We start from the raw sequence: 57,671 nt of genomic DNA, 5'->3' as shown, positions 1-57,671 counted from the left end.
ATCGCGGCCAGCGCAGCTTTTCGCTGACGCTCGACCAGTTCCTAGCCAAGCGGGGCGCCACCACCATCGTTGCCAAGGGCCGGCAGCTCAAGCAGTCGCAGGCCGCCTTGTTCGCCTCGATCCAGCAGCGCTACGGCGTCCCGCCGGGGCCGCTGATCGCGATTTGGGGCATGGAGACCGGCTTCGGCAGTCAGCGCGGCAACCAGAACATGCTGTCGTCGATCGCGACCTTGGCCTATGACTGCCGCCGTCCCGAATTCTTCACCGATCAGCTCTATGCCGCCTTGAAGCTGATCGACCGCGGCACGCTGTCGGGGGCGACCCGCGGCTCCATGCATGGCGAGGTCGGCCAGACCCAGTTCATGCCCAAGAACATCCTGGCCTATGGTACCGGCAATCTCGAAGTGGCCGCCAACGCGCTGAATTCGACAGCGAATTTCCTCAAGGCCCATGGTTGGCGCGCAGGAGCCGGTTACCAGCCGGGCGAGCCGAATTTCGTCGCAATCGAGGCTTGGAATGCGGCCGGCGTCTATCAGAAGGCAATCGCGCTGATGGGCCGGCAGATCGACGAAGGAGGAGGGGCAGCCGCCTCGCGCTAGAGCATGATCCAGAAAAGTATGCAGCGGTTTTCTGAAAAGATGATGCTTAAACAACAATCTAAAGCGCGAGGACGATTCATCCTGATCTCCTCGCGCTTGAGGCTGCTCAGCAAGGCGTGATGCGTCGGCAAGAGAAAGTTGTTGCCATCAGGAACTGACGGCACGAGGTTTGCTTTGATCAAGTTCGGGGCTGGGCATGAGGAGACTCACCATGGCAACCCAGATCGTGATGGATCAGACGGGCGACACGCGCCACGAGTTTGATCCTGACAATGCCGAAGCGCTGGCGCGGGCCGAACGGCGCTTTCGGGAGCTGACCGGAGCGGGCTTCACCGCCGCGCTGCGGACCGGGCCGGGCGAGGTTACCCGTATCCGGTCATTCGATCCGACCGCTCAGGAAACGCTGTTCTATCCCCGCCTGGTCGGCGGTTGATCTGAGCTGGTCATGATCGCGGCGGTTTGGCTCCGCGCCCCGGCGCGTGCGCGCTTGCATGCGCTGCGCGAACTCTATCGGCGCTTCTTCGGCGAGAACACGCCGGACGCCCGCGGCCGCCGGCTGCTCGCCGAATGGCTCTCGCCGACACAACGCGTGCAATTCGAGGAGCACCGGTATTTCGACGTCATCGGCTGCGATACCGGCAAGACCTATCGCATCCACTACGGCACCGCGGCCAATGTCCACGAGATCAACGAGGCGGGTATCGCGACGATGGGATGGTGCTTCGTCCCGTCGGGTTTCCTCGTGCCGGGCGATGTGATGCTGGCACAGAAGATTGCGCTCGAGACCGACGAAAGGGGCGCGCTTGCGCTCGCCAACCGGTTTCCGCCGGCAACGCATTCGGAGCACTTTTACCGGCGGCCCTTCTAGCGCCGGAAACGGGCGGAGCCGTCAGTGGTGCGTGGTGCGGTAAGCATCCAGCGCATGGGCCGCGAAGACGCCGATGCTGCAAAGGGCGAGGAGGCCGGAGATCAGCTCGATCATAGCTCGTCCTCCCGTGTTGGCTGGGCAACGAGGCTTTGGCAGCAGGAGTACTCATAGAGCAGGTCGAGGAAGAATTGCATGGTAGCCGTCCCTGTATTTATTTTGACAACTACTTAAGCGGCGATCTGTTTCAGGCGTGTTTCGTCGTATTGGGAAAGGGGTTTCGCGGGGAACCACCGGCTGGTTTGTGCGCTGCGGTCTCCGCTATTTCTCAAGCCTTTTAGCCGCCTCTTCGGGGGCGGCGTATCAGATTGCGAGGCAAAATTATGGCGCAGGTCGAATGGTTCGACGATCTCACGATCGGAATGCGGTTCAGATCTCCCGAGGTCGAGGTCACCGAGGCCGACATCAAGCGCTTCGCCGCCGAGTTCGATCCGCAGCCGATGCATCTCACCACGAGGCCGCCAAGGACACCCTGTTCAAGGGGCTCGCTGCCTCAGGATGGCACACCGCCGCAATTGCCATGAACCTCGCGATCCAGACCCGTCCGTTCGGTCCGCACCCGCTCATCGGCGCGGGCGTCGATGGCCTGCGCTGGACCATTCCGGTGCGGCCCAATGACCGCCTGCATCTGGTCGGGGAGGTCATGAGCCTGACGCCGTCCAAGTCGAGGCCGCAGGGCATCGCGCTGGTGAAGTGGACGATGTTCAACCAGAACGGCGAGGAGGTCTACACCTTCACGCCGATCGCGATCGTGCCGCGGCGGAGCTAAGCAGCCGGCAACACCATTGACCTCATGCCGCGCCACAGTCCCTTGCGAGTGGCCGGCGGAGGTGGTCATCTCGGCCCGGGGAAGACGCTGGAGGCCGACATGAATCGATTCCTTTTCGCAGCCGGCTTGCTCGCCGGCGCCTTGAGCGCCGGGCCGGCACTCGCGCAACAATCCAAGGTCGGCGACTGGTCCATCGAGAAGCGTACGCAGGACACCCATTGCAACGCGAGCCGCGGCTACAAGGACAAGGATGACGAGAATCGCGACTACGTCATCGTGATCACCTATTCCGACAAGGCCATCGTGATCGTCATGATCTATGACGGTTGGGAATGGGACAAGATCGGCGAGGTCCTCCGGGCCGATGTCGGCACCGACGATGCCGACATCATGAAGAAGGCGAAATGGGAGGTCATGGACAAGACCACCGTGCGCGGCGTCTTCGAATATGATCAGTCGATCATGGACCGGCTGTCGAAGGCCAAACGTCTCACGCTCGATTTCGAAGACGATGACGACGACAGCATCGAGATGCAGATCCCGCGGGCCGGCGAGGCGCTGGCGGCGTTGAAGTTCTGCGAGGAGAACAGAAAATAGTCCTGAAGCCTGCAGAGAGTCCGGCGAGCCTGGCTCGCGCGCAAAGGCGCCATTTGACCGGCCCGCCGGCTTCGCACTCGGGGTGATCGCCTTTCACCGCGTCAACGAGACGGTCTTTCGCAAGACCGTGCTCGTTCCGTTGCTGGTGTCGGGTCTGTCGCTAGTCTAGTGCCCCACACCTTGAACCGGCGCCGCGCTGACGTCGCTGCCGTGATGCGTCAGCGGCTTCATGCCGGTGACGGTCCGCAACAGCACATAGAACACCGGCGTCAGGAACAGGCCGAACACGGTGACGCCGATCATGCCGGAGAACACGGCAACGCCCATGGCCCGCCGCATCTCCGAGCCTGCACCGGTCGAGAGCACCAGCGGCAGCACGCCCATGATGAAGGCCATCGACGTCATCAGGATTGGGCGCAGCCGCAGCCGGCTCGCCTCGATCGCGGCCCGGATCGGCGTGCGCCCCGCGAATTCGAGCTCGCGCGCGAATTCGACGATCAGGATCGCGTTCTTGGCGGAGAGGCCGACGAGCACGATCAAGCCGATCTGGGTGAAGACGTTGTTGTCACCCTTGGAGATCCAGACGCCGAACATCGCCGCCAAGAGGCCCATCGGCACGATCATGATGATCGAGAGCGGCAGGGTCAGGCTCTCATAGAGTGCGGCCAGCACCAGGAACACCAGCAGGATCGCCAGCGGGAATACCCAGATGCCGGAATTGCCGGCGATGAACTCCTGATAGGTGAGGTCGGTCCATTCGAAGGCAAAGCCGGGCGGCAACACCTCCGCAGCGATGCGCGTCGCCGCCTCCTGCGCCTGACCCGATGAAAAACCGGGCGCAGCCGCCGCGTTGATGTCGGAGGACAGGAAGCCGTTGTAGCGGATCGCACGCTCCGGCCCCGCGCTCTGGCGGATCGTCATCAGCGCCGACAGCGGCACCATGTCGCCCGACGACGAGCGCACCTTCAGTTGCCGGATGTCGTCGGCCCGTGCGCGGAACGGCGCGTCGGCCTGGACGCGGACGGAATAGGTGCGGCCAAACTTGTTGAAGTCGTTGACGTAGTAGGAGCCGAGGTAAATCTGGAGCGTGTTGAACACTTCCGTCACGGGCACCCCTAACTGGAGCGCCTTGGTGCGGTCGATGTCGGCGAAGAGCTGGGGCACATTGACCTGGAAGCTCGAGAACACGCCGGCGATCTCCGGCGCCTTCTGCATCGCCGCCATGAACGCGTTCGTCGCTTCGTTCAGCGCCTCATAGCCGAGGCCGGCACGGTCCTCGATCTGGAGCTTGAAGCCGCCGATCGTGCCGAGGCCGTTGACCGGCGGCGGCGGGAACATGGCGATGAAGGCTTCCTGGATCCCGGCATATTTCTTGTTCAGCTCGGCCGCGAGCGCGGGCCCGCTCAGCGAGGGATCCTTGCGTTCGTCGAACGGCTTGAGCGTCGAGAATACGATGCCGGCATTGGACGAGTTGGTGAAGCCGGAAATCGACAGGCCCGGGAACGCCACGGAGCTCTCGACACCGGGCTGGGTCAGCGCGATGTCGCTCATCTTGCGGATCACCTCCTCGCTACGGTCGAGCGTGGCACCATCGGGCAGGCGGGCGAAACCGACCAGATATTGCTTGTCCTGGCCCGGCACGAAGCCGCTCGGGACTTGCTGGAACAGGAGGGTGGTGAGGCCGACCAGCACCACGTAGAGACCCATCACCGCGGCCTTGCCCGAGATCACCTTGGTAACGCTGCTGCTGTAGTTCTCCGAGGAGCGCGTAAACGCCTTGTTGAAGCCGCGGAAGAACCAGCCGAGGCTCTTTTCCATGATGATCGTCAGCCGATCCTTCGGCTCATTGTGGCCCTTGAGCAGCAGCGCCGACAATGCCGGGGACAGCGTCAGCGAGTTGACGGCGGAGATCACGGTCGAGATCGCGATCGTCAGCGCGAACTGCTTGTAGAACTGCCCGGTGAGGCCGGAGATGAAGGCGAGCGGCACGAACACCGCGATCAGCACCATGGCGATCGCGATGATCGGGCCCGACACCTCGCGCATGGCCTGATAGGTGGCATCGCGCGGCGACAGCCCGGCCTCGATGTTGCGCTCGACGTTCTCGACCACGACGATGGCATCGTCGACGACGATGCCGATCGCGAGCACGAGGCCGAACAGGCTGAGCGCGTTGATGGAGAAGCCGAACACGTGCATCACCGCGAAGGTGCCGACGATCGACACCGGCACGGCCAGGAGCGGAATGATCGAGGCGCGCCAGGTCTGCAGGAACAGGATCACGACCAGCACCACCAGCGCGATCGCTTCCAGCAATGTGTGGATCACCGCCTCGATCGAGGAGCGCACGAACTGGGTGGGATCGTAGACGATCTGATAGGACACGCCCTCGGGCATGTTCTTCTTGATCTCGGCCATGGTGGCGCGGACGTTGTCGGAAATCTGCAGCGCGTTCGAGCCCGGCGCCTGGAAGATCGGGATCGCCACCGCCTGCTTGTTGTCGAGCAGCGAGCGCAGGCCGTATTCGGACGCGCCGAGCTCGATCCGCGCGACGTCGCGTAGGCGCACGACTTCGCCGCGCGCGCCGGTCTTGACCACGATGTCGCCGAACTGTTCTTCGTTGGCGAGCCGGCCTTCCGCATTGACCGACAATTGCAGGTCGATACCCCTGACGTTCGGGGAGGAGCCGACGACGCCGGCAGCGGCCTCGACGTTCTGCGCCTGGATCGCCCTGACGATGTCGCTCGCGGTCAGGCCGTGCTCCGCCGCCTTTTGCGGATCGACCCAGACCCGCATCGAATAGTCGCCGGCGCCGTAGAGCTGCACGTCGCCGACGCCGTCGATCCGCGCGAGGCGATCCTTGACATTGAGCACCGCGTAGTTGCGCAAATACGTCATGTCGTAGCGGCCGTTCGGCGACAACAGATGCACGACCATGGTGAGGTCGGGCGACGACTTCTTGGTGATGATGCCGAGCTGGCGCACCACCGCGGGGAGGCGCGGCTCAGCCTGCTGCACGCGGTTCTGCACCAGCTGTGTCGCCTTGTCGGGATCGGTGCCGAGGCGGAACGTCACCGTCAGCGTCATCGCGCCGTCGGTTGTGGCCTGGCTCGACATGTACAGCATGCCTTCGACGCCGTTGATCTGCTCCTCGATGGGAGTAGCCACCGTCTCCGCGATTACCTTGGGGTTGGCGCCAGGATAGGTCGCGCGGACCACGACGGACGGCGGCACGACGTCGGGATATTCCGAGATCGGCATCGCGAACAGCGAGATCAAGCCGGCAAGGAAGATCAGGACCGACAGCACGCCGGCGAAAATCGGACGGTCGATGAAGAATTTTGAGAGATTCATGGCTTTGCCCCTGGGCAATATCGTTTTCGTCTCCACACAGCTCCGCCGTCATTCCGGGGTGGGGGCGAAGCCCGCGAACCCGGAATCTCGAGGTGAAGTGATCGGAGTTCAGTAGTTTCGAGTTCCGGGCTCGCGCTACGCGCGCCCCGGAATGACGGAGGATGTTAGCGTTGCACCACGTCCTGGTTGCTGTGGTTGGAAGCCTGCTGCGGCCCGCGCGCTCCCATCTGCGCCACCTCCGTCTTGAGAAGGGCGCCGGGACGCACGCGCTGCAAGCCGTTGACCACGATGCGGTCGCCGGAGTTCAGGCCCGAGGTGACGATGCGAAGCCCGTCGACGGCGCCGCCGAGCGTGACCGGCCGATAGACGGCGCGGCTGTCGTCACCGACCGCCATCACGAATTTCTTGTCCTGGTCGGTGCCGATTGCGCGCTCGTCGATCATCACCAGCGTCTGCTGCTTCGGCTGGCCCATGCGCACGCGTGCGAACTGTCCGGGGATGAGACGCCCGTCGTCGTTGCGGAACACGGCGCGGACACGGATGGTGCCGCTCTGGCCGTTGACCTGGTTGTCGATCAGCTGGATGTGGCCTTTCGCCGAGAGGCCGCCGGAGGTCGCCATCTCCACGGGGATCTGGTCGAGCTTGCCGCGTTGGCCGGAGCCATCTGCAATGGAATTCAGCGCGTGCAGCACGACCTCCTCGTCCGCATCGAACGAGGCGTAGATCGGATTGACCGAGACCAGCGACGTCAGCACCGGGGAGGCGGTGCCGGCGGCGACGAGATTGCCGACGGTGACCTCGATCTTGCCAACGCGGCCATCAACCGGCGCGCGCACCTCGGTGTAATCGAGATTGAGCTTTGCGGTCTGCAGCGTTGCCTCGGCCGCCTTCACGTTGGCGATCGCTTCACGGTTGGCATTCTCGCGCTGGTCGAAGTCGCGCCGCGTCACCACGGCGTTGCCGACCAGCTGCGCGCCGCGCTCGAGCTCGCTCTGGGTGAAGACGACGCGCGCCTTGGCGGCTTCGAGCTGGGCGTTGGCCTTGTCGACCTCTGCCGCATAGGGCGCCGGATCAATCTTGAACAGCATGTCGCCGGCCTTCACCAGCGCGCCTTCGGTGAAATTGGTCGACAGGATCGCTCCCGCCACGCGCGGGCGCAGCTCGACGCGGTTGATGGCCTCGAGCCGGCCGGAGAAATCGTCCCACAGCACGGTCTGCCGCGGCTCGATCATCGCGACGGTGACGGACACGGCTTGTTCGGCCGCGGCGGCCGGCGCGGTTGCTTGGGCCGGGTGAAAGTAGCGGCCGGTCGCGATCGAACCGGCGACGGCGAGGGCGCCTACGACGGCAACGCCGCCGAGAAGGCGGCGAAAACGACCGGCGCGGGAGGTATTTTGGGAGGGATGCATTTGCGCGCTCCAGATATGTAGTGTTCACTACAGATGTGGAGCTGGATGCCGCAGTGCAAGATACTTATGTACCATTCACTAAGAAAATTGTAGCGGCATACCGCAAGAATTGGAAGCCGGCAGAAATATAAAGGTAGAACAAATAGATAGGAATTGACGTTAAGGCTCAGGCAGAGCGTCAATTCCGAGGAGACAGTCACATGGGCATGGGACGCCCCCGCGAATTCGACGCCGAGGCGGCGTTGGACCAGGCGATGGAAGTGTTTTGGCGCCATGGCTATGAGGGCGCCACCATCGCCCAGCTCACCGAGGCCATGGGCATCAATCCGCCCAGCCTCTATGCCTGCTTCGGCAACAAGGAGGGCCTGCTGAAGGCCGCGCTCGACCGCTACACCAAATTGCGCGGCGTCTGGATGGACGAGGTGGTCGCCGCCCCCACCGCCCGCGACGTCGCTGAGCGGATGTTGATGGGCATCGCCGACAAGCAGACCGATCCCGCCAATCCACCTGGTTGCCTGCTCGTGCAGGGCGGCATCGCCTGCGGCACCGGCTCCGAGAACGTCCCGTTTGAGCTCGCCGCCCGCCGCGCCCAGAACGAAGACCAGCTCCGCGACCGCTTTATTCGCGCGAAAGCCGAAGGCGATCTGAAGCCGACATCAGATCCCGCCGCGCTCGCGCGCTATGTCTCGGCGGTATCAGTCGGCATGGGCGTGATGGCGTCTTCGGGCTCCGATCGCGAAGCCTTGCGGCAGGTCGCGAGCGTGGCGGTGCAGGCCGTCGAGGCGCAGTCGGGCTGAATTGAAAAACGATATCAGCCTTGTGGAGCGATCACTTTGCGCCGCCGATGAGCTTCATGATGCTTTCGACGAATCGATCGTCGTCCGGCATCTCGGCGCCGCCGATCTCGATTGCGTCCTGTAGCTCGACGCGGCTGTGAAGCCAGAATTGCACCAGTGCGCCGGCGGCACAAAACACGAGGCCGGTGGGCAAATCGCTGCGCAAGAGGTCGGCCTGCTGCGCTCTCATGAATAGCGGGACCGCCTTCTCGTTCAGGCGGCGCGAGCGCGACTTGCGCTCGTCGTTCAGACCATCGAGTTGGCGCCACAGATTGATCCGGAATGCCTCCGGATGCTCGCGCCAATACCGCAGATAGGTTCCAAGCACGGTTGGAATCGACTGTGCGTCGAGCGGCTCCGGCGAAATCGCGCCGGCCACGTAGGCGAGAAACTCGTCGGACGCCTGTTCGCCGACGATATTCCAGAGCTCTTCCTTGCTCTGAAAATGGTGGTGCAGCAGCCCCTGCGACACCTGCGCGCGCTCCGCGATATCGCGCATCCGCGTGCCGTGAAATCCCGACTTCGCAAACTCCGTCCGTGCCGCGGCCAGGATCGCGTCACGGCCGGCGACAGGGGAGTTGGGGGACCGGCGTGGGCTCATCGACCTACCCTCTAACTATTCTAAATTGCTTACGAATTTTATCTTGACTGGTCAAGCAGCCAGTGTTGACTGGTCAACCAGTCAGTATTTGGAATTGGATGGGGACTGGGAAGCATGGAGTTCGGGGTGGGGAGTGGTGGTCGGCTCGGATGCGCTTCGCGAACCGCAATTGTCGTGGCTGCATTTGGTCTGTCGGTGGACTGTGTCTTGGCGCAGCAAGCTGTTGAGCTTCCGGCGGTCCACATTGCCGTGCCGGCCAAGAAGAAGAGAAGCAGTTCCCGGGTTGCGCCGCGACCGCCGGCCCCGGTCGCTGCAACGGTGACAGCCCGCAAACGGCCAGAAGTCGAAACCGAAGTGCCGGTCAGCATGACAACGATAGCCGGCCCGAAACTAGAGGATATGTCGAAGACCCGCTCCAACGCCGAACTTGCGCGGAGCGTGCCTAATTTCAATTTCGTCGATCTTGGCGGACAGGCCTCCAATCTCGCCAACATCCGCGGCGTCGGGTCGTTCTCACCGGTGTCGCCGGACGACACCTCCGTCGTCTTCTACATCGACGATACCCCGCAGTCGGTCTACGGCATCGCGCCAAATCTTCTCGACACCGAGCGCGTGGAGGTGTTGCGAGGACCGCAAGGCACGTTGTTCGGTCGCAATTCGCAAGGCGGTGCCGTCAACATCGTCTCGCGTCTGCCGACTTTCGATCGCGCGTTTTCGCTCACGGGCGAAGTCGGCACCAGGGGATACGCGCTTGGCGAGCTGATCGCGAATGCGCCTCTCATTTCCGACGTGCTCGCCGGCCGGGTTGCCATGCGTTACGCGAACTTCAACGGCGACGTTCCCAACGTCCTGCTCGGCGGTAACGATGCCGCGACGCAGATCGGGGCGTTTCGCGGCAGCTTGCTGTACAAGCCGACGGACCGCACGACCGTCACGTTCAGCGGATCCTACAACAAGGATGACGATACGATGCCGCGCTGGCTGTTGCGCGGCGCGCCGGACTTCCCCGTCAGCGCGGTCAATCCGCGCAATGAAGTGGACCGGGAGAGCCAGAACTACAATATGAAGGTCAGGCACGATTTCGGGCCGGTGATTTTCGACTCCGTATCGAATTTTCAGCGGACGAATTCGTTCCAGCTCACCGACCTGACCGACTCGCTGGTCTTCGCCAAGCTCACCGGCTTGCCCGCTGCCTTCTTCTCCACGCCCGGTGCGGACCTGGCCAAGGTCAGGATTGGCGAGAGCACCTGGCTCCAGGAGCTGCGGCTGTCGGCCCCGCAGGGCAGTGCCGTCAGCTGGACGACAGGTCTGAACCTCTATCGAACCGAGGTCGATCTGAACAGCGAAACCCGGTCGGTCACGCCCGCTTATGCGAGCGCGACCGGGATAAGGGACAATAGCTTTGTCACCAACAGCTATGCCGGGTTCGGCGAAGTGACCGTGCCGCTGGTGGGCGCGTTGAAGGGCACCGTCGGGCTTCGCGCGACGCACGAAGACAAGGCGGCGGCTTACCGCTATCTCGGCGTCGGCACGCCCGGCACGGTCCCGAGCTACGCCCAAGACCTCAGGCTGAGCGATGATTTTCTCACGGGACGAACCGGTCTGAGTTATGACTGGGCGCCGGAGATCATGACCTACGCGACCGTTGCTCGTGGCTACGTCACCGGTGGCTTTCCGGCGAACTCGGTCAACAATCCCCTGGGGAAGCCGGAAGTCCCGTTCCCGGCCTCGACGAGCTGGACATACGAGACCGGCTTCAAATCCGAGCTCCTCGATCACCGCTTGAAATTCACCGGGGCTGCCTTCTTCAACGACGTGAAGAACGGACACCTGGTGGTTTTCGATGTGCCTTCGGCGTCGTTCACGATCGCCGCGCTCGACTACCAATCCTGGGGCGGAGAGCTCGAAGCCACCTTGCGGGTTGCTCCCAACCTCGATCTGTCCGGCGGCATCGGGCTGACCCATGCCGAGCTCGTCAACGTTCCCGCAGGGAGCACCACCGGTGCAAAGAACGGCGGGCGCGTCCCGAACGTTGCGCCGGTCACGGCCAATGTCGGCTTTCAATACCAGGTGTCGGCCGCGGCGATCCGCTTGAACGGAGATTTCTACGTCCGCGGAAACTATCAATTCGTCGGAGCGCGCGCCGCCGATGTGGCCAACAGTTTCGACCTTGCGTCCTACGGCGTCGTCAACGGGCGGATGGGTTGGAAGGTGAGCAACTTCGAAGCCTATCTCTTCGCCAACAATCTGCTCGATGAGCGCTATGAGACGTTCGGCCAGAGTTTTGGGCCAACGGTACAGTCGGTCCGCGTCGGGCAGGGGCGGATTGTCGGCTTGGGCGCGACGTCGCGGTTCTAGTTCTGCTGCTTGCTTCCGGAGGATTAAGATGAAGCTTGAAGAATTCACGCTGCATGACGTGTCGCGCTTTCCGCTGGTCGTCTTGTTCGGGCGCGAGCTGCCGCGCGGTTACGGCCCGACCTGGGTGAGGGAGTTCGACGCCTTGTTGAGCCAGGGATCAGCTTTCGCCCTGCTGTTTCCAAACTCGGCCGAACAGGAGGATCACGAGGACCAGAAACTGCGGGCCCTGTTTCTGAAGGCGAACAAGGCGCGATTGGCCGAGAGATGCGTTGGAATATTCAGCGTGGAGCCGGACATGGAGACTCGGCTCGCCAAGCGTGCGCAGGGCAAGGGGCTCGCTGCAGCGTTGGGAATACGTTTTCGTATCGCAGCGACCCTCGAGGAGGCGGAACGTCTTGCTTCTCTCGCGCTCGCCGGCCTCGCCGTGCCCGATGATGTCGAAGGCAATTGACGCGGCGCCGTCATATCTGCGCATTGGGAAGCGACGCCTGCGCATCCCAAGGCGGCGCGGAATTCGTATTGCTCTTGGTGTCGTTCTTCTTGTGCGCGGAATACTTCCGCCGGCGGGTTTCGTGTTGTTGCCGGCGGCCCTCTCGCTGCTTTCGATCGACGTTCCCCGTATTCGCCGCTGGCGCCGGATCATGATCGTCCGGATTGGGCGAAAGACAGCGCCGGCGGCGGCACGAACCCGCCGAACTCGCGCTCGATCAGCCCTGCTAGCGCAATCGTCGTGCGATCTTCGAGATAGGGACCGATGATCTGCACGCCGACCGGAAGGCCAGAAGCCGTGCGCTCGATCGGAACGGCGGTCGCCGGCAGACCGCAGGTCGAAGCGGGATCGGCCCAGATGAAGCACGCATCGGCGTAGGGGTAGAGCTTTCCATCGATGTCCAGTTGCCGTGCGTCGAACGGCTCGGACTGGTCCTGTGGAAAGGCCGGCACGGCGGCGGCGGGGTAGATCACCGCATCGAACTCGCGGAACAGTTCGTACCATTTCTGTTGCAGCTGCAGACGCGCCGCGTCAGCCGCGAGCCATTCGCGATGAAGCATGCCCCAGCCGCGTGCGCGTTCGGCCTGCAAGCTGCGGTCATCGGGTGGGAGTGCGGCGGCAAGGCCCTGCGCGTCTGCAAGGGCGGCCGGGGTCAGGCGCGGACTTCGCGCGCCGTTCAACAGCCTCATGTAGAGCCGGGCGGATTCGGCGAGATCAGGCAGCGATGCGCTCGAACGCGCGACCCGCGCCCCCGCTTTGCCCAGCCGGTCCGCCAATCGCCTGATGGCTGAGCGCACGGCGTCTCCAGTCGGCATCAGCGGATGCGTGTCGATCACGAGAATCCTGAAATTTCTGAGCTGGTCGTGGCGCGGGGCGGGCAGGGCAAGGCGGTAGCCGACACCGTCGCGCGTCTCGTCGGGGCCGGCAATCACATCGAGCGACAGAGCGAGGTCCGGGGCGGTTCGCGTCATCGGTCCAACGACAGCCAGATCGCCCTGGCCTGGGACGGGCGGTGCAGGCGGCAGGCTGTAGCCGCGCAGCGGGACCAGGCCGAGGCTCGGCTTGTGTCCGAATACGCCGCAGAAGTGTGCGGGCACCCGGATCGAGCCGCCGATATCCGAGCCGATCGAGAGCGGACCGAAACCCGCGGCCAGCGCCGCTCCTGATCCGCCGGAGGAGCCGCCGGGCGACCGGCCGAGGTCCCACGGGTTGTTCGTCGCTCCGTAGATTTCGTTGTAACTCTGGAAATCCCGCAGACCGATCGGGATGTTGGTCTTGCCGATGATGACGGCGCCGGCAGCCTTCAACCGCGCGACGACAAGGGCATCTTCCGCCGGCCGAAAATCCTTGAACTGCGGAAAGCCCCACGTGGTCGGCAGGCCGGCGACGTTGAACGGCTCCTTCAAGGTGACGGGGATGCCGAGCAGCGGCAGTCGATCGCCGCGGCCAAGCGCGGCATCGGCGGCGCGTGCGGCGTCCCTTGCGCGATCGAAATCGCGAACGATGATGGCGTTGATCGGTACGTCCAGAGCCTCGATGCGCGCAATCGTATGCGCGAGCAACTCCGACGCAGATATTTTGCGCGCGTGCAGGGCGTCCAGCAGCGCGCCGATCGAGCCGTAGTTCAGGTCAGCGGCGTCTACGGTCATCACGAGCTCCCTTGCATCTCATCGTCCCGGCGAACCGATCGAGGCGCCGAACATGCAATGGCGGGAGCGGGATGAGGAGGCGGCGCAACGGGAACCAGATCTGCCCGCCGGTCGGGGCGGGGCTGGCGCATGAGGAACGTGGCGACGAGCTTTCGCGCGGCCCATCCTTCGAGACGCCCGCCTATGGCGGGCCCTCAGGATGAAGTCGCGTTGTGCGGAGAGACGTCAGACCCTCATGGTGAGGAGCCCGCCGAAGCGGGCGTCTCGAACCATGCAGGCCGAGCTCATTCGGCTCAGGAGGCTTCCTTCAGCACCGGCGAAGCCGATTCCTCCGCCTTGAGCTCTTCGAGACTGCGATGCCGCGGCTCGATGCCGAGGGCCCATACTGTGATGATCTGGACCACGAGCAGGCCGATCATCAGCGCCATCACGCCTGCCACGCCGCGCGACTCGAACAGCGACACGACGAGGAACGGCGTGACGATCGTGGCGCCGCGCCCCAGCGTGTTGACGATGCCGGAAGCGCGCAAGCGCACTTCGGTCGGAAACAGTTCTGGGATGTAGATGCCGAACAGAAGGGCGACCAGGACATAAATCGGCACCGTCAGCGCAAAGCCCACAGCCGGCAGCAGGATCGGATCCGAGATCATGGGGTAGAGGATGCCCAAAGCCACCGTGATCAGGGAGGCGCCGATGATGGTCGGCTTGCGGCCCCAGCGGTCAGCGGTCAACGCGCCGATGGCCGAACCGATCGGCGCGCCGAGCGCCATCAGCAGCGAATAGCCGAACGAGGTCGCGATCGAGAGGCCCTGTTTGACGAAGAACACGGGCAGCCAGGTCACGAAGCCGTAGAGCAGGGTGTTGATCGTGATCAGGCAGATTGAGCCGACGATCATCCGCGACAGCAGAGGCGCGGTGAACAGCGTGCTAAGATCGGCCGCGACCGGGGCCGGTGTCGTGGCCGCGGGAGCAGGCAGGGGTTGGCCCTGCGCCGCCTCCTTCTCGATGGCCTGCATCAGCGCTTCCGCTTCGGTGGTGCGTCCCACCGCTTCGAGCCAGCGCGGGGATTCCGGCAACGACTTGCGCATGTACCACACCACGAGCGCGCCGACGCCGCCGAGCACGAACATCGAGCGCCAGCCGAATTGCGGCACCAGCACGGATGCGACCAACAGCGCCACGGGCAGGCCGGTGACGACGCATACGGTCGTGAAGCCGAGCCATTTGCCGCGGGTGCGCGCTGGCACGAACTCCGTCATCGTCGAATAGCCTACGACGTTCTCCGCACCGAGCCCGACGCCCATCACGAAGCGGCAGGCGATCAGGAAGGCCATGTTCGGCGAGAACGCCGCGGCTAGGGAAGCAACGCCGAAAAGGAGCAAATTGAATTGATAGGTGAAGCGGCGTCCGTAACGGTCGCCGAGGAAACCGGTGCCGAACGATCCGAGCATCATGCCGACGAAGGTCGCGGAGATGAAAACTGCGTTCTGGGCGAGCGTCGAAAAGCCGGTCTTCAGCGTGACGCTGAGCACGGTCCCAGCGATATAGATGTCGAAACCATCGAAAAACATGCCGATGCCGATCAGCAGCATGATGCGGCGATGGAATGGCCCGATCGGCAGCCGATCAAGACGGCTGCCTGCGTTCACCGATGTCGACATTGACGCTCTCCCTTGACTGTTATTCTGGTTGGTGCGGCCCGCCTTCTGTGAGCGACCTGCCGCTTGCAGCTTTTCGTTGGAGCATGATGGAATCAGGCTCGGTCGGCTGTCGGGGTTCACCTCTTTTTGCGAGAGAGGTGAACCCTCGACTTTCATCGATTCATCGCAATTTCATCGCGCTTTAGTTCAGTCGCTTCTGGCCGGCCGTGTCGCGATACCAGTCGAACGGCTGCTCGTGCGTCGCGACCATCACGCTCTTGGTGTTGAAGTGATCGTCGAAGCTTTCGGTGCCGCATTCGCGACCGATGCCGGAATCGTCGACGCCACCCCAGGGCGAGGCCGGGTCGAGCCGGTGATGATCGTTGATCCAGACGATGCCGGCCTTGACCGAGGCGGCGACACGGTGGGCGCGGGCGACGTCGCGGGTGCGGATGGCTGCGGCCAGGCCGAACGGCGAGTCGTTGGCGAGCCGCAGCGCATCGGCCTCGTCCTTGAACGGCGTCACCGAGGTGAAGGGACCGAACACTTCCTCCTGGAAGATGCGCATGTCGGATGTGACGTCGGCGAAGACCGTCGGCTCAACGAAATAGCCGTTATCATGGCCCGACACCTTGGCGGCAGCGCCGCCGGTGACGAGGCGCGCGCCGTCTTCGTGACCGTAACGCGCATAGGTGAGAACGCGGTCGCGCTGCCGGCCGGAGATCACGGGTCCTAGTTGGGTGTTCGGATCGAAGGGATCGCCGATGCGGATCGTGCGGGTCTTCGCCTTCAGTTTCTCGACGAATTCGTCGTAGATCGAGGCCTGAACGATATGGCGCGAGGCGCAGACGCAGGTCTGTCCGGCGCCGATGAAGGCGCCGAAGGCGGCGTAATTGACGGCGCGGTCGACGTCGAAATCGTCGAACACCATCACCGGCGTCTTGCCGCCGAGCTCCATGGTCTGATGCGCAAACACCTTTGCGGCTGCGCTGCCGGCGATGCGACCTGCCTCGGTGCCGCCGGTCAGGACAAGCTTGTTGATGTCGCCGTGCTCGGCCAGCATCTTGCCGGCGCTCGGCCCGAGGCCCAGCACGATGTTGAAGACGCCGGGCGGCAGGCCCGCTTCGGTGAAGATCTGTGCCAGCTTCAGGGTCGTGAGCGGCGTGTATTCGGACGGCTTGACCACGGTGACGCACCCGGTCGCCAGCACCACGGCGAGTGACTTGCACAGGATCATCAGCGGGTGATTGAACGGCGTGCAATTGGCGACGATGCCGATCGGGGTACGAAGCGTGTAGTTGAGATATGCGCCTTCGACGGGGATCACGGAATCGCGGCGCGACAACGCGAGGCCGGCGAAGTAGCGGAAAAAATCGGGCAGGCGGGAGAGCTGCGCGCGGGTCTCGTTGACCGGGCGGCCGTTGTTGAGGGTCTCCAGCCGGTACAGGCTGTCGAGATTGGCCTCGAATGCGTCGGCGAGCTTGTTCACCAGCCGGGCTCGCGCGCGCGTGTCCATGCCGCCCCAGGCCTTGCCTTCGAACGCGGCCCGCGCGCTTTTCATCGCGCGGTCGATGTCTTCAGCGGTGGAGTTGGGGATGCGGGCGATCACGTCGCCGGTGGCGGGGTTGCGGACGTCCAGCATCGCGCCGGCTCCGGCTTCGACTTCACGCCCATCGACAAAATTGCCGTGGATTTCAACGTCGATCGACGCGGGCTTTGACGGGATGTTCATGACGACCTCTCTTCCACGATGACGGCGTTACGCTTGAGCGCCGGCAGAACGCGTTTTTCGGTGGCCCCGATATGGGCCTTGATGATGCGCGCGGCGGTTCGCGCCTCGCGCTGCTGCATGGCGTCGATCAGGGCAACGTGCTCGGCAACGAGCTTCGCCGGGTCGTGGCCCTTCAGATTGGAGATGCTGACGCGGACCAGCCGGTCGGCTTGGCCGATCAGGTCGCACAGCGCGGTTGCCATGCGACGATTACCGGACGCATGGGCCAGCGCGGTGTGGAAGCCGCGATTGTAGGCGATGAAGTCCTCGTGGTTGCCGGAGAAGCGGCGGAATTCGTCGAGCGACTTCAAGACACTGTCGGGTGCGCTCTCGATCGCCTCCGCGACGCAGGCCGGCTCCAGCGCGAGACGGAAGCGCAGGAGGTCGCGGGCGTCCGAGAGCGAGATCGGCGTGACCCGGTAGCCCTGGCGCGGCTGCACCGTGACGAGGTGCTCGCGCTGGAGCCGCAAAAGGGCGTCCCGAACCGGCTGCCGGCTCACCGAATAGCGCTCGGCCAGATCCTGCTCCCGCATTTCATCGCCTGGCGCGAAGTGACAAGCTAAAATATCAGACCTGAGACGAGCGTAGATATTCTCGCGCAAAAGCATCATATTGCATGTCTCCCTGGTATTAATATCTCAGTCGTAATATTTCACGTCAAGAGCCAAATGCTTGAATTCCCTGACAGTTGATTTATCAGTCAGGGCCTTTAAGGCGCACGCGAACGACCGCCGAAGTGAGGGAAAGACCGGACATGGACAGGCTTCTTGCCAACGGGACCGTCAACGCCGCGCAATCGGGCGAGGGGCCGCCGCTCTTTCTCTTTCATTCGCTGCTGTCGGATCGGGCGAGCTTCGATGCGATCGTGCCGGAGCTTGCGGGATCGTTTCGGACCATCGTGCCGGAGCTGCCGGGGTTCGGCCGCTCAGGCGCAGTGGAAGGCGGGCTTGCCGCCGTCGCGGACCGGATGGCAGAGGCTGTGCATGATGCCGCCGGCGGCGCGCCGTCGATCGTGCTCGGCAATGGCTATGGCGGCTTCGTCGCCTTGCAGATGGTGATCCGTCATCCGGGAGTTGCCAGCCGGCTCATTCTTGCCGATTGCGGCGCAGCTTTTTCCGAGCCCGGCCGCGAGGCGTTCCGCAACATGGCGAAGATCTCGCGCGAGAAGGGACTGGAGGCCATCACCGATGTTGCGATGCGCCGCCTGTTCGCGCCCGAATTTCAGGCGCAGCACCCGGAGCTGATGCGGGGACGCCGTGAAGCTTTTCTGAGAACGGACCCGGATGTGTTTCGCGCCGCGTGCGATGCATTGGCTGGACTTGATCTTCGTGCCGAGCTTGCCGGCTTGGATGTGCCGGTGCTCGTCATGGTCGGCGAACACGACGAGGCGACGCCACCGCCGATGTCACACGAGCTCGCTGCAGGTCTGCCGCGCGCCGAACTCAAGATCATTTCGGGATGCGCGCACGTGCCACAGCTGCAATCACCGGAGCAGTTTCTCGGCGCTATCGAGGGCTTCTTGCGTTGAGCCCACTCGGGCGGCCGGCTTGCGATCGAATTGCCATGCCTTCCGGGCGGTTAATGCCTGCCCGGAGGGCGCGCCCATGCGGCGCGGAATTCTTCAATGATTTGTACTGTGCATGGGGTTGTTTTCGCATTTTTTGTTTGAGCGCCCGCGGAGCCTGAGCATCAGCCGCCGGACTCCGTACCCAAACGGGACCTCCTAAGAGTTTTTACACACAGTTCTGGCACGTTCCGCGCGTCAAGACCTGCAACCTGCATCGTGTCTCATTGCGTGCACGAAAAGACGGGGCCGGCGGGCGTCGAGGGGGCGTGAGCCATGACTGCAATTGCGTCGGACGCCGATCGCGCGAAGCGGTGGATCGTGCCGATCCTGCTGTGCGTCGTGCCGTTCAGCCAGATTCCGCTCGACGCCTATACGCCCGGCCTGCCGCAGATGGTGGTGGATCTCGCCACTGACGCGGCCTCGATGCAGAACACCGTCACCGCCTACATGCTCGGCATGTCTCTCGCGCTGGTGCCGGTCGGCATCGCCTCCGACACACTCGGCCGCCGCAACGTCCTGCTCGCGGGCCTGTCGGTTCTCATCGCGATGAGCATTGCCTGTGCGCTGGCCACCAGCGCGACGCTGCTGCTCGCGTTGCGTTTCCTGCAAGGCGTCGGCGGCTGCACCTGTCTCGTCGTCGCCTATGCCGTCGGAGCCGACTGTTATCGTGGACGCGAGCTCACCGCGATTTCCGGCCTGCTTGGCGCGGCCTGGGGTCTCGCGCCCGTGTTGGCACCGGCCGCGGGCGGCTTCATCGTCGAGCTGACGTCCTGGCGCGGCGTGTTCGTCGTCATTGCGATTGCCGCGGCAATCGTCGCTGCGATCGTCGTGCTGTTCCTGCCCGAAACGTTGCCGGCCGAGCGGCGCGCGCCTTTCGATCCGCGCCGCGCCGCCGGCATTCTGCGCGAGGCGATTGTCCGCCCCGGCTTCCTCGCCTTTGTGCTGGTCTTTGCTGCCGCCGCAAGCGCGCAGCTGGCGTTCGGCGTCGTCGCGCCGTTCTTCTACCAGACCGGCCTTGGTTACTCCGCGGCGATCTACGGCCTCGTTGCGCTCGGCCTTGGCGGGGTGAATCTCGCCGGCGAGCTCGGCTGCGCGCATTTCGCGCGCTTCATGCCGGCCCGCACGATGGGCTTCGGCGCCTTTGCGCTGTTTGTCATGGGCTCCGCCGTCCTGACCGTAACAGGCATGACCCTCGGTCTCGATTTTGCATCGATCACGATCGGCGGCGCGCTGGTGCTCGGCGGCTGCGGCGTGCTGTGCCCGATGATGTACGGCATGGCGCTCGGCCTGTTCGAGCGCGACCACGGCCTGATCGGCGGCCTCATCAGCGCGCTCTGCTATCTCGCGGTCAGCGGCGCCATGGCGATCGCGGCGGTGCTGCCCGAAGCGACGCAGGCCCCGCTCGGATGGCTCTATCTCGGTCTCTGCGCCGTCGCCGGCACGCTGCTTGCGATCTCGCTGCCTTCGGCGCGCCACGCCACACAGACTTAAGGAAGGAACCTCGTCATGACCACCGTCGGCATTCGCGGCACGTTCTTCGACTTCGTCGACGATCCCTGGAAGCACATAGGCAACGAGCAGGCGGCCGCGCGCTTTCACCAGGACGGCCTCATGGTCGTCACCGACGGCGTTATCAAGGCCTTCGGTCCCTACGACAAGATCGCCGCCGCGCATCCGGGCGTGGAGGTAACTCGTATCAAGGACCGTATCATCGTCCCCGGCTTCATCGACGGTCACATCCATCTGCCGCAGACCCGCGTGCTGGGGGCCTATGGTGAGCAGCTCCTGCCGTGGCTGCAGAAGTGGGTCTATCCGGAAGAGCTCAAATACCGGGATCGCAACTACGCGCGCGAGGGCGTCAAGCGTTTCCTCGACGCGCTGCTCGCCTCCGGCACCACGACCTGCCAGGCCTTCACGAGCTCCTCGCCGGTCTCGACCGAAGAGTTGTTCGAGGAAGCGGCCCGCCGCAACATGCGCGTCATCGCGGGTCTCACCGGCATCGATCGCAACGCGCCGGCTGATTTCATCGATACGCCGGAGAATTTTTATCGCGACAGCAAGAGGCTGATCGCGCAGTACCACAACAGGGGCCGCAACCTCTACGCCATCACGCCGCGCTTTGCCTTCGGCGCCTCGCCGGAATTGCTGAAGGCGTGTCAGCGCCTCAAGCACGACCATCCGGACTGCTGGGTCAACACCCACATCTCCGAGAACCCGGCCGAATGCAGTGGCGTCCTCGTCGAACATCCGGACTGCCAGGACTATCTCGGCGTCTACGAGAAGTTCGACCTGGTCGGGCCGAAATTCTCCGGCGGTCACGGCGTCTATCTGTCGAACAACGAGTTCCGCCGGATGTCGAAGAAAGGCGCGGCGGTGGTGTTCTGCCCGTGCTCAAACCTGTTCCTCGGCAGCGGCCTGTTCCGGCTCGGCCGCGCCACCGATCCCGAGCATCGCGTGAAGATGTCGTTTGGCACCGATGTCGGCGGCGGCAACCGCTTCTCGATGATCTCGGTGCTCGACGACGCCTACAAGGTCGGCATGTGCAACAACACGCTGCTCGACGGCAGCATCGATCCCACGCGCAAGGATCTCGCGGAAGCCGAGCGCAACAAGCTCTCGCCCTATCGCGGCTTCTGGTCGATCACGCTCGGCGGCGCCGAAGGCCTCTATATCGACGACAAGCTCGGCAATTTCGAGCTTGGCAAGGAAGCCGATTTCGTCGCGCTCGATCCGAACGGCGGGCAGATCGCGCAGTCCTGGCATCAGTCGTTGATCGCCGACGGCGCCGGGCCGCGCACGATGGACGAGGCCGCAAGCATGCTGTTTGCCGTCATGATGGTCGGCGACGACCGCTGCGTCGACGAGACCTGGGTGATGGGCAAGCGTCTCTACAAGAAGAACTGAAGCGGACGGCGGCCAATGAGCGCAACTCCCGATGCGGCCAGCCAGCCGGTCGCTCTCGTCATCCAGCGCCGCATCACTGACGACGGCTTTGCTGCGTTCGCGCGGTGGAACGGCGAGGTCGGCGAGGTGCTCAAGGCATGGCCTGGTTTTCTCAGCCAGGAGGTGGTGCCGCCGCAACCGCCGGCGCATGTCGACTGGGTGACGATCCTGCGTTTCGCGAGCCCGGCTGCGGCACGCGCCTGGCTCCAGAGCGAGGTGCGGGCGCGACTTATCGCAGAGGTGCAGCGCTTCTTCGTCGGCTCGGAGGATGTTCATATCCTGCCCGACACCGGCGTTCAGCGCGACAATGCGGTGTCGGCCGTCATCTCCTTCGAGGTCCCGGACGGACTCGAGGATGCGTTCCTCAAATGGCAGCAGCGCATTCAGGCCGCGGAAGCCGAGTTCAAGGGATTTTTGCGCCACAAGATCGAGCGACCGATGCCGGGCCTGCACGACGAATGGATCGTCATCCTGTCGTTCGACTCGGATGCCAACCTCAATGCATGGCTGGACTCACCGTTGCGGCAGACCCTGTTGGAGGAAGGTGCGCCCTTCAACGCCGGCATAAACGTGAAGCGAGCGAGCTATGGTTTCAATTTCTGGTTCCCGGCCGGCAAGGCGCAGGCTGCGGAGCAGGGCCCGGGCCTGATCTGGAAGAGCAACCTCATCGTTCTCCTGGTGCTTTATCCCGTAGTCTATCTCTGGGGCTATTTCATCAGCGCCCCCTTGATCGACAGCCACGGCGTGCCGGTCTGGCTGTCGTTGTTCGTCGGCAATCTCGTGAGCACGCAGCTGCTCGGCTGGTGGCTGGTGCCCGCCGCCTTCAGGGTGCTCGACTGGTGGGTGACGCCGAAGGCGACGATCAGCCGCCAGATCGCGGGATACGCACTCCTTGCCGCGCTCTATGCGGCGTCGATGGGCCTGTACGCGGTGCTGCTTGCGTGGCATTGGGGACGGTGAGACCAGTCCACCGCTGGACACGTGACGACAATGTTCGCGCTGACATTTCTCGGAACCTCGGCAAGCGTTCCCTCAGTGGAGCGCAACCATCCGGCGCTCCTGGTGGAGGCGGCGGGTAAGCGTATCCTGGTCGACTGCGGCGAGGGTACGCAGCGCCAGTTGCTGCGCAGTGGTGCCGGCTTTCGGCGGCTCGACCGCATCCTGCTGACCCATGCTCATCTCGATCACGTGCTCGGCATCCCCGGTCTCTTTTCAACGCTGGGTTTGCGGCAGAACGCCGACACGATGACCCTCCATGGAGGGCAGGGCACGCTTGACCTCGTCGTTCGCATGCTCGCAGGCCTCTGGGGCGCGGGCAGGGCGCCGATCGCAGTCGCGTTCGCGCCGCTGACCGAAGGACAGGTCATCGACGCCGGCGACTTCACCATCGACTGCTTTCCGGTCCGCCATCGCGACACCGACAGTTTTGGCTTCGCCTTTAGGAGTCCCGCACGTCGCCGTCTCTTGTCCGATCGCCTCGCGACCCTTGGCGTCCCCGACGGTCCCATGCGCGGAGAACTGGCCGCAGGACGATCGGTCGTGATCGCCGGCCGAACGATCGATCCGGAAGAGGTCCTGGGGCCGCCGAGCGGCGGCAGCAAGCTCGTCGTGATCGGCGACACCGAGACCACCGAGGACCTCGCCAAATACGCCGCTGACGCCGACCTGCTGGTGATCGAGGCGACATTCCTCGATCGCGACGCATCGACCGCGCGGGACTATGGCCACCTCACTGCGCGCGATGCGGCTGCGTTTGCTGCGGCAAACAATATCGGGCAGCTCGTGCTCACGCATCAGTCGGGCCGCTATGAGGACGATGAGGTCCTTGCGGAAGCAGCCGGGATCTTTCCGAACAGTCGAATAGCAGCTGACTTCGATCACATCGTCGTCTAGCGAGCCGTCATCGCGGCAGGCCTTAGAGGCCGGCAGCAACACCGAGACGGCCGATACCGGGCAGCTTGACGGCGGGGCGCCGAACGTCGAAGCCAAGCACGGCGCCGAAGAAGTTGATCTCAAGACCTTCGACCCAGCCAAGTGTGAGACCGAGGTAGCCGGAGAGCGAGGCATAGAAGCCGGTGCGAGAGGCCGTCAACCCGATCCATCGTCCGGAATAGGGATAGTCCTTGCCGATGGCGGTCGGTGGTAGAACCGCGTGAAGTTCTGGCACGGCGTCCAGAGCGGCCTGGACGAAGGTGTTCGAATTCGGACCCGGCCAAGCGCTGTAATCGCCGTAGGTTCGAAATCTGTAGTTCTCCACGACATCTCGGATCTTCGGAATCAGCGTTTCAGCCTTCGCGCCGTCGATGGCGACGACTGTCTCCGGCAAGGCTCCGAACCAGCGGCCGTCGGGGACGAAGCCATTGCTCCGGATCGGTTCCCCCCACGCCGTATAGTCATAACGACTGTAGCTGGCTACGTCCTTCTCCTTGACGACGATCCAGGTGTGGACGGCGAATATGCTGCGCCACCGGACCGTTCGCGCAGCGTAGACCCGGATCAGGGCGTCCGGATGCGAGACGGCAGGAGGCAGCAGGCCGGCGCTGGAACGGTCCGCGGTCTGCCAATTGCCGCGTCCATCCCCGAGCCAGAGATATCGGACGGCCGAAATCCCGATCGGCACGAAGACCAGCAGAAGAAATGTGACCACGGATTTTCTCAAGGGAAGATCAGGTTTCGGCAGGGCGCCTTGACGATATAGGTCTCGAAAGCCCTTTCACAATGATGTTCGAATAGCGCAGATCATCAGCCTGCGATCAGGCGCGCAGTCGTGCCGATCATGTCCTCGCGACCGCGTTCAGCTCGTCAAACCCGACTTGATCGCGATATCCTGCACCTGCCTCGTCACCTGCATGAGCTTTGGCAGCGCCTCATCGCGAAAAGCGGACATGTCCATGCGCGTCGCATCGATCGTGACGCTCAACCCGCCGATTACGATGCCCTGGGCATCGAAGATCGGCGTTGCCAGCGTGCGCAGGCCGTAGGCGTTCTCGCCGTCGGAGACGGCATGACCCTTCTTCTTCACCTGATCGAGCCGGGCGAGCAGGGCGTCGAGATCGGTGAGTGTTCGCTCCGACAGTTTGACGCGGGGCCGTGCCTCCAGCCGCGCGATCTGCTCGTCCCGCGCCAGATGCGCCAGCATGACATGGCCGAGCGCGGCGCTGTAGGCGGGAATGCGCGTGCCGGGCCGGCGATCCATCTTGTGACGGTCGAGGCCGGCGCCGATGCGCGCGAGATAGACCACGTCGCCGCCGTCGAGGATGCCGAGCGAGGCCGCATCGCCGACATCCGGCACGAGGCCGCGCAGCAGCGGCTCGACAATCGGCCGCAGCGATCCATGCGACAGCACGGAGTAGCCGAGGTCCAGACAGGCGACGCCGAGGCGGAACCGGCGGCTCTGCGGCACCGCCTGGAGATAGCCGAGTTCGACCAGGGTCTGGATCAGGCGGAACGCGGTTCCGCGATCAAGGTCGGCCCGTGCGGCAATCTCACTCAGGGTCAACTCGAAGGCCTCGCTGGTGAAACTCTTGAGCACGGCGAACGCCTTGCCGACGGAGGCGACGTAATTCTTTGGATTCTTTGCGCTAGTTTCCGATGCGCGCTTTGCGGCCTTCTTTTCGACCTTGGCCATGATCGAATGTCTCGCGATGACATGTCGCCCTTGACGCGGCGGCAAGCTGATTTTACGACGGGTCAATCTAATAACAAATGTTCGCAATCCGAACAATATCGATTTGACGATCGGAGGAAGTTTTGTCGACATCATCGCTGCACCCCCATGGCGTGTTCTCCGCCGCGTTGACGCCGCTCGACGCCGAGCTTGCTCCCGACCATGCGCGCTTCGTCGCACATTGTCGCTATCTGCTGGACGAAGGCTGCGACGGCATCGCAATGCTCGGCACCACGGGTGAAGCGAACTCCTTCTCAGTCGCGGAGCGGATGGCGCTGCTCGAAGCGGTGGTCGCCGCCGGCATCGCGCCGCGCCAGCTCCTCCCCGGCACCGGTGTCGCCGCACTCACCGAGACCATTGCCCTGACGCGTCACGCGCTCTCGGTCGGCGTCGATACCGTGGTGATGCTGCCGCCGTTCTACTACAAGAACGTCACCGATGACGGCATCTACGCCTCCTACAGCGAAGTGGTGCAGCGTATCGGTGATGCGCGTCTGAAGGTCGTCCTCTATCACTACCCGCAGATGTCGGCGCAGCCGATCTCGCATGCGCTGATCGAGCGGTTGCGCAAGGCCTATCCGGCGACGTTCACCGGCATCAAGGATTCATCCGGCGACTTCGCGAACATGACGGCGATGGTGGAGCGCTTCCCCGGGTTCGCTGTCCTGGGCGGCGCGGATCCGTTGATGCTGCCGTTGCTGCGCAAGGGCGGGGCGGGCTGCATTACCGCCACTTCCAATGTCGTCGCGCGCAGTCTTGCGTATGTCTTCAAGCACTTTGGCGACAGCGATGACGATCCGGCACTCAAGGCGGCGCAGGCGCGAATCGTGAAGGCGCGCGAGTTGGTCTCGCAATTTCCGCAGATGGCTTCGTTGAAGGCTCTGGCGGCCGATCGCACGCAGCATGCCGGATGGCAGCGTCTCCGACCGCCGCTGGAGTCCTTGCAGCCCGACCAGCTGAAAACGCTGCTCGCGAATGCCGCGGCGTTCGCTGCCGCGTTCTAGGCCGGACGGCGAGGCGATCTGATGTCCGACTCCTTTCAGGATGCATTGGCCGGGCTCGCCGCGATCATCGGCGACAAGCACGTCTTTGCATCCGGGCCTGATCAGGAGCCATATGTCGTGGACTGGCGCGGGCGTTATCACGGCCGCGCGGTTGCGGTGGTGAAGCCCGGCTCGACCGCCGAGGTCGCTTCCGTCGTCAAATGCTGCGCTGACAGGCGCCTCGCCATCGTACCGCAGGGCGGCAACACCGGCATGTGCGGGGCCGCGACCCCTGACGATGGCCCGGGCAATGTTGTGGTCCGGCTCGACCGCATGCGGGCCGTGCGCGACATCAGCGCGCTCGCCAACACGATCACGGTGGAAGCCGGCTGCATTCTCGCCGAGGTGCAGAATGCAGCACGCAGCGTCGACCGTTATTTTCCCCTGAGCCTGGGCGCCGAGGGCTCCTGCCAGATCGGCGGCAACATCTCGACCAATGCCGGCGGCACCGCCGTGCTGCGCTATGGGCCGACGCGCGATCTCGTGCTCGGGCTTGAGGTCGTGCTGCCCGACGGGCGTGTGTTCAATGGCCTGCGCGCGCTGCGCAAGGACAACACCGGCTACGCTCTGAAGCAGCTCTTCATCGGCGCGGAGGGTACGCTGGGCATCATCACTGCCGCGGTGCTGAAATTGTTTGCGCCGCCACGCAGCTCGGCGCTGGCGCTGCTGAAATTGCAAGGTGTCGGGCAGGCGCTCGATATACTGCAACGTCTGCGCGGTGCGGTCGGTGACCGCCTCGGCAGCCTCGAGATCATGTCACGCCCGCAGATCGAAGCCATTGCCGCCACCGTGCCGCACGTGGCCATTCCATTCGAGCTGACGACGCCATGGTATCTGATCGTCGAGCTGACCGATACGCTCGCCGGCATTGATCTCGACGAGCCGCTGGCCACGGTGCTTGCGGAGGCGATGGAGGCGGGGCTCGCCGAGGACGTCATCCTCGCGTCCAACCTCGCCCAGGCAAAGGCGATCTGGGCTGTCAGGCATAGCGTGTCTGAAGGCAACAAGCGCAGCGGCTATGTGGTGTCGCACGACAGCGTGGTGCCGCTGGAGCGCCAGGCGGCCTTCGTGACCAATGTCGAAGCCCGGATCAAGGCCGCGGTTCCGCATGCGAACGTGGTGATGCACGGCCATATCGGCGACGGCAACATCCACGTGATCGCCTTGATCGACCGCGCGCGTTGCCAGGATCCGGCTGCAACCTCCGCGCTGGTGGCGGAGATCAACGAGATCGTCGACGATGAGACTGCAGCGCAAGGCGGAGCGATCAGTGCCGAGCACGGCATCGGCATCACCAATCGCGGCCGGCTCGCCCGCGTCACCGATCCGCTCGACATCGATCTGATGCGCGATATCAAGCGATTGCTCGACCCGAACGGCCTGATGAACCCGGGCAAGATCTTCGCGGCCAGAGGCGTGCGACAATGACGAGTGTCCGCCTGCTCGCCGACGATCTCACCGGTGCGCTCGACACCGCGGCGGAGTTCGTCGGCCTGAGCGGACCGTTCGACGTCACCTGGCCGGAAGCGCCTGCGATGACGTCCGCTTCGAGCCTCGCGATCGATAGCGGGACCCGCGAGCGATCCAAGGCCGAGGGCATCGAGATCGTCGGACGACTGGCGCCGCAGCTCCGTGGAGCGACAATCGCCTACAAGAAGGTCGATAGCCTCCTTCGTGGCGCGTGGGCGGCCGAGCTCGGCGCCTGCCTGCGCGGCGGGGATTGGGCAACCTGCGTGGTCGCGCCGGCCTTCGACTATCAGGGGCGCCGCACTGTGGGTGGCCAGCAATTTGCGCGCACGGTGCAAGGCGAGTGGCATCGCGTCGGTGACAATCTGCTGACTCGGTTGCGACAGGAAGGCATTGGGGCGCAGCAAGGCGGGGTTGATACGCTGTCGCAGGGCGGCGTTCAGGTCTTCGATGCCGAGAGCGACATCGACCTCGACCGGGTCGTCGAGATGGGACGGCGCATGCCTGGGCCGGTGCTGTGGTGCGGCAGCGGCGGGCTGGCCGGCGCGCTCGCCCGCAGCCACCGCGCCGATGCGCCGAGCCAATTGAAGCGGCCGGTGCTGGGATTGTTCGGCTCGGATCAGCCCGCGACCGCTTCTCAGCTGGCCGCGTGCGGCGCAGCGACCGTCGCGCTTGCGGAAGGCGAGGGCGCGGCGCTCGTCGGGCGCAAGCTGGCCGATGATGGCGTGGCGCTGGTAAAGTTCTCGCTCGCGGAGGGCCTGACCCGCGCCGAGGCGGCGCGGCGGATCGCACGCGAAATGACGGCGCTGGTCGCGGCGCTCGAACCGCCTGGCACATTGATCGTTGCCGGTGGAGAGACCTTGAAGGCCGCATGCGTTGCCCTCGGCGCGCATGCGCTTCAGGTGACGGGACGCATCGTGCCGGGATTGCCGCGCTCGATCCTGCAGGGCGGCCGGTGGGCCGGAACGGACGTCGTCTCGAAGTCCGGTGCATTCGGGCCTAGCGAACTCTGGCACGATCTGCTCCGGGACAATCATTTGCTCAATATGGGGAGTCCGACATGACCTCTCGTCATCTTGCCATCACCATGGGTGATCCCGCCGGGATCGGGCCGGAGATCATCATCAAGGCCTGCGTCGGACTGAGGGACCGGATCGCAAAGGGCGATCTGCGCCTGCTGATCATCGGCAGCGGGGCGGCGCTCGCCGGGGCCAAGGCCGCGCTCGGCGCCGATATTGCCATCCCCGAGGTCAGCAACGAGGATCGCGACTGGCCGAATCTGTGCTTCCTCCAAGCCGACGCCGAAGCCGAGCCGATCAAGCCAGGTGTCCTCAGCGCCGACGGTGGCCGCTTTGCCTACAAGGCGATCGAGCAAGGCGTGCGCCTGACGCAGTCAGGACGGACCTCCGCCATTGTGACGGCACCGCTCAACAAGGAAGCGCTCAACAAGGCCGGCTATCATTTCCCTGGGCATACCGAGATGCTTGCTCATCTCACCGGCGTGCGTGGCTCGGTGATGCTGCTCGCCCATGGCAACATGCGTGTCAGCCATGTCTCGACCCATGTCGCGCTGGAGGACGTGCCGAAACGCCTGACGCCGGAGCGCCTGCGCCAGGTGATCGACCTCACCAACGACGCGCTGCGCCGGCTCGGCATTGCCAACCCGAAGATCGCGATTGCCGCGCTCAATCCGCATGCCGGTGAGGGCGGTCTGTTCGGTCGGCAGGACATCGACGTGTCGACGCCGACGATTGCCAAGGCGGTCGCCGACGGTCTCGACGTCGTCGGTCCGGTGCCCGGCGACACCATCTTCGTCAAGCTGCGCGCCGGCCAGTACGATGCCGCGGTCGCGATGTATCACGATCAGGGCCACATTCCCGTCAAGCTGCTCGGTTTCCAGGTCGATCCTGCCACCGGCCGTTGGCAGGAGCTCTCCGGCGTCAACATCACGCTGGGTCTGCCGATCATCCGCACCTCCGTCGATCACGGCACCGCCTTCGATATCGCCGGCAAGGGCATCGCCAACGAGCACAGCCTGATCGAGGCCATCGACTATGCCGAGCGGCTGGCCGCTGGCGCCTCCGCATCCAAGTCATGAGACCTGAACGCACGATGACCAACGCCTTCACGCCCATCGAGATCCTTCGTCCGACCGTCCTCGAATTCGGCTGCGGCACGATTGCCGCTGCGGCACGCTTCGCCGAGCGGATCGGCGCAAAACGGCCATTGGTGATCTCCGACCCGTTCAACGCGCGCCGCGTCGACGCGCTGGCGCTGCCGGGCGCAGTGAAGGTGTTCGGCGACGTGAAGCCGGAGCCGGACCTGCCCAACCTTGACAAGGCGGTCGCGATGGCACGCGCAGCCAAGCCCGATCTCGTCGTCGGGTTCGGCGGCGGCAGCGCGATGGATCTGGCCAAGCTGGTCGCGGTGATGTGCACGAGCGATGTGGCCTTCGCCGACATCGTCGGGCCGGAGAAGGTGGCGGGCCGCAGCATGGCACTGATGCAGATCCCCACCACGTCCGGGACCGGCAGCGAGGCCGGCACCCGTGCCCTCGTCACCGACCCTGTCAGCCAGAACAAGCAGGCGGTGCAGAGCCGGTTCATGCTGGCCGATATCGCCATCGTCGATCCGGATCTGACGATGACGGTGCCGAAGGAGATCACCGCGGCGACCGGCGTCGACGCGTTGGCGCATTGCGTCGAGGCCTATACGAGCCGCAAGGCGCATCCCGCGATCGACCTCTATGCGCTCGAGGGCGCGCGGCTGGTCGGGCAGTATCTCAAGCGCGCGGTGGCCGACGGCGACGATCGCGAGGCGCGTGCAGGTCTGGCACTGGCCTCGCTCTATGGCGGCTATTGTCTGGGGCCTGTGAACACCACTGCCGGTCATGCGGTCGCCTATCCGCTCGGCACGCGCCATCATATCGCCCATGGCCGGGCCTGCGCCGTGATCTTCCCGCACACGCTGGCGTTCAACATGCCGGCCGTGAAGGCGAAGACTGTCGCTGTGCTCGGGGCGCTTGGATTGCCGGAGCAGGACGATGCGAAGCTGGTGTTCGACGCCACCTACAAATTCTGTGCTGATCTCGGCATCGAAATGCGGCTGTCGGCGCTCGGCGTGCCCCGGGACGACCTCGGGGTGATGGCCGATGAGGCGCACGCCATTCGCCGCCTGCTCGACAACAATCCGCGCGACCTCGGCCGGGATGCGATCCTGAACATGTACGAGGTCGCGTTCTAGCCGTTCCACGTCGCTCGCTCGCGACACGCAAATCAACAACATGTAAAACAGAGGAAACTTCGATGAGATCGATGTGGCTTGTTCTTGCCTCACTCATGCTGCTGGCGGCCTCACCGGCAAAGGCCCAGGACGGCTATCCGTCCAAGCAGGTGACGGTGATCGTTCCCTTCGCTGCCGGCGGTACCGCCGACATCTTCGCCCGCATGGTCTCCAACCATTTGCAGGCGAAGCTCGGCAAGCCGTTCGTGGTCGAGAATGTCGGTGGCGCCGGCTCCATCCTCGGGGTGACGCGGCTGGCGAAGTCGGCGCCTGATGGCATCACGATCGGCGTTGCCAGCACGTCCGCGCTCGCGATCAATCCGTCACTCTATGGTCCGAAGCTCAGCTACCAGCCGGACAAAGATCTTGCGCCGGTTGCCCAGATCAGCGTCGTGCCCAACGTGCTCGTCGTGAACCCCAACAAGATCAAGGCGCGCACAGTGCCGGAGCTGATCGCCTATCTGAAGGCGAATCCGGACAAGGTCTCGTTCGGCTCGGCCGGCGTCGGCACCTCGCAGCATCTCGCTGGCGAGCTGTTCCAGCAGATGACCGGGACCAAGATGGTGCACGTGCCCTACAAGGGGTCCAGCCAAATGCTGACGGATCTGTTGAGCGGCCAGATCGATCTCGCCTTCGACAACGTGCCGCTGCTGCTGCCGCAGGTGAAGACCGGCGCGCTCGCACTGCTCGCGACGGCGACGCCGAAGCGGGCTGCCTTCGATCCCGAAGCTCCCGCCGTCGCCGAATTCCTGCCGGGCTTCGAGGCCGTGGCCTGGCATGGCTTCTTCGTGCCATCAGGCACGCCGAAACCGATCGTCGAAAAGCTCTCGGCCGAGATCCGCGCCTTCATGCAGCAGCCGGACACGGTGCAGAAGATGGCCGAACTCGGTGCCACCGCGGTCGCGTTGGATTCCGAACCGTTTGCGGCCTACATCACTGCCGAGACGGCACGGTGGAAGAAGGTGATCGAGGCCGCGAACATCAAGCTGGAGTAGCCGCCAAGGTCGCGGTCTCCAGGCGTTCGAGACGTCTGCGGAACGCTTCCCGGCTCGACCGGCGAAGCGGACGAATGGCTGGGTCCTGCTCCCACTGTTGAGGAAGCAGCATCCATCCACCGCAGCGCTTGCCAGCCCGGGGACGAGCGGGTAGAACCCTGCCACGCCTGAGCCGTGATTTGCGCTAAACGCGCTTCCGGTGACAGTCGAGCAAATCAGCAAGTCATTGAATTTGTTCGACTATTCCGTTGGGGAATGGTGTAACGGTAGCACAACAGACTCTGACTCTGTTTGTCTTGGTTCGAATCCAGGTTCCCCAGCCAAAGGCCCGCTACATACCTGAGCATCTTTGGGTTTTTCGCCTCGGCACACTTCCCTTGCCGAGACACCGACAATGCTCGCTTTACACATCGCACAGAACGGAGCTAATCTTTTCGTTTATTTTCTACAAATTTTATAGTGCTGGAGGGCGTCATGGTAGCAGGCGTCGTTTCTCTCAGCGGTACATCAACTCAGAATCAAACTCTGGCTGCAAACATCACGGATGTCGATGGCATCCCAGTGGGGGCACCCATCGCTTACCAGTGGCAGCAAAGCGCCGACAATGGCGTGAGCTGGACCGACATTGCGGGAGCAACCGCGAGTTCCCTGACACTGCAGCAGGCATACGTGGGCACGCTCGTCCGCGCCGGCGTGAGCTACGCTGATGCCGCGGGAAACGCAGAGCAAGACTTCAGCCCCGCGACTGCGTCCGTCGGCAACGTCAATGATGTGGGCGTAGCCAGCATCGTCGGCACGACGGTTCAAGGGCAGACGCTGACTGCCAGCGTCACCGATCTGGACGGATTGGCGAACGTGGCGATCAGCTATCGCTGGCAGCAACTGACCAACGGAAGCTGGAGCAACATCTCGCAAGCGACAGGGGTGACCTATACGCTTCAAGCCGCGCAAGTTGGCCGGCAGGTGCGGGTTCGCGTAACCTACACGGATCAGCTAGGTGGGTCTGAGTCCAATCGAACGAGCGCCGCCACGCCCGTGATCGTCGCGACCAACCCTGCCGGTAACGACATCGGGGTCGTTTCCTTGAGTGGCACTTCGACGCAGAACCAAGTCCTCGTTGCAAACGTAACGGATGTCGACGGCCTCCCGTCGGGGACATCCATTGGATACCAATGGCAACAGAGTTCGGACGGCGGCGTCACATGGAGCGATATCGCTGCTGGCGCAACGGGCAAGGCGCTAACACTCACACAGGCGCAGGTTGCGATGCGCGTCCGTGCCGTCGTTAGCTACACTGACGCCGCCGGCAGCGCTCAGTCCGTCGCCAGCGCAGCGACAACGGCCATCGCAAACGTCAACGATGCAGGCGTCGTGGCCACAACGGGCGCGCCGGTTCAAGGGCAGATCCTGAAGGCCGACGTCACCGATCGTGATGGTCTAACGAACGTTTCGATAACGTACCGCTGGCAACAATTGATCAATGGCACCTGGAGCAACATCGCGAATGCCACGGGAGCCACGCTGACGCTGCAACCCGCACAGGTCGGCCGGCAAGTCCGCGTGCTCGTCAGTTATACTGACCAGCTTGGGGGGGGCGGAAACCAACCGGACGAGCGCAGCCACCCCGCTGGTCGTGACCGCCAACAATCACCCAGGCGTGGTGAGTGTCAGCGGGACACCGACGCAGAACCAGGCGTTGACGGCGACCGTGAGCGATGCGGACGGAGTGCCGGCCACCATCACCTATCAGTGGCAGCAGAGCGCGAACGGCAGTACCTGGACCAACATCAGCGGCGCGACGGCGAGCACGTTGATCCTTGGGCAGGCCCACGTCGGCAGCTTCGTGCGTGCCACCGCCACGTATACGGACCTCCAGGGCAGCAGCGAGACTCCATTGAGCCCCGCGACCGCCACGGCGGTGACCAACGTCAACGACGCTGGTGCCGTCGCGATCAACGGCACGGCGACCCAGAACCAGATTCTGACGGCTAGCGTCACCGATCTCGATGGTGTGCCGGCGACGATCGGCTATGTCTGGCAGAGCAGCCCTGATGGCAGCACCTGGACGAACCTCACCGCCACCACGGCGAGCCTCACCCTCGACGGCAGCCTGGTCGGCAAGCGTATCCGGGTCAATGCCGCCTACACCGATCCGTTCGGCACGAGCGAGAGCGTGACGAGCGCAGCGACGGCGCCGGTTGCGGCGCTGAATTCCGGGCCCACGAGTCTGTTCACCACCCAGACGCCAGCTCAACCGAACTTCACCGACGGGCCAGGGGCGGATTGGGAGCTCGGGATGCGCTTCACCAGCAGCAATCCCGGACAGATCCAGGCGATCCGGTTCTACAAGTCCCCCAGCGAGACGGGCACGCATGTGGGGAAAATCTGGTCGGCCACGGGCCAGCAACTGGCGACGGTGACGTTCACGAGCGAAGGCGCATCGGGCTGGCAGCAGCAGGCGCTCGCCGCGCCGCTGACCATCACCGCGGGCACCACCTACGTGGTCTCCGTCAACACCAACAGCTACTACGCCCTGACGTCGCAGGGCTTCGCCTCACCCATCACCAACGGCGGGCTGAGCGCGCCGATCGGCGCCGGCGTCTACAACGATGCCGCAGGCGTCTTCCCGAACCTCGTCTATCAGAACGAGAACTATTTCCGGGACGTCGTGTTCGTGTCCGGTACGTCGAACCCCAACAATCACCCAGGCGTGGTGAGTGTCAGCGGGACACCGACGCAGAACCAGGCGTTGACGGCGACCGTGAGCGATGCGGACGGAGTGCCGGCCACCATCACCTATCAGTGGCAGCAGAGCGCGAACGGCAGTACCTGGACCAACATCAGCGGCGCGACGGCGAGCACGTTGATCCTTGGGCAGGCCCACGTCGGCAGCTTCGTGCGTGCCACCGCCACGTATACGGACCTCCAGGGCAGCAGCGAGACTCCATTGAGCCCCGCGACCGCCACGGCGGTGACCAACGTCAACGACGTCGGTGCCGTCGCGATCAACGGCACGGCGACGCAGAACCAGATTCTGACGGCTAGCGTCACCGATCTTGATGGTGTGCCGGCGACGATCGGCTATGTCTGGCAGAGCAGCCCTGACGGCAGCACCTGGACGAACCTCACCGCCACCACGGCGAGCCTCACCCTCGACGGCAGCCTGGTCGGCAAGCGCATCCGGGTCAATGCCGCCTACACCGATCCGTTCGGCACGAGCGAGAGCGTGACGAGCGCAGCGACGGCGCCGGTTGCGGCGCTGAATTCCGGGCCCACGAGTCTGTTCACCACCCAGACGCCCGCTCAACCGAACTTCACCGACGGGCCAGGGGTGGATTGGGAGATCGGGATGCGCTTCACCAGCAGCAATCCCGGACAGATCCAGGCGATCCGGTTCTACAAGTCCCCCAGCGAGACAGGCACGCATGTGGGGTACATCTGGTCGTCCACGGGCCAGCAGCTGGCGACGGTGACGTTCACGAACGAAGGCGCATCGGGCTGGCAGCAGCAGGCGCTCGCCACGCCGCTGAACATCACCGCCGGCACCACCTACGTGGTCTCCGTCAACACCAACAGCTACTACGCCCTGACGTCGCAGGGCTTCGCCTCACCCATCACCAATGGCGGGCTGAGCGCACCGGCAGGCGCCGGCGTCTACAACGACGTTGAGGGCGCCTTCCCGAGCCTCGTCTATCAAAACGAAAACTACTTCCGGGACGTCGTGTTTGTTCCAGGGGCCATCATCTCATTGGTCAACAATGCGACGATCTACGTCAGTGAAGCGGCGGGCACAGCAACCATCACAGTCACGCGATCGGGCGATCTGCAGTCTCAAACGACTGTGGAGTACACAACGAATGAGATAGGCAGCGCCGGGGCGGCGCAGGCTGGATTGGACTTTATCCAACCTACGTTCAATGGCCGAGCGAATACGGGCCAGGTTGTCTTCGGACCTGGCGAGAGCACCAAGAGCTTCACCGTCTCGATCGTGAACGATCAACTCGTCGAGGGCAGCGAGACGTTCGCCGTCGGCCTTCAGAATCCCGCATCCGGCTCGCTGGGAGTCCCCCGGACGGTGCTGGTGACCGTAGTCGACGACGATTCACCCTCCACCATCTCCATGGCGGACATGGCGGTGAGCGTATCCGAGACCACGCCTTCAGCGACCCTCACGCTGTTGCGTAGCGGCAGCATCGATCAACCCGCCACGATCCAGTTCACAACGAGCAACGGCAGTGCGCTCGCGGGATCGGACTACACGGCATCGTCGGGCACCGTCACCTTCGCCGCCGGCCAGCTCAGCCAGAACATCTCGGTCCCGATCATCAACGACTCAGCAGGGGAAGCCGACGAGAGCTTCACCGTCACCTTGAGCAATCCAACGGGTGCCGCTCTCGGCGCACAGACGACCACCACCGTAAGTATCCTCGACAACGACAGTCTCAATATCGGGAGTCTGACGCGCCAGACCGCCGTGACCGGGTTGAGCGAGCCAACGGCGATCGATTGGACTCCCGACGGCCGCTACATGCTGGTTGCACAGAAGGGCGGTGTGGTGCGCGTGGTGGACAACGGCACACTGCGGTCGACGCCGCTCATCGACCTTTCGAGCGAGGTGAATGAGTACGGCGATCGCGGACTACTTGGGATCGCGATCAACCCGAATTTCGCCAGCAATCCCTATGTCTACCTGCTCTACACCTACGATCCACCCGAAACGGCGGGCCAAACGGGACTCGCAGCACGCGATCAGGCCGGGAATCGACCTTCTCGTCTGGTCAGGGTGACTGTCAACCCCGCCACCATGGTTGCCGATCCGGCGAGCGAAATCGTGCTGGTCGGCAAGAACAGCATCTGGGCCTATACGAGCCGGCCCGACGTTAACAGCAACGGCGATCCTAACATTCCCCCATCAGGTATCGTCAACGGCACCACCATAACGGCACCCGCCAGCCAGATAGAGACCGGACCGCAGGATAACGATCCGAACCACGCGGGGATTCAGAATCAGAACATTCGCGATTATCTAGCGACGGACGGCGACTCCCATTCCATCGGTGCCGTTCATTTTGGTCCCGACGGCTATCTCTACCTCACCGTGGGCGACGGCACGTCATATAATTTCGCTGACCCTCGCGCGGTGCGAGTCCAGGACATCCACAATCTGTCGGGCAAGATGTTGCGGGTCGATCCGACCACGGGCGAGGGCGTGCCCGGCAACCCCTACTACCAGGCCAGTGATCCGAACAGCAATCAGTCGAAGATATTCGATTATGGTGTCCGCAACGCCTACCGCTTCAGTTTCGATCCGGTCACCAATCTGCCCGTGTTCGGAGATGTGGGCTGGAACACCTATGAAGAGATCAATACCGGCCCGGCTGGCTCGAATTTCGGGTGGCCCTACCTGGAAGGGCCGGGCCGGACCGGCAGCTACCAAGACCTTTCGCAGGCGATCAGTTTTTACAACAATGGCAACCGCAACAATACGTCGGACCTGCCTGCCGTATTCCCCATCCTGTCGCGCAGCCACGGCGCTCCGGACAATGCCGCTGCGATCACCGCGGGAGATTTCTACAATCAGAACACCCTGCTCTTCGACGATGTCCTCAATGGAAACATCTACGCTGCCACCTTGAACGCGAGCCGACAGGTCACCAATGTCCAGGTCGTGGATTCCGGCATTCCCGGCATCGTCGACCTGCAGAAGGGGCCCGATGGCTCGATCTACGGTGCCGATGTGTACGATGGCACGATCCGGCGATGGGTGGACTCCTCGACCACGTCTGCCAGCACGCTCGGACTCGCTGCGCCGGCCTTCTGATTGGTGTCGCAAGGGGACGCGCCATCGCGAGGTGTCCCTCGATCGCGTGCGAATACAAAGTTGCAGTCAATCGCAGAGCAATCAAGTCACGGATCTGCTCGTCCCGTGGGGGCCATCCCGCGGGCGATCTAATGATCGAGCCAGACGCTCCCGGGACGTCCGTCGGCCGTACCGCCGCTCGCGACCGTTTGCCTCACCTGGAAATCGCGTTCTCCGGTCGGATCGCCGCGCGTTCGATCGTTCTTAGATCACACAACCCAAGGAGATCCGTGATGCCCTATGTCGATGGTTTCGTGCTCGCCGTGCCCAAGGACAATATCGAGGCCTATAAGGCGATGGCGACGAGCGCCTGCGCGATCTGGATGGAGCACGGCGCGCTCGACTACGTCGAATGCATCGGTGACGACGTTCCCTATGGCGAGCTCACCTCGTTCCCGCGCGCGGTGATCGCGAAGGAGGACGAGGTCGTGATCTTCGCCTGGATCGTCTATCGCGACCGGGAGAGCCGCGACGCCATCAACAAGAAGGTGATGGCGGACCCGCGGCTGAAGATGGAGGGCATGCCGTTCGACGGCAAGCGCATGATCTATGGCGGCTTCACGACGCTGCTCCGGGCGAGCGACATCGCGACCTGAGGCCAGCCGTTACTTGATCTTGTCGTAGGCCGCCGCAAAATCGTTCAGCGGCATCGGGATCGCGATCGTCTCCTTGGCCATGTTCTGGAAGGAGACTTTCAGCTGCTTGCCCGACCGCAAGGCGGTGAGCAGATCCGCCGCGATCGGCGTCGAGGCGTAGCAGCCGCGGTTCTCGCAGGTCTGGATCTGGAGATCGAACGTCTTGCCCTCGTCGACCTGGAGCTTGGCGCCGATGGGCAGGTTGAGGCCGAGCGGCAATTGCAGCAGCGCGATCGGCGTGCGGGTGTCGGGCGCGATGCGGATGTTGATCAGGACGACGGTCTGGCCGGTCTTGGTCAGCACCGCGTTCTGCTCCATCGCGCATTCGAGCGGCGCCTCGCGGCTTGCGCTGGTGCAGCGCACGATCCAGCCGGGCTGTCCCGGAGAGCCGTCCGCCTGCGCTTGCGTCGGAGCAGTCGCCGCCGGCTGCGCGGCCGGAGGAGCGCCGTTCTTCTTGGCGCTCTGCTGGGCGTAGGCGGCGCCGGTCGACAACAGAACGGCGGCGGCGAGGGCGACAAGTCTGGATTGCATCATCATGACGAAACCGCGTTGGCGTGAACCGAGGCCCCGCTGTAGCGTTGCGGGCGGCGCGGTGCAAGTTTACTCGGCGGCTTCCTTGACGGTGCCGTGCGCGGGCGCCTCGTCACCTTCGCCGTCACCCGAACGGCCCCAGCCCGAGAACCAGTTGTTGAGCTCGTCGAGATAGAGATAGACCACCGGGGTGGTGAACAGCGTCAGCGCCTGGCTGACGATCAGGCCGCCGACCATGGCGTAGCCGAGCGGTTGGCGGATCTCGGCGCCGGTGCCGTGACCGAGCATCAGCGGCACGCCGCCCAGCAGCGCGGCCATCGTCGTCATCATGATCGGGCGGAAACGCAGCAGCGCGGCCTGGCGGATCGATTCTTCCGGCGTCTTGTGCTCGTCGCGTTCGGCGGCGATCGCGAAGTCGACCATCATGATGCCGTTCTTCTTCACGATGCCGATCAGGAGAATGATTCCGATCAATGCAATGAGGCTGAAGTCGAAGCCGGCCGCCATCAGGATCGCGAGCGCGCCGACGCCGGCCGAGGGCAGGGTCGACAGAATCGTGATCGGATGGATGTAGCTCTCGTAGAGGATGCCGAGGATCAGATAGACCACGACGAGGGCTGCCAGGATCAAGAGCGGCACGGTGCCGAGCGATTGCTGGAACGCCTGCGCGGTGCCCTGGAAGCTCGAATTGAGCGTCGGCGGCGCGCCGAGCTCGACCATCGCCCGCTGCACGGCCTCAGTTGCCTGGCCGAGCGCAACGCCTTGGGCGAGGTTGAAGCTGATCGTGATCGCCGGGAACTGGCCCTGATGGCTGATCGAGAGCGGGCGGACCGGATCGGTGGTCCAGGTCGCGAAGGTCGACAGCGGCACCTGCTCGCCGGTGAGCGGCGACTTTACGTAGAGCTTGTTCAGGCTGTCGAGATTCCCCTGTAACTCCGGAAGAATCTCGAGGATCACCTTGTAGGTGTTGAGCTGGGTGAAATACTGCGTAACCTGCCGCTGTCCGAACGCGTCATACAGCGTGTCGTCGATCAGCTGCGGCTGGATGCCGTAGCGCGAGGCGGTGTCGCGGTTGATCTTGAGCTGCACCGTCGTGCCCTGCGTCTGCTGGTCGGTCGCGACGTCACGCAGCTGCGGCAGCGTCTGCATCTTGGCGAGGATCTTCGGTGCCCAGTCGTTGAGCTCGGCGAGATCCGCATCCTGCAAGGTGAACTCGAACTGCGTGCGCGTCGGCCGACCGCCGAGCCGGACGTCCTGGGCGGCCTGCATGTAGAGGCGGGCGCCGGACACCTTCTCGAGCTTGGGACGTAGACGGGCGATGATCTCCTGCGCTGAGGCGTTGCGGTCGTTACGCGGCTTCAGGGTGATGAACATGTTGCCGTTGTTGCCGGCGCGGCCGCTGCCGCCGATGTTCATCGCAATCGTGGCGACGTCGGGATCCTCCATCACGATCTTGCCGAGCTCGACTTGTCGCCGTTGCATCTCGGCGAACGAGATGTCCTGCGAGGCTTCGGAGGTCGCGGTGATCAGGCCGACGTCCTGTTGCGGGAAGAAGCCCTTCGGGATCAGGACGAACAGGTAGATCGACAGGCCGAGAGTGGCGAAGAAGATCGCCAGCGTGGTGCGGCGCCAGGCCAGGGCGTGGTCGAGTACATATTCGTAGCCGCGCAGCATCCCGTCGAAGGCGCGTTCGCTCCATTGGTAGAACTTGCCGTGCGTCACCTCGCCATGCGCGCGCAGGAAACGCGAAGCCATCATCGGCGTCAGCGTCAGCGACACGAACATCGAGACGAAGATCGTCATCGCCAGCACCACGGCGAACTCGCGGAAAAGGCGCCCGATGATGCCGCCCATCAGCAGCAGGGGGATCAGCACCGCGACCAGCGAGATACTGATCGAGACAATGGTGAAACCGATTTCCTTGGAACCCTTGAAGGCAGCCGCCATCGGCGATTCGCCTTCCTCGATGTAGCGGGTGATGTTCTCGAGCATCACGATGGCGTCGTCGACGACGAACCCGACCGCGATGGTGAGCGCCATCAGCGACAGATTGTCCAGGGAATAGCCGACCACCCACATCAGAGCGCAGGCGCCCAATAGTGCCAAGGGCACCGTGATCGTAGGGATGACGGTCGCCCAGAAGCTGCGCAGGAAGATGAAGATGACCATGACCACGAGCGCGATGGTCAGCAGCAATGTGAACTGGACGTCTTCGACCGCGGCACGGATTGTCGTGGTGCGGTCGCTGATCAGCTCGATCTTGATCGCGGGCGGGATAGCGGCCACCAGCCGGGGCAGGGTGGCCTTGATGCGGTCGACGGTGTCGATGACATTTGCGCCCGGCTGTTTGAATATCACCAGGAACACGCCGCGCTTGCCGTTGGCCCAGGCCGCCTGTTTGGCGTCTTCAGCGCCGCTGACCGCCTGGCCGACGTCGCGGATTCGCAACGGGCCGCCATTGCGATAGGCGATGATGACGTCGTTCCAGTCCTTGGCCTGGGTGAGCTGGTCGTTGGCGTAGATCGTATAGGCGCGTTTGGGTCCGTCGATATTGCCTTTGGGGCTGTCGACGGTGGTGATGGCGATCTGGCTGCGCACATCCTCCATCGACAGGCCCTTGGCGACGAGTTTCGCCGGGTCGATCTGAATGCGGATGGACGGTTTCTGCTGGCCGCCGATGAAGACTTGCGCGACGCCGGAAAGTTGGCTGATCTGCTGGGCGAGCTGCGCGTCGACGGCGTCGCTGACGCTGGTGAGCGGCAATGTCTCGGAGGTTGCCGACAGCAGCATGATCGGGGCGTCCGCCGGGTTGACCTTGCGGTACGTCGGCGGCGAGGGCAGGTTCTTCGGCAGCTGGCCACTGGCGGCGTTGATGGCACCTTGAACGTCGTTGGCCGCACCGTCGATGCTGCGATTGAGGTCGAACTGGATGGTGATCGACGCCGTGCCCAGATAGCTGGTCGAGGTCATCTGGGCGATGCCGGGGATCTGGGCGAATTGCCGCTCGAGCGGCTGCGCCACCGACGAGGCCATGGTCTCTGGACTGCCGCCCGGCAGGTTGGCGGTAATCTGGATAGTCGGGAAGTCCACCTGCGGCAGCGGCGCGACCGGCAGCAGGGGGTAGGCGACCAGACCGACAAAGAGAATGCCGGCCATCAGCAGCGAAGTGCCGATGGGATAACGGATGAAAGGTGCCGAAATCCCGCCCTCGGTCATTCCTGTCGAACCTTGTTCTGCGCCGGATCCGAGCTCGCCACTGCCGTCGAGACGAGGCTTCCAGGCTGCACCTTGAACTGACCGCCGGTGATGACCTGCTGCCCGGGGCTCAAGCCTTCATCGATGACCGAACGTCCATCGATGCCATAGCTGACCTTGATCTTGTGCACTTCGGCCTTGTTGTCCTGATTGACGGTATAGGCGTACAGGCCGTTGGTGGAATGCTGGACCGCATCATCGGGAACCACGGTCGCATCCTTCAGCGTCCGCACCAAAAGACGCGTCGAAACCGACTGGCCCGGCCACAGCGTGTGGTCCTTGTTGTCGAACACCGCCTTGAGCCGAATAGTCCCGCTGGTCGTGTCGACCTGATTGTTGATGACCGCGAGCTTGCCCTCGGCCAGCGTCTTCTTGCCGTCGGTGGTGAAGGCGATCACCTTGAGCGCGCCGGCCTTCTGGCCTTCGCTGATATAGGGGAGCTGGTCTTCCGGTGCCGTGAAGATCACGGCGATCGGCTCGACTTGCGAGATCGTGACGATGCCGGTCTGCGTCGAGGCGTTGACGATGTTGCCGACGTCGACCTGACGGAGCCCTGCGACGCCCGTGAACGGCGCCTTGATCTGCGTGTAATCGAGCTGGGTCTGGGCGTTGGCGATCGCGGCTTCGTCGGCGGCGATCTGGGCGGTGAGCTGAGCGACGGTGGAGCGCTGGGTATCGACCCGCTGTGCGGTCGCGAATTCGCCGAGCTTCATGGCGCGCTGGAGTTCGAGATTGGCGTTGGCGAGGCTAGCCTCGTCCTGCGCCTTCTTGGCCTTGGCCTGGTCGAGCGTGGCTTGATAGGGGCGGGGATCGATCGAGACCAGAAGCTCGCCCTGCTGGACGATCTGACCTTCCCGGAAGGCGAGCTTGTCGATCTGACCATCCACCCGGCTGCGGACTTGGACGGTGTTGAAGCCTTGAACCGTGCCGAGACCGGTCAGGTAGACCGGAAAGTCGGTCTTCTGGACCGGCGCAACGCTGACGGGAATGGCGGACGGGCGAGGTGGCGCCTTCTGGGCTGTCCGGGTCTGTCCGGCCGACCCGAATTTCTGCCACCCATAATAACCTGCGGAGGCCACGGCCGCGATGATCAGAATCCAGAGGATCGGCCGGGACTTATTCATATCGTCTCGTGTCGGCTTTTGTGCCCTAAGCTTACGAATTATGGGGCAATCATAGGGTTCCAGCGCGCTTGTATAATACACGCCAAGTTCCAGTGTAAACAGCACTATCGGTCGCGAATCCTAAACAATTGGAAAGCTTTGCACCGCTTGGGCAGCTCCGTGACACTACGGTGTGCAGTGCTGCATTTTCCCGGCGCGAGCGATCAGCGTGCAAGCTTCAGGCAATACTCGGAACCGGTGTGCATCGCTTGCGGAGCTGCCCGCAACACCGCTCTGGGGCGCGTTGTGAACAGGGCCGGAATTAACGGTCGTGAGAACGGTTCTAAATCGCGCGTCAGCCGTTTCGGTTGTCAGGAAAATCGCCATCGTCCATATCGGCGCCGCCACAACGGGAGCGCGAAGGATGGACGAATTGAATGGCAAGCTGATCGCGTGCCAGATTCTGATCACGGGATTGATTGCGCGCGTCGCCAACGAGCAGCGCGATCCCTTGCGCTTTCTCACCGATTTCCGCGACGAGATCAAAGCCGTCGTCAACGGCGTCAACATCGCCGGCATGGACAACACCGATCGCGTGCGTGCGGTCGCGCAGAAAACCGTCGACGAATTGTTCTCACTGATGAAGCCGCCGAGCAGCGATTGAGGCGCATCTGCATGCGCGGAATCTGCGTGCGCAGATGTGCGCGCACAGGGCCATGCCAACGTTTTCAGTTTGATGCACTTGACCCGTTTTGGACAAATTCAAAAGTGCAGGCAGATCAATCGCATTGACCTGCTTTGGTCCGATCGATAGCACCGCACCATCGTTCGCGTCTTTGTCGCGGCGAAGTGCATTGGCCCGGAGGCTGATGCGGCCTTGACGCGATCACGTCGATGAATGCGTAGATTAGAATCGTTCAAGCTTAGAACCGTTCGAAACTGTCGCGCTCGGACAAGTTTAGAATTGCTTTGAAATGGACGCTTTAAACTGGAGTGTTGCCCAGATCGCGTTGACCCCAATTTTTGTGCCCGATAGCAACACTGCGTCGCATTGTCACAATGCGACCAATCGTCGTCAAATATTGGGGCGTGAAATGGGGAATGTTAGGTCACCGCGGTCGTTGCGTTCGGCTGCGTCGAGGAAGTCTGTCAACAACAAGTTCGATGCTGCTGCGGGCAAGACGGCCTCCGCCGTAGCAAGCCTGATAGCTGTCGCGTCGGTGTCGACCGGAGCAGAGGCGCAGCAGTCGAACCTGCCGCCCGTGACGGTCGATGCTCCGGTTCAGCGTCCGCGTCCGGTGACCTCGAAGCCTTCGCCGGAGCAGGTCCGCGCCCGCAACGCGCTTCGCCGCGCCGCGCAGCGCCAGCAGGCGCAGCGGACGGCTCCCACCACACCGTCAGGTCCCGCGGACGCCGATCCGTATGCGGATCCAGCGGCTCCCTACAAGGTCGATCACGTCCAGGCCGGCGGCAAGTTTCCGGAAAAGCTGGTTGATACGCCGAAGTCGATCACTGTCCTGAGCAAGGAAGTGCTCGAGGACAAGAACGCGACGACGCTCAAGCAGGCGATCCTGAGCACGGCCGGCGTCACGCTCGGCTCGGGCGAGGGCGGTAACGCGTTCGGGGACCGTTTCTTCATCCGCGGTTTTGATGCCCGCAACGACATCTTCATCGACGGCGTGCGCGACTCCGGCGTCAGCGTCCGCGAGAATTTCTTCACCGAGCAGGTCGAAATCCTGCGCGGTCCCGGCTCGACCTTCTCCGGCCGCGGTGTCGCCGGTGGCGCGATCAACATCGTCACAAAGCAAGCGACGACGGCGAAGAGCTTCTACAACATGGACACCACGTTTGGCACCGACATGACCAAGCGCGTGGTGCTCGACGTCAACCAGGTGATCGATCCGACCTTTGCCGTTCGTGTCGGCGGTCTGTTCCAGGATGCGAATGTCGCCGGCCGCGACTACGTCAAAGACAACCGCAATGGCGCCTTCGTCGCCACGACGTGGAAGCCGACCGATACGGTCAAGGTCACTGCCAACTACATCCACACTGAATTGACCGGCGTGCCGGATTTCGGCGTGCCGTACTACCGGCCGAGCACGGCCACGACCGCCGGTGGACCGTTCCCGGACTTCGGCGTCAACCGCAACAACTGGTATGGCCAGATCAATCGCGACTTCTACCGGACCGGCCAGGACATCGGCACGCTCAATGCGGAAGTGCAGATCACGCCAGACCTGATGGTCAGCAACAAATTCCGAGCGTCACGCTCGACCCAGAACTACATCGGCACGCTGCCGGAGCAGCCGACGCTTGCTCCCGGCGCTCCGTTTACAGCCTATACGCTCACGATGAATCCGCAGAGCCGTTTCCAGGTTACCGACGTGCTCGCCAACCAGACGGAAGCAACCTACAAGTTCCAGGATGGCGTCGGGTTCAAGCATACAGCGCTGGCGGGTATCGAGGTCGATCGCGAAAGATCGTCGATCGACAAATATCTGGGCCTTAGCTCGGAGGGGCAAGGCACGACCGTAACGCCGACCGGCTCGCCGACGGGCGTCAGCGTCTTCTTTCCGCAAGACACCTTCTTGCCGCCCAAGGGGCTCGGGCTGTCGGGCCTGCCGACCAAGATCGGCATCGACACCGTCAGCGGCTACGTCATGGATAGTGCGAACTACCGCGACCTGCTGATCCTCAACGGCGGTTTCCGCTACGACAATTACAGCATCAACACCTCGGGCTACGGAACGATCGGCGGCGCTAGCCGGTTCGGCCAGCAGTCCGCCGAGTTCCTGATTCCGAACTTCAACCTCGGTCTGACGCTCAAGCCGGCGCCGAATGGCAGCGTCTATGTGGCCTATGCAACCTCGGCGAATCCCGTCGGTGCCGAATTCGACGGAACGAGCACGGCCTATGGCGGTCTCACGCCGATCCTGAACGGCAACTCGAACCAGATCTTCGGGCCGGAGAAGAACAAGGCGATCGAGCTCGGCACGAAATGGGAATTGTTCGACCGTCATCTTTTGCTGACGGCGGCGCTGTTTCAGACCGAGAAGGAGAATGCGCGCGAGTCACAGAACATCACTGCGGCTACGGCGACCGCGACCTGTCCCTATCCCGTCACCGTTCCGGCGACCACCGGCACGGTGTCTTGCATCACCGCCGGTGCCGCTTACCGTATCCGAGGTATCGATCTCGGCGTGGGCGGCAAGATCACGGACAAGTGGAGCGTATTCGGCGGGCTTGTGCTGATGCAGTCGGAGGTGACGAAGTCACTGGCTCCATCGCCGAACACGGCGCTTTACCCGACCAATGTCGGTCGTCCGCTTGCCAACGTCGCCCATCAGTCGTTCAGCATGCTCTCGAAGTACCAGCTCAACGACACCTGGGAGCTGGGTGGGCAAGCCGTCTACCGCTCGAAGATCTACGGCGGTACCTTGCTGGCGGCCAACCAGGGCACATCGATCCCGAGCTACTGGCGGTTCGATGCGTTCGCAGAAGCCAAGATCGACCAGCACTGGAAGCTCAAGCTGTTCGTGAACAACATCTTCGACAAGCGCTACTACGACGCGCTGTACCAAAGCGCAGCGCCGTTCGTGCTGGAAGCACCGGGCCGTGCCGCCTATGTGGTGCTCTCCGCGCGCTACTGATGGAGCAACAACGAGTTTCATGCTGACATGCATTGAAAACGTTCTCAGCAAGGATGATGTGGCGGATTTCCGCCGCGTCATGGACGCCAGCGAGTGGGAGGATGGCCGCTCCACCGCTGGCGCGCAGTCGGCGATGGTCAAGCGCAACGAGCAATTGCCGCCGGACAGCGAGGTCGCGCGCAAGCTCGGCAACCGCATCATCTCGGCGCTGACGTCGAACCCGCGCTTCCTCGCTGCGGCAATCCCGCTCCAGATCTTCCCGCCGCTGTTCAACCGCTATGCGGCGAGCAGCAGCCACCATTTCGGCCTGCACGTCGACAATGCGATCCGCGGAGATCGTCTGACCGGCCTTCGCATCCGCACAGACCTGTCGGTCACGCTGTTCCTCACCGAGCCGGAAGAGTACGACGGTGGCGAACTTGTGATCGAGGACACCTACGGTTCGCACGAAGTGAAGTTGCCAGCCGGGGACTGCGTGCTCTATCCCTCGACCAGCTTGCATCTCGTCACGCCGGTGACGAGGGGAACGCGGGTTGCATCTTTCTTCTGGCTTCAGAGCATGATACGGGACGATCACGCCCGGAGCATGATCTTTGACCTCGACACCGCGATTCAGGCGCTGGTGGAACGGCTCGGGCGCGACGATCCCGAAACGGTCAAATTGACGGGTATCTATCACAACCTCATTCGCTACTGGGCCGAAGTATGAAGATCATGTCATTCCAAGCAAGCCTTGCCGCAGCTGCCATGCTGGCGGCCGCCTGGCTCGCATCTCCTGTTTCCGCCCAGACACAAACCCCCTCGGCACCGGCGCAACCTGTGGTTCAGCCGGCTCCGGCCGGTCCGGCTCCGGCCGCGCCAGCGGCCACCGCGCCTAGTGTGCCGGCGCCCGCGGCTTCGACGGCAACCGCGCCTGCAGCTCCGGCTGCGTCCCCCTCGGCCACCGTTCCGACGACGGCCAAGCCCGATGCGGCGGCCGCTGTCGCGCCGGCCATGAAGGAATTGTCGCCCTGGGTAATGTTCATGTCGGCAGACGTCATCGTGAAAGCGGTGATGATTGGGCTCGCCTTTGCCTCGCTGGTGACCTGGACCGTCTTCATCGCCAAGTCGATCGAAGTGTCGGTCGCTTCAACGAAGCTGCGTTCGGCGCTGAAGAAGACCGCAGAGGCACGCTCGCTCGCGGAAGCCCAGATGGCGCTCGGAGCCAAGCAAGGGATCCTGCCGTCCTTCCTGGCGGCGGCGCTGCGAGAGGCGCGGATGTCGGCCGGGCTGTCCAGCGATGCCGGCATCAAGGAGCGCGCGGCCTCGAGCTTCCAAGAGATCGTGCGCGCGGAACAGCGCCGCATTCGCATCGGCATGGGCGTGCTCGCGACCATCGGCTCTACGTCGCCTTTCGTCGGCCTGTTCGGCACGGTCTGGGGCATCATGAACAGCTTCATCGGCATCTCGAAGTCCCAGACCACGAACCTCGCCGTGGTCGCGCCCGGCATCGCCGAAGCGCTGCTCGCCACCGCAATCGGTCTCGTTGCGGCGATCCCCGCCGTCATCATCTACAACCATTTCGCACGCGTGACGAAAGGCTATCTCGAGCTCGTCAGCCGCGCTTCCGGTGCGGCGGGGCGGCTGCTGTCGCGCGATCTCGACCGCAGCCACGGCAGCGTGCATTCGCGCGCAGCGGAGTGAACCATGGGCGTTTCGCTCGCAGACAACGACGGCGAAGACGACGATTTCTCGGAAACGCATGAAATCAACGTCACGCCGTTCATCGACGTCATCCTGGTGCTGCTGATCATCTTCATGGTTGCAGCGCCGCTCTCGACCGTCGACCTGCCGATCGATCTGCCGACGTCGAGCGCGACGCCGCAGAAGAAGCCGGACAAGCCGACCTACCTGAGCATCAAGCCGGATCTGACGCTTGCGATCGGAGAGAACCCGGTCCACCGGGTCGAGTTGATCGGCACTCTCGACAGCATGTCCGACATGAGCAAGGACAAGTATGTCTTCCTGCGCGCCGATCGTTCGGTGCCGTATGGCGAGTTGATGGGGGTCATGGAGCTCTTGCGCTCGGGCGGCTACACGCGGGTGAAGCTGGTCGCGCTGGAAGGCGCTCCGGGGGCACCTGCGGCAGGCGCCGCTCAGCCTTAGAGGCGCACGATGTCGAACGAACCCAGACCATCCCGGAAGCTTTGGATCCTGGCGGCGGTGGCCGCGCTCGCGCTCCATCTGGGTGGCGCCGCGCTCGCGTTGGCGCACCTGCGCGCCGACGACGACGACGATGGTCTGGGTGCGGCCGGCGCTGAGTTCGCCGTCGAGATGGCTTCGCCGAAGGCGCCCGAAACCGACCTTCCGCCGGGGCCTGACAGCGAAGCGATGCAGGAGCAACAGGCGCTTCCCGAGCAAAAGGCCGAGACCAAGGAAACCGAGCTGCCAAAGGATCAGTCGCAAGAGGTCGAAGATCCCGATCGGGTCGTCACTGAAAACATCTCGAAGAAGCCGGAAGAGGAGGATCCGAAGATCGCGGCCATCGAGACACCCGCTGCCGAGGCATCGCCGGCGTCAGTTGCGACGGCACGGCAGACACTCGATGAAGACGCGCGCGAGGCGGAGAAGGCCCTGGCGCCGGTGCTTGGTCTTGGCAAGGACATCCTGAGGATCACGGCGGACTGGAACCGCAAGATCAGCGCGCACCTCACGGCCCACAAGGTCAATCCGGAGGGCAAGGAGCCGAACAATCAGAAGGTGAAAGTGAGCTTTGCGATCAATCGCAGAGGAAACGTGCTTTCGGTCGACGTCGTGGAGTCGTCCGGGGATGCGGCTTATGATGCGGCCGCAGTCTCGATTGTCCGCAAGTCCGATCCGATCCCGCAGCCGCCGGCCGGGCTGACTGAGGATCGGTTCGAGCGCACCGTCGACATCATCTTCACGCCGCCGGACGCCAAGAAAAAGAAGAAGACGGCTCAGCGCCAGTAGAGCCGGATCCCGACATAGACCACGACCAGGCAGGCGAAGATCAGGGCCACCGGCAGCGGCCGTTTCTGGGTTCCAGCGAATGCCGCCGGCCCGAACGAGACGGCCTTCTTCGGCTTCGGCGCCGGGCGACGGAAGGCGGTAACATTGTCCGCCGCCGGCTCGCTCGGGCGGGGGCGGACGTCGGGCGGGGTTCCCGCACCGCCCATCTCGGCATAGTAGGCCTTGTAGATCGCACCGATGGTGACCTCGGTGGCTTCGCCCTCGCTCATCTGCGCCAGCAGGTTCTTGTAGCTCGCAAGGAACTCCTGAGCCTCGGGAGGCAGCGCGGACGCGCCGTTGAGCTTGGCCATCATCTTCCAGGTGGCAAAATCCGCACGGGCGCGGGTATCCGCGCGTCGCGCGATCAGCATATCGGCAGCTTTGACCAAGTCGGCCTCTGGCCCTTCGGCTTGTGTTCGGGTGTCGCCGTCAACTACGCATTGCCGGTCAGGAAGAGAACAGCCTGAATCACATAACCGGTCAACGTTCGCAGTATTGCTGAGATAACATCAAGATTTAGACCGAACTGCGAACCCGCGAGCGGCAGCAGGATCAAGAGGCCGATCAGGATCAACATACCGAACGGCTCGAGCCGGGCCAGCGGCAAGGCGAGGGGCCGCGGCAGCAGCCCGACCGCCACCCGCCCGCCGTCGAGCGGCGGGATCGGCATCATGTTGAACACTGCCAGGATCGCGTTGATGATGAGCGCATTCTTGAGATTGTCCGCAACCCATTTCGCCGCGCTTGCGGGCACCATCGGCAGAGCATGGAAGGCGAGGGCCGCGGCGAGCGCCAGCAGGATGTTGGTGAGGGGCCCGGCCAGCGCCACCCAGACCATGTCGAGCCGGGGGTTGTTGAGTTTGCGAAAATTCACGGGCACCGGCTTGGCGTAGCCGAACAGGAACGGCGAATGCGCAAACAGCAGCATCGCCGGCAGGATCAGCGTGCCGAAAGGGTCGATGTGCCTGATAGGATTGAAGCTGACCCGCCCGAGTTGCGAGGCCGTATTGTCTCCGAGCCGGTCCGCGACGAAGGCGTGCGCAGCCTCGTGGAAAGTGATCGCGAGCACGAGGGGAAGCACCCACACCGACAAGTCATAAAGGGAAATGTTCACCAGCTCATCCGTTCCGGTTCGGCCCGCGCTTTGCAAGGCAGGCCGTATAGGGCCACAACCCTTTACGATCTACCGTTATATGGCGTCTATTTCCGAAATTGCCCGTTGCAGATGATCTGCCAGGAGAGAACTTGCGGATGACAGCCCGCGCGCACGGTGGAGACGGATCTCCGCCGCCGGCAACGGTGGCATGCCGTCACGCTCGGACAGGGTGCGAAGCTTCGCCGGCAGGGTCCCGGCTTTCACCACCGTCACCGCGAGGCCTTGAGCCGCGATCGTCTCGACCGCTGCGAGCGTCCGGCTGACATAGGCGAGGCGCCAGGGCAGGCCGGCGGCGTCGAGCGCCTCCGCGGCCCATTGCCGAAACAGACACCCGGGCGGGTAGAGCGCCACGGGCAAGGGATCCTGCGCCGCGGCGCAATAGGACGAGGCGGCCGCCCAGACCGCCTGCTCGCGCCTCAATAGCTCGCCGTCGCCGCATCCTTGCGGATGCATGGCGATGACGAGGTCGTAGGCATCACCGAGCCGGGCCGGCATCGTCGCGGTCAGTCCGGTCTCGATCTCGACCCGGACCAGTGGATGGTGCCTGGCAAAGCTCGCCAGCAGAGGCGGGATGACGATGGTGCCGTAATCGTCCATGACGCCGAGACGGACCACGGCGTCGGCCTTGCGTGCGCGGAGTGCCCCGACCGCCTCTGCGTTGAGCGCGAGAATGCGCCGCGCATAGGTGCGCAACTCTTCGCCCGTCGCCGTCGGCACGACGTCAGCCCGCGCGCGCACAAACAGCTTGGTGCCGAGCCGCTCCTCCAGCCGCCTGATCTGGACGCTCACGGCCGATTGCGTGCGGTTGAGCGCATGGGCCGCGCGCGTGAACGAACGGTGCTCGGCGACCGCGAGAAAGGCCTTCAGCAGGTCGGGATCGAGATCGGGTGCGCTCATGACGAAAATCTATCCTGGCATCACGAAAATTCCATTCCCTGTTTCGGCGCGCCTCCTATGCTGCCTGTAAAGCCGTTCAACGGGAGGGTTTGTGGGGGAGATTTCAGGCGTTTTGGCCGCCGTGCTGTCGAGCGCGCTGGGCGGCACCTCGATCGGCGCCACACGCTATCTCGTGAGTAGCCTCGATCCGCTGGCGATCGGCTCGCTCCGGTTCGGCATCGGCTTTCTCCTGCTGCTGCCGCTGACGCTGCTGCGCGGCGATCGCTGGCCAATGCGGGCGGACTGGGTCGCCGCGATTGGGCTCGGCATGTTGTTCTTCGCCCTGTTTCCGATCCTGTTCAATGCATCGCTGATGTTCACGACCGCCGCGCGCGGCGCGCTCGCCTTGTCGACGCTGCCTCTGCTGTCGCTCGTGATCGGGGCTGCGCTGGGCGCTGAGGCTTTGACCTGGCGTAAATCGATCGGCGTCGTGATTGCGACGTTGGGCGTTGCGGTCGCACTTCTCTCCGACCTGACCTCGGCGCCAGCTGGTGCCTGGCGCGGCGATCTCTTGATGATCGCGGCGGCGCTCTGCATGGCGTTGTACGGCATCTGGTCGAAGCCCCTGATCCGACGCTCCAGCCCGATCGCATTCACCACGATGAGCATGGCGGCAGGCGCGGCCTGTCTCATCCTGCTCTCTTACGCCCGGGGCAGCTTTGCGCCGGTCGCGAATTTCGGCGCGCCGCAATGGCTCGCCGCCGTCTATCTCGGCGCTTTCGGCGCGGCGCTGACCTTCTATCTCTGGGCCTTCGCATTGGAGCGGACGACGCCGACACGCGTCGCGATCTCGGTGACGGTCAATCCGATCACGGCATCGCTGGTCGGAGCCTATTTGCTGAACGAGCCGCTGCGCTGGAATCTGGCGGCCGGCATCCTCGCGGTCTTTGCCGGGATCTGGATCGCGACGACGACAGGCCGGGGGGCTCAGGCAGCGGGTGCGTCCGCTTCAGGCCGATCCTGACGTCACGCCGGAATCGTCGTCTGATATTGCATCAAGCCGTCGTCGAGCTTCACCCAGGCGAGCTTTTCCGAGACCCAGATGTGCTCGCTCGGCGCGAAGGCGTTGCGATCGTCAAACGTCGCAAGCGCGACGCCCGCCAGCGTGCCGTTGCGCCGCCAGGCGAACAGGCGCGTGCCGCAGCGCTTGCAGAACACGCGGTCGATGTTCTCGGAGGAGGCGTAGAGGGCGGTATCGCCCTCGACGGTCAGTGCGCGCTGGTCGAATTGCGCGCGGGCGAAGTAGGGCGAGCCCATCGCCTTCTGGCAGAGGCGGCAATGGCAGATACGCACATTGAGCGGCTCGCCTCCGCCTTGAACCTCACCGCGCCGCACAGGCATCCGCCTTCCCGGATCATGATGTCCTCAATAGGTAGCACGCCCGCCTGAGATGTCGAACACCGCGCCGGTGGAGAACGCGCAGTCCTCCGATGCAAGCCAGCTCACCATCGCGGCCAGCTCTTCCACCAGCACGAAGCGCGCCTTCGGAATCTTCGACAGCATGAAGTCGATATGCTGCTGCGTCATCTGGTCGAAGATCGCGGTCTTCGCCGCCGCCGGTGTCACCGCGTTGACGAGGATGTCGTGCGCTGCGAGCTCCTTGCCGAGCGACTTCGTCAGCGCGATCAGGCCGGCCTTGGACGCCGAATAGTGCGAGGCGTTCGGATTGCCTTCCTTGCCGGCGATCGAGGCGATGTTCACGATCCTCCCGTATTTCTGCTTGAGCATGGTGGGCACGATCGCCTTGCAGACGATGAAGGGGCCGTCGAGGTTGATGCGCAGCACCTTGCGCCATTCCTCGAGATCCGTCTCCCAGACCGGCTTGTTGACGCCGGCGATGCCGGCATTGTTGACGAGGATGTCGATCTTGCCGAAGGCGGCGAGCGTCGCATCGCGGGCCTGCTCGACCGCCGCGGTGTCGGTGACGTCGACCTTGAACACGCGGGCGCCGTCGCCGATTTCCTTTGCGGTTTTCTCGGCCAGCGCAGCATCGAAATCCCAGATCGCGACTTTCGCACCAGAGGCGACGAAGCGTTCGGTGATGGCGCGGCCAAAGCCCTGCGCGCCGCCGGTGACGATGGCAACGCGGCCGTTGAGGTCGATCTTGTTCATGTTGGCGGCCCTTGGCGTCAGAGCATGTAGCCGCCGTCGACGACGAGGTCGACGCCGGTGGTGAACGCGCTTTCGTCACTGCCAAGATAGACCGCCATCGCTGCGATCTCGTCGGCGGTGCCGAGCCGGCCCATCTTCTGGCGCGAGATGAACATCTCCTTGCCCTGCGGCCCCTGCGCGGCGGCGCGGTCGAGCATCGAGGGCGTCTCGACGGTGCCGGGGCAGATCGAGTTGCAGCGGATGCCCTTGGTGATGAAGTCCAGCGCGACCGCGCGCGAGAGCAGCGACACCGCCGCCTTCGACGAGCTGTAAACGTAGCGGTTCGCCGGCGGCCTCAAGGCCGCGCAGGACGAGATGTTGACGATGCTGCCGCCGCCGCCCGCCAGCATCTCGGGCAGGAACGCCCGGATGGTCCGGTGCATGGATTTGACGTTGAGGTCGAACGAGAAATCAAAATCCTCTTCCGAGCACTCCAGGATGGTGCCGTGATGCACGAAGCCGGCCGCGTTGAGCAGGATGTCGATCTTGCCGACGCGCTTGGCGAAAGCGTTGACGTCGGCGGTGTTGCGGACGTCGAGTTTTGCGACCTCGGCGATGCCTTCCTTGGTCAAGCCAGCAATGCCGCTCTCGTTGATGTCGGTGGCAATGACGGTTGCACCCTCACGCGCGAATGCGATGGCACATGCGCGCCCGATGCCTGCTGCCGCTGCCGTGACGACGGCGCGCTTTCCCTTGAGGCGGTCTGCCATGTTCGTTCTCCCTTATGTTCATTCCAAAGCCAACCCAACGTCATTGCGAGGAGCCCGCGACAAAATTGCGGAGCAATTTTGCGCTGGTGCGACGAAGCAATCCAGAGTCTTTCCGGTAAGGCAGACTGGATTGCTTCGCTTCGCTCGCAATGACGGTGTGGCTTCTAGTGATTATCCCGCGCTACGCCAAACGTGCCGGCGACGTTCTGGTACCTCGTCGCGAGCTCCATGCAGGCGCCGGTCGATTGCTGGCCGACGGTATTGCGGTAGATCTCCTGCCACGGCGTCTGGTTCGCCGGATGCTTGAACCCGCCATCCGCCATCAGCTCGGCATGGCGCTTCTTCACCTCGTCGTCCGGGATCAGGATGTTGGCGCTGCCCTTGTTGAGGTCGATGCGCACCTTGTCGCCGGTCCTCAGGATCGCAAGCCCGCCATTGGCGGCGGCTTCGGGCGAAGCGTTCAGGATCGAGGGTGAGCCCGAGGTGCCGGACTGGCGGCCGTCGCCGATGCAGGGCAGGGACAGGATGCCGCGTTTGATCAATGCCGCCGGCGGCTGCATGTTCACGACCTCGGCGCCACCGGGGTAGCCGATCGGCCCGGTGCCGCGGATGAACAGCACGCAGCGCTCGTCGATGTCGAGCGAGGCATCGTCGATCCGCTCGTGATAATCCTCCGGCCCCTCGAACACGATGGCGCGGCCTTCGAAGGCGTTGAGGTCTTTGGGGTTGTTGAGATAGCGGTCGCGAAATTCCTTCGAGATCACGCTGGTCTTCATGATCGCGGAATCGAACAGATTGCCCCTCAGCACCAGGAAGCCGGCGTCCTTCACCAGCGGCTTGTCGTAAGCCCAGATCACGTCGCTGTCCGGCTTCGGCGCGTCCTTGCAGTTCTCGCCGATGCCGCGTCCGTTGACGGTGACCGCGTCCTCATGGATGCGCTTGTGCTTCATCAGCTCGCGCACCACGGCCGGCACGCCGCCGGCGCGGTGGAATTCCTCGCCGAGATAGAAGCCGGCCGGCTGCATGTTGACCAGCAGCGGCACGTCGTGGCCGAACTTCTGCCAGTCGTCGATCGAGAGCTCGACGCCGATGTGGCGGGCGAGGGCGTTGATGTGGATCGGCGCGTTGGTCGAGCCGCCGATCGCCGAATTGATCACGATGCAGTTCTCGAACGCCTTGCGGGTCAGGATGTCCGAAGGTTTCAAATCCTCCCAGACCATCTCGACGATGCGCTTGCCGGTCTCGTAGGCGATCTGGCCGCGCTCGCGATAGGGCGCGGGGATCGCCGCGCAGCCCGGCAGCGAGAATCCGAGCGCTTCGGCAAGCCCGTTCATGGTCGAGGCGGTGCCCATGGTGTTGCAATGGCCGACCGAGGGCGCCGAGGAGGCCACGATCTCCATGAACTCTTCATAGTCGATCTCGCCGGCGGCAAGCCGCTCGCGCGACTTCCAGACGATGGTGCCTGAGCCGGTGCGCTCGCCGGCATGCCAGCCGTTGAGCATCGGGCCGCCCGACAGCACGATCGCGGGCAGGTTGACGGTCGCCGCCGCCATCATGCAGGCCGGCGTGGTCTTGTCGCAGCCGGTGGTCAGCACGACGCCGTCGAGCGGATAGCCGTAGAGGATTTCGACGAGGCCGAGATAGGCGAGATTGCGGTCGAGCGCCGCGGTCGGACGCTTGCCGGTCTCCTGGATCGGATGGGTCGGGAACTCCATCGCAATGCCACCGGCCTCGCGGATGCCTTCGCGGACACGGTGCGCGAGTTCGATATGGTGGCGGTTGCAGGGGGAGAGGTCGTTGCCGGTCTGCGCGATGCCGATGATCGGCTTGCCGGACTGAAGCTCGGCGCGGGTGAGGCCGTAGTTCAAATACCGCTCCATATAGAGCGCGGTCATGCCCGGATTATGCGGGTTGTTGAACCATTCCTGCGAGCGAAGGTGGCGGCGAGCGCCGTTGCCGGCAGCGTGCCCATTGGTTGGCTTTTTTGTCATTGGTCTCTCCTGCAATGCAAACGCACTGGCGTCCGTTTCAATGTGGCGGCTTGTGCGATGCCCAGCGGCGCGAGCGATGGTCTGCGGGCCCGCTGGCGGGTCATTTCCTCACAAGTGCGATACTAGTCATGGCTACTTGGTAACGCTACCATTTTGTTCGCGGCGCCGGCGCCCGAAGCGGCCGGCCTGTTATCCGAACGCCGCGACGACGAGCTTTGCCGCTCGATCACCTTGAAGCCGAGATCGAGCACCGGCTGCTCGGGCCGCCGACCTTCAATTGCCTCGATCAGCATGGTCGCGGCCGTTTTCCCCATCTCGTAGCGGTTGGTGCGCACGCTGGTGAGGGTGGGGACGGCGGAGGCCATGAATTCGAGGTCGTTGAATCCGACGATCGCGATCTGCTCGGGGACCGCAATCTCCCGGCGCCGGCATTCGAACAGCACGCCGAGCGCGAGGTCGTCATTGGCACAGAACACCGCATCGATGTCGGGCTCGCGCGCGAGCAGATCAGTGAACAGGGCGCCGCCGAGCGTCACCGATGTCGGTGTCGCGGTCGTGACGACGAGGCGCTGCTCGAACAGCGCGGCGTCCTTCATGGCCGAGACATATCCGTCCAGTCGTCGCTGTACCCGCGGATCCATGCGCGCGCCGACGAAGCCGACCTTGCGGTGACCCTGCGCGAACAGATGGGCCACCGCCGCGCGCGCTGCATCATAGTGCGA

The 57,671-nt window shown here is 63.9% G+C and carries 47 protein-coding genes, 1 tRNA gene and 2 pseudogenes (2 of these 50 running past the window's edge); 30 read left to right on the top strand and 20 right to left on the bottom strand.

The window, feature by feature from the left end; all coding sequences use genetic code 11:
• From NLM27_RS16605 to NLM27_RS16585, 5 genes and pseudogenes are all read left to right on the top strand, one after another.
• Positions 1-599, top strand: the 3' portion of a protein-coding gene (locus NLM27_RS16605) for a lytic transglycosylase domain-containing protein (protein ID WP_254144325.1). 220 nt of this gene lie to the left of the window's left edge; the window shows 599 of its 819 coding nt (coding positions 221-819); its start codon lies off the left edge, out of view; it ends in the stop codon at positions 597-599.
• A 211-nt stretch (positions 600-810) separates the two neighbouring features.
• Complete coding sequence (locus NLM27_RS16600; protein ID WP_254144324.1) at positions 811-1,032, top strand: hypothetical protein; 222 nt, start codon at positions 811-813, stop codon at positions 1,030-1,032.
• A gap of 12 nt (positions 1,033-1,044) precedes the next feature.
• Positions 1,045-1,467, top strand: a complete 423-nt coding sequence (locus NLM27_RS16595) for a hypothetical protein (protein ID WP_254144323.1) — start codon at positions 1,045-1,047, stop codon at positions 1,465-1,467.
• Between the two features lie 380 nt (positions 1,468-1,847).
• Positions 1,848-2,293, top strand: a pseudogene (locus tag NLM27_RS16590) (MaoC family dehydratase).
• A 99-nt stretch (positions 2,294-2,392) separates the two neighbouring features.
• A complete protein-coding gene (locus NLM27_RS16585) occupies positions 2,393-2,890 on the top strand; it encodes a hypothetical protein (RefSeq protein ID WP_254144322.1) in 498 nt (165 codons plus the stop codon).
• A 165-nt stretch (positions 2,891-3,055) separates the two neighbouring features.
• Here NLM27_RS16585 and NLM27_RS16580 read toward each other — a convergent pair whose 3' ends face one another.
• The gene (locus tag NLM27_RS16580) at positions 3,056-6,244 is read right to left on the bottom strand and encodes an efflux RND transporter permease subunit (protein WP_254144321.1); all 3,189 of its coding nucleotides are present in this window, start codon (positions 6,242-6,244) and stop codon (positions 3,056-3,058) included.
• 164 nt (positions 6,245-6,408) lie between these two features.
• Positions 6,409-7,653: an efflux RND transporter periplasmic adaptor subunit gene (locus NLM27_RS16575; RefSeq protein ID WP_254144320.1), complete on the bottom strand. Its 1,245-nt coding sequence runs from the start codon at positions 7,651-7,653 to the stop codon at positions 6,409-6,411.
• Positions 7,654-7,853: 200 nt separating this feature from the next.
• On the opposite strand from NLM27_RS16575, the gene NLM27_RS16570 reads away from it, so the two are divergent.
• Positions 7,854-8,450, top strand: a complete 597-nt coding sequence (locus NLM27_RS16570; protein WP_254144319.1) for a TetR/AcrR family transcriptional regulator — start codon at positions 7,854-7,856, stop codon at positions 8,448-8,450.
• A gap of 31 nt (positions 8,451-8,481) precedes the next feature.
• Here NLM27_RS16570 and NLM27_RS16565 read toward each other — a convergent pair whose 3' ends face one another.
• The gene (locus tag NLM27_RS16565) at positions 8,482-9,090 is read right to left on the bottom strand and encodes a TetR/AcrR family transcriptional regulator (RefSeq protein WP_254144318.1); all 609 of its coding nucleotides are present in this window, start codon (positions 9,088-9,090) and stop codon (positions 8,482-8,484) included.
• A 114-nt stretch (positions 9,091-9,204) separates the two neighbouring features.
• On the opposite strand from NLM27_RS16565, the gene NLM27_RS16560 reads away from it, so the two are divergent.
• Both NLM27_RS16560 and NLM27_RS16555 read left to right on the top strand, forming a co-directional pair.
• Positions 9,205-11,448 (top strand): TonB-dependent receptor, encoded by a 2,244-nt coding sequence (locus tag NLM27_RS16560; RefSeq protein WP_256569982.1) that lies wholly within the window; start codon positions 9,205-9,207, stop codon positions 11,446-11,448.
• Between the two features lie 28 nt (positions 11,449-11,476).
• Positions 11,477-11,899, top strand: a complete 423-nt coding sequence (locus NLM27_RS16555; RefSeq protein ID WP_254144316.1) for a hypothetical protein — start codon at positions 11,477-11,479, stop codon at positions 11,897-11,899.
• A 188-nt stretch (positions 11,900-12,087) separates the two neighbouring features.
• On the opposite strand, the gene NLM27_RS16550 is transcribed toward NLM27_RS16555, so the two are convergent.
• The 4 genes from NLM27_RS16550 to NLM27_RS16535 all read right to left on the bottom strand — a co-directional run bounded on the left by NLM27_RS16550 (position 12,088) and on the right by NLM27_RS16535 (position 17,606).
• Complete coding sequence (locus NLM27_RS16550) at positions 12,088-13,587, bottom strand: amidase (RefSeq protein WP_254144315.1); 1,500 nt, start codon at positions 13,585-13,587, stop codon at positions 12,088-12,090.
• A 293-nt stretch (positions 13,588-13,880) separates the two neighbouring features.
• The gene (locus NLM27_RS16545) at positions 13,881-15,248 is read right to left on the bottom strand and encodes an MFS transporter (RefSeq protein WP_254144314.1); all 1,368 of its coding nucleotides are present in this window, start codon (positions 15,246-15,248) and stop codon (positions 13,881-13,883) included.
• Positions 15,249-15,429: 181 nt separating this feature from the next.
• Positions 15,430-16,959, bottom strand: a complete 1,530-nt coding sequence (locus NLM27_RS16540; protein WP_254144313.1) for an aldehyde dehydrogenase — start codon at positions 16,957-16,959, stop codon at positions 15,430-15,432.
• Positions 16,956-17,606, bottom strand: coding sequence for a GntR family transcriptional regulator (locus NLM27_RS16535; RefSeq protein ID WP_254148844.1), 651 nt, complete (start codon positions 17,604-17,606; stop codon positions 16,956-16,958). Before NLM27_RS16535 ends, NLM27_RS16540 begins: the two co-directional genes overlap by 4 nt.
• A 146-nt stretch (positions 17,607-17,752) precedes the next feature.
• On the opposite strand from NLM27_RS16535, the gene NLM27_RS16530 reads away from it, so the two are divergent.
• The 5 genes from NLM27_RS16530 (at position 17,753) to rnz (ending at position 23,401) form a co-directional block, all read left to right on the top strand.
• Complete coding sequence (locus tag NLM27_RS16530) at positions 17,753-18,526, top strand: alpha/beta fold hydrolase (protein WP_254144312.1); 774 nt, start codon at positions 17,753-17,755, stop codon at positions 18,524-18,526.
• A 312-nt stretch (positions 18,527-18,838) separates the two neighbouring features.
• Complete coding sequence (locus NLM27_RS16525; RefSeq protein WP_254144311.1) at positions 18,839-20,056, top strand: multidrug effflux MFS transporter; 1,218 nt, start codon at positions 18,839-18,841, stop codon at positions 20,054-20,056.
• Positions 20,057-20,071: 15 nt separating this feature from the next.
• Positions 20,072-21,469: a guanine deaminase gene (guaD, locus tag NLM27_RS16520; protein ID WP_254144310.1), complete on the top strand. Its 1,398-nt coding sequence runs from the start codon at positions 20,072-20,074 to the stop codon at positions 21,467-21,469.
• 15 nt (positions 21,470-21,484) lie between these two features.
• Positions 21,485-22,468, top strand: coding sequence for an antibiotic biosynthesis monooxygenase (locus NLM27_RS16515; protein WP_254144309.1), 984 nt, complete (start codon positions 21,485-21,487; stop codon positions 22,466-22,468).
• 30 nt (positions 22,469-22,498) lie between these two features.
• On the top strand, positions 22,499-23,401 hold the full coding sequence (rnz, locus tag NLM27_RS16510; RefSeq protein WP_254144308.1) for a ribonuclease Z: 903 nt from the start codon (positions 22,499-22,501) through the stop codon (positions 23,399-23,401).
• Between the two features lie 22 nt (positions 23,402-23,423).
• Here the strand turns inward: rnz and NLM27_RS16505 are convergent, their stop codons facing one another.
• Both NLM27_RS16505 and NLM27_RS16500 read right to left on the bottom strand, forming a co-directional pair.
• Positions 23,424-24,155: a DUF3750 domain-containing protein gene (locus NLM27_RS16505; protein ID WP_254144307.1), complete on the bottom strand. Its 732-nt coding sequence runs from the start codon at positions 24,153-24,155 to the stop codon at positions 23,424-23,426.
• A gap of 147 nt (positions 24,156-24,302) precedes the next feature.
• Positions 24,303-25,136, bottom strand: coding sequence for an IclR family transcriptional regulator (locus tag NLM27_RS16500; RefSeq protein ID WP_254144306.1), 834 nt, complete (start codon positions 25,134-25,136; stop codon positions 24,303-24,305).
• A 122-nt stretch (positions 25,137-25,258) separates the two neighbouring features.
• On the opposite strand from NLM27_RS16500, the gene NLM27_RS16495 reads away from it, so the two are divergent.
• The 10 genes from NLM27_RS16495 to NLM27_RS16450 all read left to right on the top strand — a co-directional run bounded on the left by NLM27_RS16495 (position 25,259) and on the right by NLM27_RS16450 (position 38,418).
• Positions 25,259-26,179, top strand: a complete 921-nt coding sequence (locus NLM27_RS16495) for a dihydrodipicolinate synthase family protein (protein WP_254144305.1) — start codon at positions 25,259-25,261, stop codon at positions 26,177-26,179.
• 21 nt (positions 26,180-26,200) lie between these two features.
• Complete coding sequence (locus NLM27_RS16490) at positions 26,201-27,646, top strand: FAD-binding oxidoreductase (RefSeq protein ID WP_254144304.1); 1,446 nt, start codon at positions 26,201-26,203, stop codon at positions 27,644-27,646.
• The gene (locus NLM27_RS16485; RefSeq protein ID WP_254144303.1) at positions 27,643-28,749 is read left to right on the top strand and encodes a four-carbon acid sugar kinase family protein; all 1,107 of its coding nucleotides are present in this window, start codon (positions 27,643-27,645) and stop codon (positions 28,747-28,749) included. Before NLM27_RS16490 ends, NLM27_RS16485 begins: the two co-directional genes overlap by 4 nt.
• Entirely contained in the window at positions 28,746-29,783 is a 1,038-nt protein-coding gene (pdxA, locus tag NLM27_RS16480) for a 4-hydroxythreonine-4-phosphate dehydrogenase PdxA (RefSeq protein WP_254144302.1), read from the top strand. The genes NLM27_RS16485 and pdxA overlap by 4 nt, the downstream gene beginning before the upstream one ends.
• A 14-nt stretch (positions 29,784-29,797) precedes the next feature.
• Entirely contained in the window at positions 29,798-30,928 is a 1,131-nt protein-coding gene (locus NLM27_RS16475) for an iron-containing alcohol dehydrogenase (RefSeq protein WP_254148843.1), read from the top strand.
• Between the two features lie 62 nt (positions 30,929-30,990).
• Positions 30,991-31,962: a tripartite tricarboxylate transporter substrate binding protein gene (locus NLM27_RS16470; protein ID WP_254144301.1), complete on the top strand. Its 972-nt coding sequence runs from the start codon at positions 30,991-30,993 to the stop codon at positions 31,960-31,962.
• Between the two features lie 249 nt (positions 31,963-32,211).
• Positions 32,212-32,285: transfer RNA gene (locus tag NLM27_RS16465), tRNA-Gln, on the top strand.
• Between the two features lie 151 nt (positions 32,286-32,436).
• Positions 32,437-33,954 (top strand): hypothetical protein, encoded by a 1,518-nt coding sequence (locus tag NLM27_RS16460; RefSeq protein WP_254144300.1) that lies wholly within the window; start codon positions 32,437-32,439, stop codon positions 33,952-33,954.
• Positions 33,857-37,783: a DUF4082 domain-containing protein gene (locus tag NLM27_RS16455; RefSeq protein WP_254144299.1), complete on the top strand. Its 3,927-nt coding sequence runs from the start codon at positions 33,857-33,859 to the stop codon at positions 37,781-37,783. Before NLM27_RS16460 ends, NLM27_RS16455 begins: the two co-directional genes overlap by 98 nt.
• Before the next feature lie 272 nt (positions 37,784-38,055).
• Positions 38,056-38,418, top strand: coding sequence for a DUF1428 domain-containing protein (locus NLM27_RS16450; protein ID WP_254144298.1), 363 nt, complete (start codon positions 38,056-38,058; stop codon positions 38,416-38,418).
• Between the two features lie 9 nt (positions 38,419-38,427).
• Here the strand turns inward: NLM27_RS16450 and NLM27_RS16445 are convergent, their stop codons facing one another.
• The 3 genes from NLM27_RS16445 to NLM27_RS16435 form a co-directional block, all read right to left on the bottom strand.
• On the bottom strand, positions 38,428-38,994 hold the full coding sequence (locus NLM27_RS16445; protein ID WP_254144297.1) for an invasion associated locus B family protein: 567 nt from the start codon (positions 38,992-38,994) through the stop codon (positions 38,428-38,430).
• A 63-nt stretch (positions 38,995-39,057) separates the two neighbouring features.
• Complete coding sequence (locus tag NLM27_RS16440) at positions 39,058-42,204, bottom strand: multidrug efflux RND transporter permease subunit (RefSeq protein WP_254144296.1); 3,147 nt, start codon at positions 42,202-42,204, stop codon at positions 39,058-39,060.
• The gene (locus tag NLM27_RS16435) at positions 42,201-43,367 is read right to left on the bottom strand and encodes an efflux RND transporter periplasmic adaptor subunit (protein ID WP_254144295.1); all 1,167 of its coding nucleotides are present in this window, start codon (positions 43,365-43,367) and stop codon (positions 42,201-42,203) included. The genes NLM27_RS16440 and NLM27_RS16435 overlap by 4 nt, the downstream gene beginning before the upstream one ends.
• Positions 43,368-43,770: 403 nt before the next feature.
• Here NLM27_RS16435 and NLM27_RS16430 point away from each other — a divergent pair, with 403 nt between their 5' ends.
• The 6 genes from NLM27_RS16430 to NLM27_RS16405 all read left to right on the top strand — a co-directional run bounded on the left by NLM27_RS16430 (position 43,771) and on the right by NLM27_RS16405 (position 49,966).
• Complete coding sequence (locus tag NLM27_RS16430; RefSeq protein WP_025035676.1) at positions 43,771-44,010, top strand: hypothetical protein; 240 nt, start codon at positions 43,771-43,773, stop codon at positions 44,008-44,010.
• A gap of 430 nt (positions 44,011-44,440) precedes the next feature.
• Complete coding sequence (locus NLM27_RS16425) at positions 44,441-46,996, top strand: TonB-dependent siderophore receptor (RefSeq protein WP_254144294.1); 2,556 nt, start codon at positions 44,441-44,443, stop codon at positions 46,994-46,996.
• Between the two features lie 19 nt (positions 46,997-47,015).
• Positions 47,016-47,705, top strand: a complete 690-nt coding sequence (locus NLM27_RS16420) for a Fe2+-dependent dioxygenase (protein WP_254144293.1) — start codon at positions 47,016-47,018, stop codon at positions 47,703-47,705.
• On the top strand, positions 47,702-48,679 hold the full coding sequence (gene exbB, locus NLM27_RS16415) for a tonB-system energizer ExbB (protein ID WP_254144292.1): 978 nt from the start codon (positions 47,702-47,704) through the stop codon (positions 48,677-48,679). Before NLM27_RS16420 ends, exbB begins: the two co-directional genes overlap by 4 nt.
• 3 nt (positions 48,680-48,682) lie before the next feature.
• A complete protein-coding gene (gene exbD, locus NLM27_RS16410) occupies positions 48,683-49,141 on the top strand; it encodes a TonB system transport protein ExbD (protein ID WP_254144291.1) in 459 nt (152 codons plus the stop codon).
• 9 nt (positions 49,142-49,150) lie between these two features.
• On the top strand, positions 49,151-49,966 hold the full coding sequence (locus tag NLM27_RS16405) for an energy transducer TonB (RefSeq protein ID WP_254144290.1): 816 nt from the start codon (positions 49,151-49,153) through the stop codon (positions 49,964-49,966).
• On the opposite strand, the gene NLM27_RS16400 is transcribed toward NLM27_RS16405, so the two are convergent.
• From NLM27_RS16400 to NLM27_RS16390, 3 genes are all read right to left on the bottom strand, one after another.
• A complete protein-coding gene (locus NLM27_RS16400; protein WP_254148842.1) occupies positions 49,954-50,376 on the bottom strand; it encodes a hypothetical protein in 423 nt (140 codons plus the stop codon). The genes NLM27_RS16405 and NLM27_RS16400 overlap by 13 nt on opposite strands.
• 62 nt (positions 50,377-50,438) lie before the next feature.
• Positions 50,439-51,119 carry a site-2 protease family protein gene (locus NLM27_RS16395; protein ID WP_254144289.1) on the bottom strand — a complete coding sequence of 227 codons (681 nt, stop codon included), beginning with the start codon at positions 51,117-51,119 and terminating at the stop codon, positions 50,439-50,441.
• Positions 51,120-51,194: 75 nt separating this feature from the next.
• Complete coding sequence (locus tag NLM27_RS16390; protein WP_254144288.1) at positions 51,195-52,058, bottom strand: LysR family transcriptional regulator; 864 nt, start codon at positions 52,056-52,058, stop codon at positions 51,195-51,197.
• A gap of 91 nt (positions 52,059-52,149) precedes the next feature.
• Here NLM27_RS16390 and NLM27_RS16385 point away from each other — a divergent pair, with 91 nt between their 5' ends.
• A complete protein-coding gene (locus NLM27_RS16385; protein WP_254144287.1) occupies positions 52,150-53,061 on the top strand; it encodes a DMT family transporter in 912 nt (303 codons plus the stop codon).
• Positions 53,062-53,063: 2 nt separating this feature from the next.
• On the opposite strand, the pseudogene NLM27_RS16380 reads toward NLM27_RS16385, so the two are convergent.
• From NLM27_RS16380 to NLM27_RS16360, 5 genes and pseudogenes are all read right to left on the bottom strand, one after another.
• Positions 53,064-53,455, bottom strand: a pseudogene (locus NLM27_RS16380) (GFA family protein).
• Between the two features lie 7 nt (positions 53,456-53,462).
• Positions 53,463-54,209 (bottom strand): SDR family NAD(P)-dependent oxidoreductase, encoded by a 747-nt coding sequence (locus NLM27_RS16375; RefSeq protein WP_254144286.1) that lies wholly within the window; start codon positions 54,207-54,209, stop codon positions 53,463-53,465.
• A gap of 17 nt (positions 54,210-54,226) precedes the next feature.
• Positions 54,227-54,958 carry an SDR family oxidoreductase gene (locus NLM27_RS16370; RefSeq protein WP_254144285.1) on the bottom strand — a complete coding sequence of 244 codons (732 nt, stop codon included), beginning with the start codon at positions 54,956-54,958 and terminating at the stop codon, positions 54,227-54,229.
• Positions 54,959-55,122: 164 nt separating this feature from the next.
• Positions 55,123-56,949: an IlvD/Edd family dehydratase gene (locus tag NLM27_RS16365; protein ID WP_254144284.1), complete on the bottom strand. Its 1,827-nt coding sequence runs from the start codon at positions 56,947-56,949 to the stop codon at positions 55,123-55,125.
• Positions 56,950-57,071: 122 nt separating this feature from the next.
• Positions 57,072-57,671 carry the 3' portion of a LacI family DNA-binding transcriptional regulator gene (locus NLM27_RS16360; RefSeq protein WP_254144283.1) on the bottom strand. 501 nt of this gene lie beyond the right edge of the window, so 600 of the gene's 1,101 nt are visible here — the last part of the coding sequence; its start codon lies off the right edge, out of view; its stop codon occupies positions 57,072-57,074.

It is taken from the genome of Bradyrhizobium sp. CCGB12 (assembly GCF_024199845.1).
Classification (GTDB): Bacteria; Pseudomonadota; Alphaproteobacteria; order Rhizobiales; family Xanthobacteraceae; genus Bradyrhizobium.
The sequence above is the reverse complement of the archived record's forward strand: the minus strand, read 5'-3'. Positions and strand labels throughout refer to the sequence as shown.

Bases quoted from the DNA above. Each gene is read 5' to 3' on its own strand.
- NLM27_RS16425 (WP_254144294.1), top strand. From the start codon at position 44,441: ATGGGGAATGTTAGGTCACCGCGGTCGTTGCGTTCGGCTGCGTCGAGG.
- NLM27_RS16585 (WP_254144322.1), top strand. From the start codon at position 2,393: ATGAATCGATTCCTTTTCGCAGCCGGCTTGCTCGCCGGCGCCTTGAGC.
- guaD (WP_254144310.1), top strand. From the start codon at position 20,072: ATGACCACCGTCGGCATTCGCGGCACGTTCTTCGACTTCGTCGACGAT.
- NLM27_RS16500 (WP_254144306.1), bottom strand. From the start codon at position 25,136: ATGGCCAAGGTCGAAAAGAAGGCCGCAAAGCGCGCATCGGAAACTAGC.
- NLM27_RS16370 (WP_254144285.1), bottom strand. From the start codon at position 54,958: ATGGCAGACCGCCTCAAGGGAAAGCGCGCCGTCGTCACGGCAGCGGCA.
- NLM27_RS16460 (WP_254144300.1), top strand. From the start codon at position 32,437: ATGGTAGCAGGCGTCGTTTCTCTCAGCGGTACATCAACTCAGAATCAA.
- NLM27_RS16405 (WP_254144290.1), top strand. From the start codon at position 49,151: ATGTCGAACGAACCCAGACCATCCCGGAAGCTTTGGATCCTGGCGGCG.
- NLM27_RS16475 (WP_254148843.1), top strand. From the start codon at position 29,798: ATGACCAACGCCTTCACGCCCATCGAGATCCTTCGTCCGACCGTCCTC.
- exbD (WP_254144291.1), top strand. From the start codon at position 48,683: ATGGGCGTTTCGCTCGCAGACAACGACGGCGAAGACGACGATTTCTCG.
- NLM27_RS16390 (WP_254144288.1), bottom strand. From the start codon at position 52,058: ATGAGCGCACCCGATCTCGATCCCGACCTGCTGAAGGCCTTTCTCGCG.
- NLM27_RS16470 (WP_254144301.1), top strand. From the start codon at position 30,991: ATGAGATCGATGTGGCTTGTTCTTGCCTCACTCATGCTGCTGGCGGCC.
- NLM27_RS16525 (WP_254144311.1), top strand. From the start codon at position 18,839: ATGACTGCAATTGCGTCGGACGCCGATCGCGCGAAGCGGTGGATCGTG.
- NLM27_RS16400 (WP_254148842.1), bottom strand. From the start codon at position 50,376: ATGCTGATCGCGCGACGCGCGGATACCCGCGCCCGTGCGGATTTTGCC.
- NLM27_RS16440 (WP_254144296.1), bottom strand. From the start codon at position 42,204: ATGACCGAGGGCGGGATTTCGGCACCTTTCATCCGTTATCCCATCGGC.
- NLM27_RS16580 (WP_254144321.1), bottom strand. From the start codon at position 6,244: ATGAATCTCTCAAAATTCTTCATCGACCGTCCGATTTTCGCCGGCGTG.
- NLM27_RS16450 (WP_254144298.1), top strand. From the start codon at position 38,056: ATGCCCTATGTCGATGGTTTCGTGCTCGCCGTGCCCAAGGACAATATC.
- NLM27_RS16375 (WP_254144286.1), bottom strand. From the start codon at position 54,209: ATGAACAAGATCGACCTCAACGGCCGCGTTGCCATCGTCACCGGCGGC.
- NLM27_RS16365 (WP_254144284.1), bottom strand. From the start codon at position 56,949: ATGACAAAAAAGCCAACCAATGGGCACGCTGCCGGCAACGGCGCTCGC.
- NLM27_RS16545 (WP_254144314.1), bottom strand. From the start codon at position 15,248: ATGTCGACATCGGTGAACGCAGGCAGCCGTCTTGATCGGCTGCCGATC.
- NLM27_RS16595 (WP_254144323.1), top strand. From the start codon at position 1,045: ATGATCGCGGCGGTTTGGCTCCGCGCCCCGGCGCGTGCGCGCTTGCAT.
- NLM27_RS16445 (WP_254144297.1), bottom strand. From the start codon at position 38,994: ATGATGATGCAATCCAGACTTGTCGCCCTCGCCGCCGCCGTTCTGTTG.
- NLM27_RS16420 (WP_254144293.1), top strand. From the start codon at position 47,016: ATGCTGACATGCATTGAAAACGTTCTCAGCAAGGATGATGTGGCGGAT.
- rnz (WP_254144308.1), top strand. From the start codon at position 22,499: ATGTTCGCGCTGACATTTCTCGGAACCTCGGCAAGCGTTCCCTCAGTG.
- NLM27_RS16555 (WP_254144316.1), top strand. From the start codon at position 11,477: ATGAAGCTTGAAGAATTCACGCTGCATGACGTGTCGCGCTTTCCGCTG.
- exbB (WP_254144292.1), top strand. From the start codon at position 47,702: ATGAAGATCATGTCATTCCAAGCAAGCCTTGCCGCAGCTGCCATGCTG.
- NLM27_RS16575 (WP_254144320.1), bottom strand. From the start codon at position 7,653: ATGCATCCCTCCCAAAATACCTCCCGCGCCGGTCGTTTTCGCCGCCTT.
- NLM27_RS16435 (WP_254144295.1), bottom strand. From the start codon at position 43,367: ATGAATAAGTCCCGGCCGATCCTCTGGATTCTGATCATCGCGGCCGTG.
- NLM27_RS16600 (WP_254144324.1), top strand. From the start codon at position 811: ATGGCAACCCAGATCGTGATGGATCAGACGGGCGACACGCGCCACGAG.
- NLM27_RS16565 (WP_254144318.1), bottom strand. From the start codon at position 9,090: ATGAGCCCACGCCGGTCCCCCAACTCCCCTGTCGCCGGCCGTGACGCG.
- NLM27_RS16570 (WP_254144319.1), top strand. From the start codon at position 7,854: ATGGGCATGGGACGCCCCCGCGAATTCGACGCCGAGGCGGCGTTGGAC.
- NLM27_RS16515 (WP_254144309.1), top strand. From the start codon at position 21,485: ATGAGCGCAACTCCCGATGCGGCCAGCCAGCCGGTCGCTCTCGTCATC.
- NLM27_RS16490 (WP_254144304.1), top strand. From the start codon at position 26,201: ATGTCCGACTCCTTTCAGGATGCATTGGCCGGGCTCGCCGCGATCATC.
- NLM27_RS16550 (WP_254144315.1), bottom strand. From the start codon at position 13,587: ATGACCGTAGACGCCGCTGACCTGAACTACGGCTCGATCGGCGCGCTG.
- NLM27_RS16540 (WP_254144313.1), bottom strand. From the start codon at position 16,959: ATGAACATCCCGTCAAAGCCCGCGTCGATCGACGTTGAAATCCACGGC.
- NLM27_RS16530 (WP_254144312.1), top strand. From the start codon at position 17,753: ATGGACAGGCTTCTTGCCAACGGGACCGTCAACGCCGCGCAATCGGGC.
- NLM27_RS16430 (WP_025035676.1), top strand. From the start codon at position 43,771: ATGGACGAATTGAATGGCAAGCTGATCGCGTGCCAGATTCTGATCACG.
- NLM27_RS16535 (WP_254148844.1), bottom strand. From the start codon at position 17,606: ATGCTTTTGCGCGAGAATATCTACGCTCGTCTCAGGTCTGATATTTTA.
- NLM27_RS16560 (WP_256569982.1), top strand. From the start codon at position 9,205: ATGGAGTTCGGGGTGGGGAGTGGTGGTCGGCTCGGATGCGCTTCGCGA.
- pdxA (WP_254144302.1), top strand. From the start codon at position 28,746: ATGACCTCTCGTCATCTTGCCATCACCATGGGTGATCCCGCCGGGATC.
- NLM27_RS16485 (WP_254144303.1), top strand. From the start codon at position 27,643: ATGACGAGTGTCCGCCTGCTCGCCGACGATCTCACCGGTGCGCTCGAC.